The organism is Sinorhizobium meliloti, from assembly GCF_017876815.1.
Taxonomy (GTDB): domain Bacteria; phylum Pseudomonadota; class Alphaproteobacteria; order Rhizobiales; family Rhizobiaceae; genus Sinorhizobium; species Sinorhizobium meliloti.
On record NZ_JAGIOS010000003.1, the window covers coordinates 1,365,833 to 1,421,747 of the forward strand.

Consider the following 55,915-nt stretch of genomic DNA (forward strand, 5'->3'; position numbering starts at 1 on the left):
AAACTCGATACACTGCTCGAGCAGCACCAAAAGCAAGGCACCCAGTTTGCGGTCCTGTGCCTCGACCTCGACCGCTTCAAGGAGGTCAATGACCTCTTCGGTCACCATGTCGGGGATCAAGTTTTGTGCCTGGCTGCCAAACGCCTTTGCGCAACTGCGGTGGGTGCATTCGTCGCGCGCCTGGGTGGCGACGAATTCATGGTCTTGGCAGAAGCTGACGCGAGCTACGCGGCACAGCTTGCCGACCTGATCATCACCATTCTGAGCGAGGACGCCGAAATCGAGGGCACCCGGATCCGCATGGGTACGAGCCTTGGCGTAGCAATCTTCCCCGCCGACGGGGACAACGCCGCCGAACTCATGGGCAATGCCGACGCAGCTCTCTATCGTGCGAAGGCTGACGGACGCGGTACGGCCCGTTTCTTCGAACCGCAAATGGATAAATGGCTACGCGAGCGGCGAGCACTGCAACGAGATCTGCAGGCTGCGATTTCTCAGCAGCAGCTGTCTATTGTTTATCAGCCACAGGCTGACATCGGCGGCGATGTCATTGGCTTCGAAGCACTGCTGCGGTGGAACCATCCGACCCGTGGCAATATCCCGCCTTCAGTCTTCATTCCGATCGCCGAAGAGAGCAGTTTGATGATCGAGATCGGCGAGTGGGTGCTACGAGAGGCCTGCCGAGAGGCAGCTGCTTGGCCACGGAAGCTTTCGGTTGCCGTCAACCTCTCTCCGGTGCAATTCAAACACGGCGATCTCGATAGGCTCGTAAAGTCAGTTCTGATCGAAACGGGACTTGAGCCAGAACGGTTGGAGCTCGAGATCACAGAAGGCGTTTTGATCGACGACCTGGAACGTGCGATCTCGACGCTGGGGCATCTGAAGGCGCTGGGTGTGCGGATCGCAATGGACGATTTCGGGACCGGCTATTCCTCGCTTTCGTATCTGCAATCCTTTCCGTTTGACAAAATCAAGATCGACCAGTCGTTTGTCCGCAACATCGGGCTTTCCCAATCTTCAGCAATCATCCGAGCCGTAATCGGACTTGGGCGCGGCCTCGATCTGCCCATCATCGCTGAAGGCGTGGAATCGACGGATCAGCTTGCATTCCTGACCCGCGAGAGCTGCGATCAGGTACAAGGTTATCTTGTGGGCCGGCCCCGCCCGATTTCGGACTATGCCAAATATGTGGGCCGCGCAGAGGACGTCGAGCAGCTTGCGCGCGTCCGGCCGGCGATCTCGGCCCGGCAAGAGCAAAGCCATGGTGCCGATTCCAGGCAAAACAGCGGCATTGGCTGAGGCCGCTTCCTAGAGTGCGGCATTTTCTCGATTACCGATCTGTGGGGAAGGTGGGGTGGGCGCTGTCACTCGATCTGCCCGGCTTGTATCACTTCGAACACCTGCTCCGCAGAAAGAGGGCGGGCGAATAGATATCCCTGCGCCTCATCGAACCCTTCGGCGTTGACGGCGGCTAGCTGGGTCTGTGTCTCCACGCCCTCCACAGTGGTGGTTATTCCTAAACTTCGTCCAATACCTGCCACGGCCCTGACAACTGAGAGAGGAGTAGCCAGTTCCAAAATCATCCATCGCGATTTTGGCGCCGACCTGCCTGATTTCCTGTAGGAGATGCAGGTTATTGTCACTTTCGTCGAGCAGCACCGACTCCTATATTTCGAGCTGTAGGCGCGAAGCATCCAATCCGGCCTCTCGAAGTGAATCTGCCACGAGAGCGGCAAGTTTACGATTTCGAAATTGCAGTGGCGAAAGATTTACCGCCACGCTGATGTGCGGCGGCCATTTGGCGGCTTCCCTGCACTCCTCGCCCAGGGTCCCCAAGCGGAATGATCAGTCCCGTTTCCTCCGCTATCGGAATGAACTCGACAGGCGAGATCAATCCTTTATCTGGATGTCTCCAGCGCACGAGCGCCTCGCAGGTCGTGATCTGCTTAGTTCCGAGGTTTATCAGCGGCTGATAGAACAGCTTCCAGCTCGCCCCTCTCGAGGGCGCGACGAAGTTCGATTTTCATTTCTTGCTTGGCTCGCAGGTGAGCGTCCATGCCCGGGGCAAATTGCCTGTAGGTGCCGCGGCCGTTTGCTTTCGCCCGGTAAAGGGCAATGTCGGCAGCCTTGATCAGCTCATCCGCGGACCGGCCATCCTTCGGGGCAAAGGCAAGCCCGACACTTACTCCGACATCTGCATGCGTTCCATCGAGATCATAGGGTGCTCCAACCAAATCTATGATGCTCTTTGCCAGGCTAATTGCTTCTTCCTCATTGTGGAGGTCGGCCCTCAGGACAACGAACTCGTCGCCTCCCTGCCGAGCAACAACGTCGTTCTCATTGGCGCAGGCGCGCAGACGTTCGGCCACGCGACGTAGCAACAAATCGCCAGCCGGATGGCCATAGGCGTCATTGACTGCCTTGAAGCCGTCGAGGTCCAGGTTGAGAATTGCCGTTGTGGCCTTTCCCTGCGACTCGTCCAATAGCCGTTCGAATGCCTCGCGCAGAAACTGACGATTAGCCAAGCCGGTCAGGGCGTCGTGCCGGGCCATATGATGAATTTGCCTGTGGGCGAGGGAGCACTCCTGCTCCGCCTTGCGCCGTTACGTTATGTCCCTGAAGAACAGCGACATACCCTCCGAAGTCGGCGCGGCATGCATTTCGAGCCAGATCCCACGTGGCTCCAGATATTCTTCGAAGCTTACGTTACTGCGATCCGCCATCGCCCACCGGAACTCGATCGCAAATACCGAGTTTCCGTCCGCAGGAAAAACCTTCCATAAATCGAGCCCGATCGCGTGTTTATCAAGTTGCAGGAGGCGCATGGCTTTGGAAATAGCTGATGCGCCAGCTTCGGTCGACGACCAGCACGCTGTCCATCGTGCTCTCGAGCACCGCTGAGAGCCGTTCAGCCAGGCGTTCGGCTTCGTGGCGCGCGGCTTCCGCCTCGTCCCTTGCCTTCCGAGCTTCGGTCACGTCGCGCCAGATTGCCAGCATGCGGATGGGCTTACCGGAAGCACCGAACACCGGAGCGGTGATGACGTCCATGTATCGTTTGAAACCCGCGCTGTCCCGCCGTTTCGACACGCGTCGTCCGGCCCTTCCGCACTTCGGTGCACCAGATCTCGCCACGCGACATCTTCGAGTGTCGCGTTCTCATCGAGCCCAAACAGTTGCCTTCCCGCGCGGTTCATAAGCAGGGGACGGCCATCGATATCAAGCAGGCGGATGCAATCGGGCGTGCTTTCAAACACGCTTGGATCAAGGCTTCGCTCTCCTCCCGGGCAAGTTCGGCCTGCCGCCGTTCCGTTATGTCGAGGACACTGCCGACATAACCGAGGAAGGCTCCGTCCGATGCAAATCGTGGCTGTCCGACGTCAATGACGCAGGCGTAATTCCCGTCGGCGCGTCGAAGACGGTACTCGGTGCGAACCGCTGTGCGGAGCCGGGCCGCGTTGGTGCACGGATCGTTTAGCGGTCGTGGTGTAGGCGATCGGCAACCTCAATAACCGATCTGTGACCTTGATGCCTTTCAAACATAACGCCGCCCGCCGCCATCACATCGGCAGGATGAAATTCAAGGTGACGAACTGGCCGGAATATGAGGCCGGGTTACGGCGACGTGGCAGCTTGACCCTGTGGCTGACACCGGAGGCGCTTGCCATGTGGCTTGCTCCACGCCGAACGACGCGTGGTGGCCAGCCGCGTTATTCCGATCTAGCCATCGAGACCGCCTTGACGCTGGGCCTGGTGTTCGGCTTGCGGCTGCGTCAGGTCGAAGGATTATTAGGATCGGTGCTGCCCTTGATGGGCTTGGCGCTCGCTATCCCCGATCATACCACCCTGGGCCGTCGGGCGCGAACATGGCAATCGCCCCAACAAGGCGCATGACCTCCAGGGTCGACCGGACGGGCCAGTGCATATTCTTGTCGACAGCACTGGACTGCAGGTCTACGGCGCGGGCCAATGGTTGGAGGAGAAGCATGGCGCCAGATCCCGCCGTGGTTGGCGAACGCTGCATGTGGCACTGGATGCCGATAGCAGCGAGATCATTGCACATACGATGACCGACCAGGACGCGGGCGACGCATCGCAGGTGGAGCCGTTGCTCAACCAGATCGATGGTCGGATCGGGCAGTTCACAGCCGACGGCGCCTACGACGGGAAGCCCACCTACGACGCGGTCACCGACCACAGTCCGGCTACCGTCATCGTCATTCCCCCGCGCGCCAACGCGATCGAACCAGCCGGCGGATGCATGAGAAGAAGATCAGTCAGGCGGAGATCGCGCCCGCCCCCTTGGCCGAGACCCTTCGACGATCTGCCGCGAGCTACGACGGAATCTCCGTTATCCTTGATTGGTACTGCGACAGACACATTCGGAGTTGGAAAGAGACGTATCGGGTTTCCTAACACGCCATGCTGGTCAGCGGTTACAAAGGCCGAAGGCAAATTGCTGTTCTAAGCCGTCTATCCGTTTGGTCCGCGCTGGGGTTATCTCATCCCTGGGGAAACGTGCGCGGATCCACGGAAGTTTTTCGTTATAACAGTCGACGAGGACAGCCTGATCCGACACTATTCGTTTTCACTGTCGGATCGACTGGAGATCGAACTGCGGAGGCGTGATCATAATCGGCTCGGCTTGCCATTCAGCTATGTAATGCGATACCGGGCCGGTTAACCTGACGGTGCCAATCAGCCGTCCCTGTAGTAATAGCTATAGCCGTTGAGCGCCGGGGCGCCGCCGAGATGGGCGTAGAGCACCTTCGAGCCCTCGGGGAAGAAGCCCTTGCGCGCGAGATCGATCATCCCCTGCATCGACTTTCCCTCATAGACCGGGTCGGTAATCATCGCCTCGGTGCGCGCCGCGAGCCGGATCGCCTCGTTGGTCTCCTCCGAGGGCACTCCATAGGCGGGATAGGCGTAGTCAGGGTTGATGACGATCTCGTCTTCACGCACCGACCGACCAAGGTTCACGAGTTCCGAGGTGGCATCGACGATCTTCCGCACCTGATCCCGCGTCTGCTGGAGGGTGCCCGAGGCATCGATGCCAATGACCCGGTCGGCCCTGTCTAGTGCGGCAAAGCCGACGATCATTCCGCCCTGGGTTGAACCGGTGACAACGCAAACGATGATATAGTCGAAGATGAAGCCGAGGTCCTTCTCCTGTGCCGCGACTTCCTCGGCGAAGCCGACATAGCCGAGGCCTCCGAACTTGTGTACCGAAGCGCCAGCCGGGATCGCATAGGGCTTGCCGCCCGCATCCTCTACCGACTGAATCGCATCCTCCCAACTCTTGCGGATGCCGATGTCGAACCCATCCTCGACCAGCCGGCTGTCGGCGCCCATCAGTTTCGTCATCAGGATATTGCCGACACGGTCATAGACCGCATCGTAGTGCGGTACCCATTTCTCCTGGATGACGACACATTTCATGCCGATCTTCGCCGCAGTCGCAGCCACCATGCGGGTATGATTCGACTGGACCCCACCGATCGACACCAGCGTATCCGCGCCGGAGGCGATCGCGTCGGGCACGATATATTCGAGCTTCCTGAGCTTGTTGCCGCCCATGGCGAGGCCGGAATTGCAGTCGTCGCGCTTGGCATAGATCTCGACCTTGCCGCCCAGCGCCGCAGTCAGCCGCGGCAGGTGCTCGATCGGCGTCGGGCCGAAGGTGAGCGGGTAGCGTTCGAACTTTTCCAACAGTGACATCGATCAGGGCCTCCGTGCCGAATTTGTGGCCGAAGGCTAGTAGATATAGTTTGAAAGGTGCTCTCTAATTTTGCTTTAAAAGTTTTCTTTATCGGCATAATTGTTCGATTGGAGAACCCAAGTCTTCAATTATATGAGGTAAAATGAAAGAGTCTCCCACAGAGGATGTCGATAGGATAGACCTCAAGATTTTGCGCGCCTTGCAATCGGAGGGCCGGCTGAGCAATGCCGATCTCGCCAAGCGCGTGAATGTCAGTGCTGCAACTTGCCACAGGCGAACTCAGCGCCTCTTCGAGGAGGGCTACATTACCGGCGTGCGGGCGGAAGTCGCGCCGGGCGCCGTAGGCCTCGGCGCGATGGTTATGGTTGGCGTGGTACTGGATCGCTCCACGCCTGAGAGCTTTGGTGCCTTTGAGGGCGCGGTCATGGAGCTGAAGGAAGTACTGGACTGCAATTTGGTCGCCGGAGATTTCGATTATCTCCTGAAAATACGCGTCCGCGACATGGCCGATTTCAACAAGCTACACGGCCAGAAGCTGATCGCCCTCCCAGGCGTGCGCCAGACGCGCACCTTCTTCGTGATGAAGGAAGTCAAGGAGAACGCGAGGTTGCCCTTCTAGCGTCGTCGGCAGCTATTGTGGATGCAGCATCTATTGTCGGTTCCGCGCAGACAGCGGATGTCAGGCGACTTTTTCTGACATCACCGGCTCCACGCTCTGTGCATCAAACATACGGTCTCACCGTTCACACGATGGAGGCACTCCATGGCGAGGTTATTTGTAGTCTGTGCATAGTTCAGTCTCCGGACGATCCTTGATGCGCCACTGCACCAGCTTGAAGCCGAGGGGTACCAGCCGGGCAATCCACTCGGCGCTGTCGACGATCAGGAAGAACTGATGTGTACGGGAAGACTTCGAAACCTTCGCTGACGAGAATGCGAGCCGCCTCGACGGGGCCGAAGACATCCGGCTGTAGCGTATCATGGTTGCCGATGACCTCGAGCTTGATCCAGTCGGTGGCGAACAGCTCGCGTGCTATCCTTGCGGTCAGCACCGCTTCCGCGACGCTGTGGCAACCTGCGGTGTTGGTTAGGATACGAACGCCGAGCGCGCGGATCATCTCGAAAAAGGTGCCCACTGCGGCCGCCAGTGACCTGCCACTGAACTTTCATCCAGCGGCGATTGGACCGTATGTTCGCGGGATGAAGGTGGCCCGCCCCCGCGGTAAGCTAAATCGGGGGTTGCTCTGGATAGGCCGGAGCCTTGCCCCATGCTTAGCGAGGGCGAACCATGAAAGAAGATAGCGTAATTTTCATCGGCCTGGATACTTCGAAGCTGAAGATTTCTGTGGCGATAGCCGATGGAAGCCGCAACGGCGAGGTACGGTTTTTCGGCGACATTTCCTCGGAGCCGGCATCAGTAGCATCGATGGTCAGCAAGCTTTCCAAGCGCGGAGCTAAGCTTCACTTTTGCTATGAAGCCGGTCCCACGGGTTACGGTCTTTACCGGCAGATTGTCGAACTGGGGCATGATTGCGTGGTCGTGGCGCCGTCACTGGTCCCCAAGCGTGCGGGCGATCGGGTGAAGACAAACCGCCGGGATGCCATGAGTCTGGCGCGCCTGCACCGGGCGGGCGAACTGACCGCGGTCTGGGTCCCAGATGAAGGCCATGAGGCGATCCGCGATCTGGTGCGGGCGCGCGAGGCGGCCAGCGACGCGCTGAAGCAGGCCCGTCAGCAACTTCAGTCCTTCTTGTTGCGTCATGGCAGGATCTATGCCGGCCGCGAACCATGGACGCGTGCCCATCGAAGATGGCTAACGTGCCAGGCCTTCGATCATCCCGCCCACCAAATCCTGCTGGCGGAATATTGCCAGGCTGTCGCGGATGCCAGCGTGCGCCTGGATCGGCTGACCAAGCTGGTCGTCGAGACCGCGGCATCCTGGTCAATGGCCCCGGTTGTGGCCGCCTATCAGGCGATGCGCGGCGTCGCGTTCATGACGGCGGTCACCTTTGTCGTCGAAATCGGCGATGTCAGGCGCTTTGATAATCCTCGCCAGCTGATGGCGTATCTCGGTCTCGTGCCGTCGGAAAGCTCAACCGGCGAACGGGTCAAGCGTGGCGGGATCACCAAGGCGGGCAACACAAGAGCGCGAAGGGTACTCATTGAAGGCGCTTGGACATATCGCTTTCCGGCTCGCGTGAGCCCGAAGATCCAGGCGCGGCTGGACGACCTGCCAAGAACGGTTCGCGAGATTGCTTGGAAAGCCCAGGTAAGGCTTTGCGCAGGCTATCGAAAACTAATCGCGGCAGGCAAGCCGAAGGTCGTCGCGGTCACCGCCCTTGCGCGAGAAATGGCAGCGTTCCTATGGGCGATCGGGCAGGAGGTCGCTCCCACAGCAAAAGCCTAAAGGCGAATGCCCAGCTCGAACAAAAAAGCTTAACCCGAAAATTGAAATCATCTTCTGTTGGACAAAGATGGAGGCAGGGCTCCGGTGGGGAACCCTCGCAGGCTCTATGTGGCGGACAATTCCAAGCCCGAGATTAGACAGAGGCAGCCCCAGACGAATACACGGAAATGCGGTACCCAACCCGCGCATAAGAGTTTGCCAGCCGTCGTCAAAATGCCCTGCCTCCTCCTTTGTTCAACAGCTTCACGCATGCGTGCTTTCGTCCTCAAGGCCGGAAAGGAAAGAGTCATGATTAAGGAGCTTGCAAATGAACATAAGAGAGCCTCGGCGGTTTTTGAACCGCCCCAGGTTTCTGGACCAGCGGAGGCTAGAGTTTTCCGGCTTCGTTCAGGGAGGCGGGCTGGTTGCGCCTCCGGAATTCATCAGCGAGATCGGCACCTTATTGCCGATCGCGCCATGAGGCCGTTCCTCGTTGTAGTATCGACGCCAATCCTCCATCTTTTCGCGCGCATCCGCAAGGGTCAGGAACCAGTGCTGGTTCAGGCATTCCGCCCGGAAGCGGGCGTTGAAGGCTTCGATGAAGGCGTTGTCCGTGGGCTTTCCCGGACGTGAGAAGTCCAGGGTGACGCCCTTGGCATAGGTCCATAGGTCGAGATCGCGAGACACAAACTCCGTCCCCTGATCGACGCGGATCGTCCTCGGATAGCCGACTTGCCGGCATACCCGCTCCAATGTCTGCACCACGTCTTCGCCGCGATAGCTGTGACGCGGATCAAGCACCGGCACATAACGTGAGAAGGTGTCGACCACCGTCAGAACCCGCAGCTTCTTTCCGGTCGCGAGTTGGTCGTGCACGAAATCCATCGCCCAGACATCGTTCGGGCCGATGGCTGTCTGCCGATCTTCCCGCAGCTTTGCCTTGACCCTGCGCTTTGGAGTCTTGTTGCGCAGCTGCAGGCCCAAGTCCCTGTAAATGCGATAGGTTTGCTTGATGTTGGTGCCCCAACCTTCGCGTTCCAGCAGCACATGCACGCGCCGATAGCCGTAGCGCACACGGGTCTCGCAGATCTCGCGAATACGACGTTCCAGGCCGGCCTGATCGGCACGGCGAGAGGTGTAGTGGTAGGTCGACCGATCGAAGTTCAACGCTCCATAGGCACGCCGGATCGAGATTGCCCAGTCCCGGCACATGCCCTTCACCACCTCACGCTTGCGAGCAGGCCTTAAAGCTTTCGGCGAATAACACCCTGCAGCATTTCGCGGTCCAACGTCAGGTCCGCGACGATCTTCTTCAGCCGCGCATTCTCGTCCTTGAGCTGCTTCAGCTTCTTCATCTCCGGCGGCAACATGCCGGCATACTTTTTCTTCCAGTTGAAATACGTCGCCTGGCTGATCCCCGCCTTCCGGCAGATCTCAGCGACTGGCACACCTTCATCACCCTGCTTCAGGATGAACGCCTTCTGGGCGTCCGAAAACTGCGATGCCTTCATCGTCTTCCGTTCCTTTCCCAGCCAGGAAAATGCACCGGAAAACTTTAACCAAAACTGGTCCAGTTTGAAGGGTTCAGATCACCAGACATCTGATGACGAAGTGAGACGGTGACGATTTCCGTCGCCGATTGCCTGACGGCCTCGGAGAGGACGGCAGGAGAGGGATATCGCGCTGTGCCGAGCAGCAGACGGGAGTTTATTTCGGACCCATAAAGCGTCAGCATCCGTCAGCCTCCCTGCATCGGCGACAGGATTTCGATCTTGTCATTGTCGTTGAGCGAACGATCGAACCGGTCTTCGCGATGGACCAACTCATCGTTGATGGCTGTCGCCAGCCAGTCACCCTCGTATTCCATCAGGACTAAAAGCTCCGACAGCGTCTCAGCCGCGACATCCAGAGCCTCGCCGTTAACGATCAATTTCATGGGGCATTCCTTCCCGTGGTATGTTGGTTGGAAACAAGTTCAGCCGCCTCGGCCGCCATGGCCGGCGCGAGCAGAAAGCCGTGGCGGTAGAGGCCGTTGAGCGAGATCACCTTTCCCTGATGGCTTGCACGTGGAAGATTGTCCGGAAAGGCTGGGCGGATTCCGACACCCGTTTCGATTATGGTTGCATCGGCAAAGGCCGGAAATAGCGTGTACGCAGCGTTGAGCAGTTCCATCAGTGAGCGGGCGACAATCGGCCCGTCGAATTCCGTCTCGATCATCGTCGCGCCGACCATGAACAGACCGTCTCCACGCGGAACGATGTAGACGGGGAAACGCGGATTGAGCAGGCGGACCGGCCGGGAGAGGTCCACGTCTCAGCTTCTAAGGTAAAGCATTTCGCCGCGGACGCCGCGTAAGTCCTCGGCCTCGCCGATGCGCGCTGCGCCCGTGCAATCGACTACACTGTCGAAGCTCTCGTGCGGGCTCTTGCCCACGAAGGTGACCCCCTGAGCCGTCAGCTTGGTGCGCAGCAGACACAACACTCGCCGGGGATCGAGATGGGCTTCGCGGCGAAGAACAGCCCGTGCCGGAACCGCCCGGCAAGCGAGGGTTCCAGCGTCGCGATCGCCGCCTCTTCCAGCCATTCATAACCCGTCGTGCGACAGGCAAAGCGTCGCAGTTCACCAAGATCGCGAGCCGAGGCGACCACGAGCGTTCCGTTTCGTCGCACCTCTCCCGGCACCATTGCCATTATGGTCGTTCCGCTTTGCGAAGGCCGCCGACAGGTTTCCGCCAACTCGCAAGAAGTGTTTCAAGAATCGCGCCAACCAGCTTGATTGAGCTAAAAAAAGCATTCGCTGCCCAAAACCGCGTGGATCGAGGGATGCAGTTCTGTCGAGAACCCGACAAAGGTGACAATATTGGCTTGAGTTCGCTGTCTGGTGTCAGACTCGCGATTGGTGTGCCGATCTACGACCTGCGTTGACGCAATATCAGGTATACAGTTGCGTGAGGTGCAGCCGAATTGCGAGCAACGCGCGACGATAGTCAAACGTTGAGGTGACTGAGGGACTTATTGACTGCTGGAATGATCTTATCTCCCCAGAGCTCTATCTGACGCAGCATCGTAGTCTGATCGAGGTCTCCCAGTTGGGTCTGAATCGCAATCTGGTCCGGCTTCAGAATTTCGATTTCTTGCAGGAGGCGGTCAATGACTTTATTTATGCTACCGATCGGCAGGTTCTCCCGCATAGTCTCGAGAGACAAATCCAGCTGCGTCGGCGTTGCCTGCAGCATATAGCCATCGTGGCTCTGCTGACGACGCTGATGAAGCGCTTCGGATAGCTGGCGCTGGAAACGTGCGTTGTCGAGATAGCGGTTGATCTCCGCTCCGTCAGCGCTCGCGTAACAGCAGCGCAGCAATGATATCTTCGCGTCGCCAGGGCTCTTGAACTCGGCAGCTGCTGCCTCCTGGATCATTCCTCGCAAAGCACCCAAAGTCTCCAATCCGTTGTGTAGCGCGGTTACGAGGAGATTATGTCTCTCACGATAAGCCCGCCGCATACTGCTCGGAGACCCCGTTGCGATCCAGATCGGCGGCGAGGGCTTTTGAATAGTTCGGACCGAGATCGCAGTCGGAGGGATCTGCATAAAGTGGCCGCTGTGCGAGAAGATTTTCTGACTGAGACCTTTGAGCACAATATCAAGATATTCCGAAAACATGGCTGGCGCGTTATCAATGTTGACGCCGAAGCGCTCGAATTCGAACTGCTGATACCCTGAGCCAACACCGAGCTCGAGGCGGCCGTTCGAAACTACATCGGCAAAACCGATTTCGGCGAGCAAGCGCTGCGGCTGATAAAGCGGCAGGACGCAGACAGCAGTCCCAAGACGAATTCTTTTTGTCACGCCGGCGCAATGAGCGACCATCATCAGCGGCGACGGGACCAGGCTGTAGTTATTAAAGTGATGTTCGGCGAACCAAGCGGTATCGAAGCCTGCCTGCTCAGAAAGGACGGTTTGTTCAATGGCGTCGTGGATGACGCTGTCCGACGTTTGGTGATAGCCGCGCTGGGTGGCAAGAATGAATGTCGCGAACTCCATGCAGTCTCCTTTGTTCGCTATCGGGAAGACCCGATGTAGGACGCAGGTCGTAAAGCCTTAGCCAATCCAGCTTTCGACGATCGAGTAAGCGGCCATCTCGCGAGAAGCTGCCTCTGCCATTTGCCTTGAACCGCAGAGCGTGTCTGCGGATTCAAGGAAACGTTCCATCGAAAAATGCCGCAGCATGCACTTTGCGCCCGAGTGTGCTGGCCTGGACTTAAACCCCTGGAATCCTCAGCTTCGTGCGATCGTCATCACATAGCGATTGCCAGTTAGATCAGATTTGCTGACGCAACTCGGCCCGAAGTTTGAAGTCAACCCGCCATCCACATTGAGGATCGAGCCGGTGATGTAGGAAGCGTCAGCCGAAGCCAGAAAGCAAGCGGCGTCGATGTTGCAGATCAATCATGGTCGTTCGCCTCCGATGTTGGTCCACATCTCGGACTGGTGCCTTTGAGAAGCGCATAAATCGGATCATTCGGATACGGCGCTCCAATTGGCCGCCGTGAAGCGAACCTTTCGCTTTCAGGCAGTCCGGGTGGGATCTGCTGCTCAATCCAATCGTAAATCACTGTTCGGGCTATGATGCGCCACTCCCCTTCCCGCTTGTGGAACAGATCGCCGTAGCGGCCGCACAGGAGCACCTGCCGTATCTCACCGCCTGCGTCCGGTCCACGTTGAAGCGCCGTGAAATAGCTCTCGACCGTGGCCTCTGATGGGCTGGAGAATTCAATCAGTATATTCGCTATCTGATGAACATTGCGCGGCTCGGTCTTGAAGATGCCAAGCGCAAGTCGGATAAAGCCCTCGGATGGACCAGAATAGCCCCCATGGTTGTCATGCGCATCCGGCCAGTACGTGCTGCGCAGCGCTGCCTCATCCCCCCGGTCGATCCCGCGGCAATACCGGTAGAGGCAGTCTCTGATGGCCTCGCGGTCGAGTAGCTCACTGATATTGGCCTCGTCCATTGTTTTTCCCACCATCGCTGAGTTTGTTAGAACCAGTCAAAATTAAATTTTTGAGCCCGAATACATGACCCCCATAGGTCATCGGTCGGCTCTCTCCGCAGCGATTCCTGATCCTCCAGATTGCGGGAGATTGGCCAGGTCAAAGCCTAACGCGGCAGCGACCGTGTCGAGTCCGGCAATAAAGAAGAGTACACCGATGCCCCGGACTTCCTCATCTGTTACGCTACGACCCTGGACCTGCGCCTGCACGATGTATGTCATGAAATCGGCAGCCGATTGCTTCCGACGGCTCGCTGCAAGTTCGTCGATGAAACTTACGATTGATTGGGCCGCTTCGGTACGTTTAACATCATTGCCGTGGAGCAAGTCGCTCACCCAACCAATGAGCTCGTCGGATCCGCTGTTTGAGAGCCCCATAGAGTAGTCGAAGAGAAAGCGGTCGTAGTGGATACATTTATGAAACGGCGAGCGTCATTTGCGACGTCGCGGTCCCTTGCACGGGTGAGGAAGGGCGCAATCGCTATTCTCGGCCACGATTGTTCGAGGGCAAGAAAGGGCCCGGCCAAACCGGGCGCTCGTATTTTGCAATTCTAGGTCTAAATGGCTCAACCTATTGCGTTCAAAATCCAGGAGATGAGTGCCGTCTTCGGTGCGGCTCCGACCCTGGTGTCGGCTACTTCCCCTGCCTTGAACATTGCAAGCATGGGGATCGAGCGGACGCCATACTCGGCCGTCAGCTCGGGATTTTCATCGATATTGAGCTTAACGAGCTTGACCTTGCCGGCAAGCTCGGTGGAGATTTCTTCGAGGCTGGGTGCAATCATCTTGCACGGGCCGCACCATGGTGCCCAGAAGTCAACTACGACCGGTTCGGCCGAGTTCAGAACCTCTTTCTGGAAATTGGAAGTATCGACTTTCAAAGTAGGCATTGCATTCTCCGTCCGGACGGGCAGTGTCCAGTTGTTATAGGACGCGTGCTATTCGATACCTTGATCTATGTCAAATCAGTACGCAGTTTATATTTCGATATATTTCCTCATCAGGCGACAGCAACCTGCCTAGGAACCGCAGCCGCAGTCGATAAGGAGGTCGAAGCCGTAGCAGAGGATGACGTCAGATTCGACCGGCGAAGGGAGCCGCCCGAGCGCCCGCTTCAGCATCCCGAAATCGGAGCGGCCCTTGTCGTCGAGAACAGCCGCCTCGCCATCCATACACGACGTCGACCAACTGCAGCGCTCCTTCTAAGTTGTGCTAGGGAGCGCTGCCTTTCCAGCAGTGCAAATATGGAGCCTTACGCCGGCTCATCAATGGCGAAGGTCTTAGCTTCCCGCCGAGCGAAACCTTTTGAATAATCCGGAGTTGTCAGTCCGGGCGGCACTCGTCAGCCGCTCGGTGAATGATGCCCTCAGAGCTGCACAAGCAGTCCCTTCTACGCAGCTTTGAGGCGCCACCACCTGTAAGCTAGGAACGAATAATGCAGGACCGACAAAATCACGAGCTACCGGAACAAAGTGCATTGACCGACGAGAATACCGTATCAGCCCAAGAGACAACTCTTGCGATGCGTCGGAAGTCTGTGGGCACCGCGGAGCCGATCCCGGTCGCCTGGGGCTGCGGTATATCTCGGCAGAAGATGGTTGTCGCTTCGCTAGAAGCCAACCGCATCAGCGGCAGGGAAGGCAGCGCCGCATGTGCGCGCCATCGCGTTGATCGGCGCTTATCGGGAGCGCTCTCGAGAGAGCTTCTGCGGTCACAGATGGCTATAAAACTGAAAAAGGCCCTCCCGCCGGTCTGGCAAGAGAGGCCTTTTGCCCGATCGTTCGAGTTCACAGGCAGGAGTATATCTCGCGTTTTCGGAGCGCAAATGCAAGCACCGCGTACAGATGAGGCGCGCTCGACCTGCCCCGATCAGCGGTATTCCTGAGGTCATCTGGGCATCGAGTAAATCGGATTCGTCCGTGTGCCCCGCGTCAGTTCCACTATCTTCCATGGCAGGCCTCTTCGCAGCATCCAAGCCGGGCGATCCAGCTCATCTGTCTTTATCACAAGCACCAACCACGACTATTATGGCTCGGGAAACTCTTCCCGTCGGTTCGAACTCATGTCCGAGCAACGATCTTTGTTGCGGAGCGTTTCGTTTTCAGGGGTTCACCGAAGGAGGAGAGCGATGCTTCCTGCCGAGCGCGTCAAGATAATAGACGGGCTGCAGCTCTCGCAGCAGTCGTTTTCGTAGCGGCCTTCATTGCCGCGTTACTGTCTTGATGGCTCGATTTTCAAATGATGCCGGAGAATCCTGATTCAGGCTGATCGTCGGGCTCGGCCAATGTCGGTCTGGGTTCGATCGGCCTAGACGATAGGGCTTTGAGGTCCTCGGCGAGGCCGGCAAGCTGTGCCGCAACGTCCAAAAGATTCGAAACGGCGCTATGTGCCGCGATCTCTAAGAGTCGGACTCGAAAAGGTTTCAACGATATCCATATCTTGCAAGGCGTCTGGTGAGCATGCGGATGTGAGCGATGGTGATCCACGCTTCTGCTGAAGCGACGGATTTTTCGAAGTCCTTGGCCAGTCTGCGGCATCGACCCAGCCAGGCGAAGGTCCGCTCGACGACCCAGCGGCGCGGCAGGATTTCAAAACCCTTGGCCTTGTCGGAACGTTTGATGATTTCGAGTGTCCATTTCCCGATTTTCTGCAGCCGCTTTTTGAGCTTGTCGCCCGCATAGCCGCCATCAGCGAAGACATGAAGCAACCACGGCCACCGGTTTTTGATGGATTTCAGGAGATCGGGAGCGCCGTCGCGATCCTGAATATCGGCGCTGTGCACCATGAGGCCGACCATCAGCCCGAGCGTGTCGACAATGATGTGGCGCTTGCGGCCCTTAATCTTCTTGCCTGCATCAAAGCCACGGATACCGCCGCTTTCCGTCGTTTTAACGCTTTGGCTGTCGATCGCGCCCGCTGTCGGCGAGGCTTCTTTCCCCTCCAATTCCCGCGCCTCCATGACGAGGTGATGGTTGATCCGTGGCCAAAGACCCATTGCCCGCCATTCATAGAAATATCGCTGCACCGTCGAACAGGGCGGAAAGTCCTTCGGCAGCATCCGCCACTGGCAGCCTGTCGAAGCGATATAGAGAAGGGCGTTTAAAACATCGCGCAAATCAGTCTTGCGCGGACGACCCAGACGCCGTGGCGCAGGCATGAACGGTGCAACAAAATCCCATTCGCGATCCGTGACATCGCTTGCATATCCGCTCGTCCGCCGGACATAATTGCGCCGGGTGGTTTCAGTCCAGGCCATCGTGATCTCCATCGAATCTTTGCAAATCCGACGGAATCACAACTGGCTGAAATCACTCAATTCTTTTTGAGGCAGCCTCTAAGAGGTCAGAAGCCGGCTCTATTCGGCCGGCGCTTTTTGGTTCGCTATCGTCCATTTCCAAGTCCCCATTTCCATTGATGTGGATCAATGGCGCGGCCCGTCAAGGGCCCGCGGGCCGATGACGAGCCTCCCGGGCGCCTGCGAGGGGGGTCAAAGCGACCAACGTCAGTCTAAACCCGAACGCTGCCCCCCGCCATGCACCAGTGTGTGTGGCTAGCCGCAAGCTTCCCCAACGACAATCAGGAGAAACGAATGAGCGCCATCACCGCTCAGCACGTTCGCGCTGCCGCGAGAGCTATCTCGCGTCCGTGCTTGTGGCGCTGGACAGATACGGCGACCGGTTCGGCATGGATCGGCCGCACCGGCTCGCCCAGTATTTCGCCCAGCTCATGCATGAGAGCGGAGACTTCCGCTACGATCGCGAGATCTGGGGTCCGACGCCGGCGCAGCAGCGCTACGACACGCGCACCGATCTCGGCAACACGCCTGAGAATGACGGAGACGGCTTTCGCTACCGCGGCTGCACCGGCATGCAGCTCACCGGGAAGGACAACTATCGCCAGTTCCGCAACTGGTGCCGCGCGGCTGGCCTCAGCTGCCCGGACTTCGTCAAGGATCCGGATGCGGTCAACACCGATCCTTGGGAAGGCCTGGTGCCTCTGTTCTACTGGGACACCCGGGATCTGAACCGCTGGGCCGACGAAGGGGACTGTGAGACCGTTACGAGAAAGATCAACGGCGGAAAGAACGGCCTCTCCGATCGCTTCGACCGGCTTGCGCGGATTTCGCTCGTGCTCCTCGGCTACCGCGCCGATAACGTCCTTCAGTTCCAGGCTGACCAGCGCCTGCAGGTGGACGGCGATGTCGGACCGAAAACCCGTGCTGCGATGCATACGGCGCTTGTAGCTCTCACCCCGGGCGAAGCGGCACGGCCGGAGGTCAAAGCCGCGCCGGTGACCGAGGAGAAGCCGGTCCCGGTTCCTGTAACACCGCCGAGCCTCGATGCGCCGTGGTGGAAGTCGAAAGAGGTGATCACGCCCTCTGTCATCGGCGGCGGCGCTTCGCTGGTCACGGCGATCGGCGGCATACCTTGGCAGAACCTTCTCCTGATCCTCGTCGCCTTCGGCGGCATTGCCGGCTTCCTCTACTGGCGCAAGAACGCTGATCGGAAGGCCGTGGCGAAACAGGTCGAGGGGATGGCGTGATGTTCTCCACGCCTCGCCTCATCGCGGCTGCGGCCGCTCTCGCCATCGTTGTCGCCGTCGTTGCTTGGATCTACCGGCATGGCGACGATGACGTCAGAACCTCCATCGAAAGGCAGAACAATGAAGCTGGCCGCACTGCGGACGATGTCCGTACTCGCTTTGACCTTTGCCCTGCAGGGATGTGGGACTTCGCCGCCGGCAAGTGCCGACGGTCTCCGCCGGGTGGTGCGCACTGATCTGATCGGCGCGCGCGGTGCGACGCCGGAGGATCAGCGCAAGATCGACCGGACCGTCGTCGGCATCTGCGCGGCGGCGATTTGGACGAAAGCGGAATGCGCTAGACACGGGGAAGGGCGCTGAATGTCGCAGAAATATTCGTCTCTGATCGAGCTGCTCAATGCCTGGTTCGGCGGCGCGGCGACGACGATGATCGGCGCGATGGTCGGCCGGCTGATGTGGCACACGAACGAAGTCCGGAAGATGCGCCGGAAGTTCTTCGGAAAGGAGCTGCTCTGGGAAATGCCGATCGCCGTCGGCATGGCCTTCATCGGCGAGGTTTTTGGCGTCGTGGTTGGCGCTGGAGCAACCGATGGCAACGGGACTCATTGCTGCGCTCGCCTATCTCGGGCCGCGCGGGTCCGAGGTGCTGTTCATGCGGTGGTTTGCGGCGAAACTCGACAGGCAAAGGCTGAGCGGCCTGAACGCGCTATTGCCTGCGGCCTCAGCCATGGGGCCTTTTTGTGCGCGGCTTAGCCATTCCATATCCTGGGCCAAGCTGTGGACAGGCGCTTCTTTGGCCGGCGGGGCCGATTAAGAAGCGGGAAGAACGCAACCCAGAGATACAAAAAAAGGAAGCTGAACAGCCCTGTCGCTGCATTCTTCTTCAGGTCGGTTTCGCTCCAATTGAGCGCCAGCATTCTACCGATGATGAGAGCGCCAGCGACATACGTCCCGTAGTAGAACATCGCTATCCTCTCCTTAGATTTGCGGATCCAGGCCTCATAGAGGCGAGTTTCCCCGCCCTGTCGCTCCTCGAGCCACTCAGCCTCGCTGCCGAAGAGGGTATTGTCGTTTTTCACACAATAGATGGCGACCTCTTCAGGTGTCGGGAGAACGATAAACATGGGCTTGTAGAGTTTACGGCGTACCCGCCCGGGGATGCTGATCGCATACATGACGCCCTTGCCCAAAAGCGCCAGTAGGTAAAGGATTGTTATGATTGCTGTTGCGGCCGCCGATAGATCGGCCAGTGTCTTCAGAACGTCACTCATTGCGCCCCGCGCTAACTATTCCTGGTGCAACCTAGTTGCGCAGGCCGAGTTGATCAACCAGTTCTCGATTTTGTCCTCGGATGGTTGCGACAACTCAGGCTGGCTGGAGCGCTCTCTTCCGAGGCGTTCGGCTGCCATCTCCGTCGTCATCATCTTCATCAGGTCACTACCCTTGCCAGTCGTCGCCAAGCACTGCCTTTGCCTAGCTACCGTCGAGACGCGCGATGAGCATCTGAGCAGCTCGTGCTCTGAAATGCCGCTCTCCGGCGGAAGGTATACGGCGATGTCCTTCTGGCAATCCCAGATCAGCTGCTTCAACTTCTCTTTGTCGGCCATAATCCGCCTCCTCGGCAGGTGAACACGTCACCAGGCATGAGGTTCCCACCCTTGTCGGCAGCCGGTCGGCTCCTATCCTTCATGGTTGCTCGTGCAGGCCCCGATAGGCTGCTGTGCGAATGGCATTGTTGAAGATCCGCATTGACTCGCGCAAATTGTCGGCGGCTTCACGTTGTTCTTCTGTAACTGTTACTGTCATAGCTCGCTTATTCCGCGCGTCGCTCGCGCGGTCAATGGCGCCTGGGTGGTCAGTCCGGTTTTCCAATCGGGCCGATGCTTAAAGCAGAACCGAGACGGCTCCGACCGACCGACGGCGGAGCCGAAGCTCTGGTGCAGCCCCGGTGCTCACAGTAGTGGACATAGGGGCCGGTCTCGAAATGGGGCTTGGCGCTGTGTTCATTACTCGGCCTGGCGAGACCGATCCGGTGGGGACGCGGTCGAGCAACGCCATGTCGGTAGTCGTTAGTTCCGCCATCGATCTGCTCGCGAAATTTCTTTCGCTAGCAATTTGGCGCGACACCGGACCGGTATGCAATCACGGAAGCGGGAATCCCGCGTTTTTCGTTTTGCGCTACGATGTTAGTAGCCCGTCTTGCGGCAAATGTACATTGCCGCAAGACGGGCCGGGGCGACCCTGCTTCAAAGAATGCTGACGTTCTCGGCTTTCGACTTGCCGGTCTTGCGGTCTTGTCCCAGCTCGTAGCTGACCTTCTGGCCATCCTGAAGAGAACCGCCAAAACCGAGCGCCGAGATGTGAACGAATACGTCTGGGCCGCCACTGTCAGGGGTAATGAAGCCAAAGCCCTTGTCTTGGGCGAAGAATTTTACGGTGCCAGTTGCCATCTTGTCCTCGTTGGTTGCTGAGCATCCCTCGCAATACCGGTCAATGCCCGGGACGGCAAGAGGTCTCAAGGCGAGCAAATCCTTCGATGACTTTTAGCTAAGCTAGGTATTTTGCTCGAATGCCTGTTCCCCAATTCGGATGGCAGGAGGCGCCGACGTGCTTCAATGGCTCGAAATGGTATCGGCGTGAAGTTTTCCTTTTGTTAGGGATATTTGGCCAGAACATCAGAGGAGCGGCATGATGCCGTTCGGAGGCGCTGATGGGCTACGATTGGACCGGCAAGCAAACGCGCCGGCGGAAGATACTGCGCGGATGCGCGATCATCGTGTTTGCAAGCACGGCGTCCGCTTTCCTGGCAGCTGCGCTTCTACACTGATGGCGTGCACGCGAGGCCCCATGGGTGGCGGCCGCCAAATCGGCGGCCTCCAGGCTCGACTTGTGACCCTCTTTCTGATCCATTGCTCGGACGCAAGGACGGAGAACTCATGAAACTTCTGCAGCGTGAACTTCGACGCGACGTTTTGTGTGGGTTCTATAATCGGTTCTCCGGCAAAGACATTTCTTTGATTACGCAGCACCCTAGCTGGTGCGCCGCAATGAAAAAAGCGGATCGCTACCTCGCGAGACTTGCGCCCCATGCGAGCTCACTGATGAAAGGTGGTGCCGCCCATCAGATCGGAGCAATCTGTTACCGGACCAACGAAACGGGCGCCGTTGAAGTCTTGTTGATCACAACCCGCGATTCTGGGCGGTGGACGATTCCGAAAGGTTGGCCCATTAAGAACCTGAAGCCACATCAGGCGGCAGAAAGAGAAGCGTGGGAGGAGGCTGGCGTAGCCGGAAAAGCGAAGAAGCGAGCTCTGGGCTATTTCACGTATCTAAAAACTCTCGGCGACGGACAAACAACGCCATCGGTCGTTGAGGTGTTCAGACTGAAGGTGGACGAACTGCACCTCGAGTTCCCGGAACGAGGAGAGAGGGAGGTGGCGTGGCTGTCTCCAGTCGAGGCCGCCAGGCGTGTGCAGGAGCCGGAACTGAAAGGGTTACTGATGCGCATGCTCAAACAAGCGCTTCGATAGATTTCCCGCCACTAGAAATCTGCTTCCGCAAAGCTCCTTGCTATCGTTTACCGGCAAGGCGTCAGGCGATCGAGCTCAGGCGGCCCGGTGGTTCGGAATTTTAGCGCCGCTCATCCGTTTCGTTCGAATACCATTTTACAAAGCGCCCGACTAAGTTACAGAGGGCCTCCCGGTCGGGAACGGGTGCGATGGTTGTGAAATGCTGCTGTCGGACGGGTCGGACGGCAATCTTAGGCCCGTCGCTGGTATGCGCCGCAAGCGCGCCAGCCGCCCGGTTTAGGCGACCGAGTCTTGCGCTTTGACGGCAAGTTTTTTTTACTCGGATGAATCAGTCTCTCTGAGCGCTGGCTATGCGGACCGCCTTGCTCAGATCTGCAATCGCAGTCGCCGAATGGCGGTAGAAACCGAGCTTGAGCTTCGACAAAGCCGTCATGGCGTTGATCGAGCGCGCCGACTAAGCGCGCGAGAGCGGATGCATGCGGTTCGCGAAAGCTTTGCACCTGCCGCGTGCTCAGCGCGGGGACATGTGCCGCCGGTTGGCACCGCCGCATCAGACGCGTGACCAGATCCCGTGGTCGATCTTGCCTTGCAGCTCCGGGTAATCCGCAGCGTGGAAAACCGGTGCGAGACCCTGCTTCCGCTGCTTGAAATAGTCCTTCGTCAATTTCGCGATGGTGCCTGAGAGGAGCAGGATCGCGATGAGATTTATCGTCGCCATCAGGCCCATCGAGGCATCGGCTGCGTCGAAAACGGTAGCAATGCTCTCGTAGGCGCCCCAGACCACCATCACTAGCGTGGCGCAGCGCATGATCGTCAAACCCAGGCGATTGCCGGCACATCGCGATTGCGATGAAATAGGTTCCGGCGGCGCCAATGTGGACATTCATTGCGGCTTGCGTGAGCTGCGTTCCGGTGATGCTGGAACCGGGGTCAAGCGTTCCCGAAAGCAGGATCATCACCGATGTCGCCGTGCAGATCAGAATCGTGTCGATGAAGACACCGAGAGACTGAACGAAGCCCTGTGAGGAAGGATGATGCGGCACAGGAGTGGCAACGGCCGCAATGTTTGGAGCCGAACCCATGCCGGCCTCGTTGGAGAAAAGACCGCGTTTGACGCCGTTAAGCATCGCCGCTGCAATTCCACCTGTGACGCCACCGGCTGCTTCCTGCAGGCCGAAGGCGCTCGAAACTATCGTCCAGAGAACGTGAGGCACCAGCGCCGCATTGGCGATCAGCACATAAACCGCCATGAGCAGATACGTGACCGCCATGAACGGCACGATGATTTCAGCAACACGGGCAATCTGCCGGATGCCTCCAAAGATAACGACGCCGGACAGCAACGCTTCGCCAAAATTAAGGCGCAGGAAGTATCGCCGAAAACGACTAAGCTGCCATCGTCAGAAGAGCACAGAGCCTTGTCTGCGGCGGCGAATGATGGGGCAGCGAACAGAAAACAGGAGATCGCTACGGATCTGATGGAGACGCGCTTCATCGGTGACCGCGTCTTTCGTTCAGCGCCTCCGTCTTGAGCCTGAGCTTCTTCCCCTCGGATCCCCTTCGTGTGGCGTCAGACTTGCCGACCGCCGCGCGAATGGTTCGAGGCCAAGACCCAGTTCGCCGCTGTCTTCGGCGAGAGATTCGTCAGTCAATGACGAGAGCGGCCGCCTCACGCACAGAATTCCTGACAGTCCCCGGCAGAACCTGTCGATAAGTCTTGCTTTCTCGTACACTGCCTTCCTTCCGACCGAAATATCTGCAGGTTGCATGCTCGATCTCAATTTGTAACAGCTTGTGGAGAAGATCATTGACGGAATCGCGCTCAAACGAACTAAGGCTTGAGCTCACCAGCCGCATCGTGTCCGCTTACTTGAGCCGCAATGTCATTGCTCCCAGCGAACTCCCCCATCTTATTCAGCAAACCTACGGCTCGCTGGGCAAGACTTCTGAACCAGCGAAAACTCCAGCCACAGTCGAGGAGCAACGCCCCGCCGTGCCGATCAAGAAGTCTGTGACCGACGACTTCATCGTCTGCCTTGAGGACGGCAAGAGTTTCAAATCTCTGAAGCGACACTTGATGGCAAAATTCGCTCTCACGCCTGAGCAGTATCGAGAAAAGTGGAAGCTCCCGGCCGAGTACCCGATGGTAGCTCCGAACTATGCCAGAAAGCGATCCGAGCTCGCACGCGCGACCGGCCTGGGAAAGAAATCGGCGGCAAAGCTCTCCCCGTCTCTGCAAGCGGTAAGATCGGTCTGAAGTTCGGCTGATACCGTGAGGCGAGAGTACCGATCGCAAGCGGGTACGTCACCAAAGGAGGGAAATCCAATGACCGACTGGCGAGACCTGACCGAAGAAGATGCTATTCACACGGCGGTGGGCGAGCACGGAAAAGACGCCACGGACATCGGTAGCCTACTGCGCTCTTGAAGCGTAGTGGAGTGGACACGCTAGGAAGTGTGGACAGTTATCTGATCCATAGGACGATTGCTGCGATAGTGACGACTGCGAGGTAGTTTTCGGCCGTTTTTTCGAAGCGTGTGGCGACCCTGCGGAACTGCTTGAGTCTCGAGAAACGGCATTCGATCAGGTGGCGCTGGGCATAGAGATGCTTGTCCAGCGGGTATTTTTGCGCGCGGGAAGGATTGTTGGGGATCACCGCCACAGCGCCTTTATCAGCGATAGCGTTGCGCAGGCGATCGCTGTCATAAGCGGTGTCGGCCATGACGATGTCGGCGGGTAGGCCCTCGATCAGAGCATCGGCTTGCGGCGCTTCGCCCTTCTGGCCCGCGGTCAGCCTGAAGCGGACCGGGCAGCCGAGACCACGCACAGCCATGTGGATCTTGGTGCTCAGGCCGCCGCGAGAACGGCCAAGGGCTTGATCTTCAGCCCCTTTTTTGCGCCGGCGGCGTGCTGATGGGCGCGGATGATAGTGGAATCAACTATCAGGTATTCTAAGTCCGGATCGTCCGACATCGCGGCGAACATGCGCCACCAGATGCCCTTCTGGCTCCAGCGGCTGAAACGGCGGAAGACACTGTTCCACTCGCCGAACACTTCCGGCAGGTCACGCCAGGGCGAGCCGGTACGCACAATCCAAAGCACCGCTTCCACAAACATGCGATTGTCGCGGCCCGACGAACCGCGCGTGCGCTCGTCACCAATGATGTGATGCGATATCCGTTCCCACTGCTCGTCCCGAAGGATCAGACGATCCAAAACACCCATGACTGCCTCCAAAAGACAGTCTTGAATCTGATTTGCTCAGCCTTGGGAATCCCAAGAGTCCACACTTCCTAGAGTACCGCTTCTGGTTCGGACTCTTTTCTGAAACTTGCGAAGCGCGGCGGTCCGTGAGGGCAAGGCGACCGAAGAGGAGGCGATCGGCCCGGCGGCTGGCATGCTGGTGGCGGGGCACGAGACCACCGTCGCGCAGATCAAATTCGGCCTACTGGCCATGTTCCGCCATCCGCAACAAGTCGGCAATGTCCATCTGGTGGAATGTCGCGCCGGGGACACACTCCCGGGCGAGTTTCACCATCTCGCCTGAAAGATCGATCCCCACGACCTCGAAACCGGAGGCCACGAGCTGGCGCGCAGTTGGTAAGCCGGTACCGCAGCCCAGATCCAGAACCCGAGCCCCGGTCGGCAAGGACCTGATCAGCCAATCGCCCGCTGAGACTTGACCCTGTTTGTTTGGAAAGGCTTCATCATAGTGAGCGCCAATGGCATCGAAGGCTTCTGCCGGGCCGTCGCGATTGATTCGGAGGCTGTCGTAGCCGCCCGCTCTGTGTTGATTGTCCACTTGAATTAACCTTCCTTAGAACGATCTGGATCGGATTGCCGGCACGGAGATCAAGTTCAGAGCAAAATCCCTGCGAGACAGGCGCAGGCGGATGCTCGGTCATGAAGTCACCGGCTTCCAGGGCGGCTGGCGGCGCTGATCGCCTGACGGAACACGGGGTGGATAACATCGCCGGCTGCGAGGACCCTGCCGAGGTTGTCATCGTCGGCCAGGTATCGATCTTGATGTAGCCGGTCCGGCCCACCTCTACGTGACCGCGAAACCACGCGGTTGCTGGATCGTGACAAGACGAAGCCGCGTGTGGGCAGCTCCTTCACTTAGCCTGTATGCACGTTTCGGATCCGAACGGCGGTCACTGATTTCCGGCGGCTCGCGCTCTCTGAGAACTTCGTCGATCACTCGGTTCCAGATGACTCTAACCTTAGCTTTGAGCCAAGAGGCGGTCCCGCAGGATCGACTCTGCTCGGAAGCGATGTCGATGGATGAACGACCGTGACCTTGGAGGCAAGATTCGACAGATGGAGCGCCTCCTGCACTGCTGTGCTGGCGCCCCCGACAACGACCTTGCTTCTGGTAGAAAAAGCGATCACAGGTGGCGCAAGAAGGCACGCCAAATCCTTTGCATGTCATTTCCGAGGGAAGGTCAAGCCAGCGAGCCTGGGCTCCCGTTGCGATGAGGGTTGCCTCGGCGATGTACGTGCGCATCTGCTCCATCAGTAAAGGTCCTTCGATTGATCCAGCGAAACCTGGGAAGTTCTCCACATCCGTCGTGATGATGACCTGGCCGCCGGCCCGCCTCACGAAGGAACTGTTTGGGGTTGACGCCGGCAACCCAGATGGCGGCTGTATCATCCGGCCGATCCCGCCCCGATGATCATGACTACATGCCGTCCTTTCCCCTAGAATCTCGATATTTCCTCGCTGTTTGAACCATTTCTGTCTTAGGTGACGTGAATGGCCGTCGGCAGTTTGCGCTTCTCGCTAGTAAGTCACTCAAGAGTCGTGCCAGGTCGTTGGAGTGTGAGCCAAACACGAGAAAAACCGGCGCCGGAGCAGGCCGCCGCAAAGCGGACAGGTGATACGCGAGCCGAGAAGCTGGCGCCGAAAAACGGGCCCCGGCTCGTGATTTGCCGGATGACGGCATGAGCACAATTGTACCGGTTCCTTGGTAGTCAGGCGCCCTCGACAAGGGGCACAGGTTTCCAAGATCGTCTCGAAGCCGCGTTGAATGACCACGAAGAGGAGCGCTCAACAACGCCTTGTAAGATTGTCGCAAGCCACCTCCGAGATAGAAATCACCCACCCACTGCTTGGCGCCAATTTGAAGCGCCTACAAATTTTTTTGTCGACGCGGTGAGGCGCTTGGTCGGGGATCAGGTCCCGCATTGAAGAGTCGCTTGACAGCTACATAATATGGCATACCATAAGACATAATTTAGAAGGAGCACTACACGCAGGGGAAGTGCGGGAGGTCCTCAAGTCGACAGAACGGCCCTATGGTTGGCGACCCCCGGCGGGCCGGGCACATGGTGAATCTGCCTGAGGAAGCCGTCTATGCGACGATGGCAGAATGGCTGGCGCGCAAGGAGGGAATGACATGAAGGCGGACGTTTTCGACCCGAGAGCTTTGCGCGAGGCGTTTGGAGCGTTTCCAACCGCAGTGACGGTCATAACAGCCAGCGATCCGGCGGACAGACCGGTTGGTTCCACTGCCAGCTCCTTTACGTCTGTATCCTTGGATCCGCCGCTGCTGCTCGTTTGCCTTGCCAAGACTGCGCGCGACTACTCGACAATGACCGCAGCCGAGCACTTCGCGATCAACATACTGTCAGAGGCGCAGAAGGATGTGTCCATTAAATTTGCCCGCCTCGCCGAAGATCGCTTCGCTGCTGTCGACTGGGCGAGGGGTCCGAACGGCTGTCCGATATTCGCGCAGGTGGCGGCGTGGTTTGAATGTTCGATGCATGATGTCATCGAGGCGGGCGACCATGTCATGATGGTCGGTCGCGTGACGGCCTTCCAAAGCAGCGGCTTGAACGGCCTGGGCTATGCTCGCGGCGGCTACTTCGCTCCGAGCGTCGTGGCAGAGGCCAATTCCTCTGCAGCGGGCGGAGAGATCGGCGCCGTCGCGGTGTTGGAGCGCCACGCCGCGCTTTTCCCATTGGGCGACCAAAATCGATCCCTTCCGAGTTACAGCGCCGGGGGCGGTGACCCAGCAAAGACGCTGGCGTCCCAGCTCGAACGATCGGGACTGAGCGTCCACGATTGGTTTTCTCTGCTCGATCTATAAGGACAAGCGGACCGGCGACGGGTCTACTAAAGCTCACGAGCAGCGGCATCTCAAAAGATCGGGTCTTCCTCATAGGCGGAACGGTCGGGTTAGGAAAGCAGGACAGCTCTGGTTGTCAAAGCGGGCCAGCCCCCTTTGGCGCCGAACGAATTCGAAGGCGAGAACGGTCTCCAGGGTGGACCGGTAATTCAAGCAAAAGCTAAAGAGCCGCGGTCCTGAGCAGCCCCTCTGAGATAGACCGGTCCGCTGCATTCAACACTTCAGAAATACCGCGCGTCATTGCCGCCCGGGGTCTCTTACCGGCTAGCCTCGTCCGGTGTTGCGCTAGTAATCTTGTTCCAGTTTGTGAACAATGTCCAAAAAAGGAAGTCCTGCGGATAGGCGGAGCTGGGTTTATGGGAAAAGCCAACCCTCTTGTCGGGGCACTCCCGGTGAGATTGAGACTTGAAGCTGCGACGGCGCTTAAACGGTACAATAAGGCAGAATGCCACGCCGACCGACTTCGACAGCGGAAGCACGAGCTCGATGGGCAAGCGCGAGCGCTACTGCAGGTATGGGTTGATCGTCAGGCTGCGAAGGCGCCTGCAACAGAGCTGGACGCAGTTGCAGCCAGGTATCGGATAATTGTGGAGCAACGTTGCAGTCTATTGCGTGAATTGGTAGACGCTGAACGCGCTCTCCTAGCCGCATTTGAGCGTGCACAAGCGGTCCTGCGGAAGCTAGGTTTTGGCCGAGCGTCGTAGCTGCCTTAAAATCGAATGCCGTGCAGTGTCGCCTATTCTGTACTCTCGTCATCGCATCATGTACCGATGAACTTGTGGCACGGGCTCAAAGAAGCAGCCCTGCCGAACACAAAAGATTACCGGTGAGTGCGAAAGCTCAACAGGATAGCAGTCCGGCTTGCTCAGGTGGGGACATTATGAAAACACCGTGGAAATTCCTTGCGCGATTGAACTTGGGGCGGTCATCGGCGAAAGCGCAACCGAGTTCATCCGGGAATGAAACCGGTTCCAAAACTCTCGAGATCGAAGTGGAGCATACGTCCGCGCTCCCATCGAGTCCGACTGTGGCTGCCAACCCACCTGTTCAAGATGAGGACGTCTCAATTGATCAAGGGCCGATCGCATCGGACAAGGCGGAAGGCAGAAATGATGTCGCACAGGTGTTAGAACCTCCGGCCGGTGCTGACGAGGCTCAAGCAAGCGTGCGTGATGAAGCCGGCGATTCGGGCACCGAAGCGAGTTCGCTGGTTGAGAAGAGCGCGCCAAGCGCAAAGTCGCAAAGCAAACCGCGGATCAGGCGTGGAGAACGCGGGAAGAGTGCCAACGCCGCCCGCGTGGCTGCGCAGAGCGCCGCCGCCCCAAAGCGTCACGACAACCTGCAAGCAAGGTCTTCACGTGAGTTGTTTCTTCATGAACTGGCAACACTCGACGAAGAAATCAAAGCGCTTAGGATTCAACTCGCTCAAAAGCTTCATCTGCAGAACGTTCAGCTGAAGACGATGCTTGAGCGACTCGGAATTACGTGAGGTCGGGGGAGCTGGTTTCAAGTGCGAACTTGCTCATCTTTACTCGGCGGGAAGCGTTCGCCGCTATTCAAATTGAATGACTGTGGGAACAGCAATCGCCGCAGCGTGTATTCGCCGACGCGCTGCGCCCCAGGACAGCCCAGCAACAATACTCAAGCCCAGGTGGTCGCCGACCCTGCGTTATAAGCATTGATCAGCTTTGCTGCGAGCGCTTCAGCTTATACAGACTTGCGTGGCCGGTGACCCTAGATCGTCAGGCGCTAAGTCTGAACCAACATCAACGATCCGTAAAGCAGGACTCTGATGGTTGTGTTGACTCTGTCGGGCACTCGGCCGAAAACAGGCGATGATTAAAGGAGGGAATTGCTGATGGCTGACGAGAGTAATACAGGACCAGTTGCTGCGGCTGTAGAGGCGGGCGCTGAAGTGAAAGCACCAACGGCCAAGAAGCTGAGGTCGCCACGGCCTCAGAAGGCGGCTGCCGAACCAGCTCGACCAAAGGCGCCAGCCGCTAAACCCAGGAGGTATAGCGAACAAGAGAGAAACGACAAGCTTAAGCTGATCGAGACGCAAGTCAGCGAAGGCAACACCCTCAAGAACGCCATACAGAGCGCCGGCATACCAGAGCAAACCTACTATCATTGGAAAGGTGCTGCGAAGATTTCCGCGCAAAAAGACGATAAGGCCACCGAGCCCCTATCAGCCGGCGACGAGTTGGCAGATCTTGTCGAGCTGGAAGCGGAGAACCAGAAGCTCCGCAAGCGACTGGCGGAGAAGCTGCGAGGGGAAAATGCCGAACTTCGCAAAAGGCTCGGTCTGGACTAACCAGAAACGGGTGTGCGCGAGGCACATTTGTGTCCTGCGTATGCACCAGAGGCCTATATTTGCTCCCCGTTGATTCTCGCTAGCAAACGACTCCTGCCGTCCCAGCTCTTACTGGGTGAAGGCCCGACCTTCGACCGCGCCGGCAGTCGGTGTCGGGCGAAATGAAAAACTGAGGGGGTCAATTCCTCGATTCGCTTGACAGTCGGAATGTCAACGACTTTCGCCGGCTCGAATTTCTGCACGCTCATCCGCCGACTATCGCCGACGTCTTTCGGGCTCTCCAGCAAAACTGCCTGTACCCGCCGAAGGCACACGCGCCTGTTGCGCCGTCGCAAAGGGATCCTTGCGACAGCTTGTCCTTCTCACCGGCTCGACCAAAACTGGCCCCTCTTAAGGAGAAGTGCAGCCGTTTCCAGAAATGCCGCTAAATGGCCTTCTCAATGTCAGGCAGGCGCCACGACTTGTCGAAATATGGCTCAAGCGGACCGAACAAGCGGAAATACACAAACCAAGCCTTACCTGGCGTTGTCGGTATCCAGTTCTGCTCCAGGCCTTCCGGAGTCTGCGGTCCCATAACAATCTCAATCGAGCCGTCGTCCTGGACCTTAAGCTTTTGCCGTGAGGAACGATCCACGATCTGTTGCTTGTTCTGAATGAGACCGCGCGTCTCGGTGTCGTAGAGCGTGATCGACCAAAAGGTCTTGGCGGGGACATTGGCTGGAACCCGCAACCGGTAAGATTTTGCGCCGTCGAAAGCGTGTCCGTCGGGATCACTGTAGGCGGTGAGGTATGCCGAGCCAGTTCCGGGTGTCTTGGTGAGAACGGCGGCGGAAGTGCCTGTGACCTCGTAGAAGAACGCCGTACGTTGATCAAGCAGAGTACCATCCGGCCCGTCCTGTTCGTTGACAAAGTCCTGAGGGATCAAATATTCCCAATGCGTATCCTCCCTATAGCGCATCCCTGGAATGCGCTTGCTGAAAGCACTGGCCTTCGCCATCGCTTCGCCGAGGTTCGCAGCGTTGTCAAGTAGCTCTGTCTGCCGGTCGTTCGGAGAGAACGATCCGCCATAGGTAACGCCGAGCGGCTTCAACATAGCGGCAAAGAAGCGGTCTCGATCCTCGATCTGCTCACCATCCAGCGCCTGAATCAACGACTGCCAGTATGCGAGGCCTTTAGGATGAGCCATGCTGGTCAACTGGCCCTCCGTCTTGAATCTAAGAAGCGCGGTCACTCCATTCCCTGTGGCGCCAAGCGGATAGACCTGAGTCTTAGAGAAAACAGCCTCGACCTTCTTGAGGTCACTATCGAGGCCCCGGCAGAACATCAGGACTTTGTTGGTGCGGGAACGCAGCAGTTTTGCGCCAGCGGGGGGATTTTCCGGCGCTTCATGCGCCGGACCAACCACTACGAATTTCGCTCCCTTGCCGCCATCTGGGCCCGAAACGCCGACATCAATGAGCGGACGATCCCACCAGTCGATCAGTGAACCGGCCGTGGCGCCTTCGGGATAGTCGATGACAATCGGTCCTTCTGTAAGATCAAACCACGCGAACACATAGGGCGTCGTCACATTCGACCCGAGCATGACGCTGACGTCCCGATACCCGGCAACAAGCACGAGATCGCCGCTCCTCGCTTCGGCGTTGTCGACAAGCATCCGGCGCGCACCTTCCATTCCGACGATCGGAACCGCCCAGAGATAGCCCTGCACTGCGCGTTGGAAATCCATCGTATCATAGAGCTTCTCGACCGTATCTGGCGTTGGAATTCCGAGGTCGAACTCCAGATCGGCACCCTGCGGGACGGCTTTGGCGGTAGCATCGTGTGCCGTCGCCGCGCTAGGGCCTCCAACAATTGCAGCAGACGAAGCCATCTTAAGTGCGTCCCTCCGAGTGATTTCCATCGAATAATACTCCTAGTGTTCGATTTTCTGTACCTTTACAACAGACATGCTGTCACCATGGTGTCAGCATAGGCAGCCATAAGCGATCGATTAGTTGAACGGCCTCACGACGTGAGGTCGGCCCATCTCACTGGGAAGCAAAAGGGACGTTATGCGTAGAGCAGACAGACTACTTCAGATCATACAGATCCTACGCCGCGAACGCAGACCGATCAGTGGCCGCATCATCGCGTCGGAACTGGAGGTGTCCTTGCGAACGATTTACCGCGATATCGCGGCGCTGGAAGCATCCGGCGTGCCGATTTTGGGCGAGCCGAGCGTCGGGTACGTGCTGCAGGATGGCTACGATCTGCCACCACTGATGTTTTCGACGGACGAGTTGGAGATCGTCATGCTGGGATTACGCATGGTCGGAGCGCGGGGAGACATAGAAATCAATACCACAGCGCGCGACGTTGTCGCCAAGATCGCTGCCATTTTGCCGGATGCAAAGCGTTCTGAATTCTTGAACGCCCCCTTACTTGCGCCTGGGCCGGAGGTCTTACCGGAGGACGGCCCCGTGCTGCTCCAATTGCGAGGTGCGATGAAGGCTAATCGCAAGGTAGAAATACTGTACCACGCCGCGGACCGTGAGCCTGGGCGGCGCGTTATTTGGCCAATCGTTATTGCATTCTTCGATCGCGTCCGGGTGCTCGCCGCGTGGTGCGAGCTTCGGGAAGCGTATCGGTATTTCCGGACCGATAGAATGCTAGAAGTCAATATGCTTCCTGCGAAGATCCATCGCTCGCGAAAGCGGATCTACGCGGACTGGTGGCATCATGAAAAAATTGAACAAAGGTTAGGTATCGACGGCATGGGTGTTGTCCCTCGCGCCTAGCGCCAAAATGCTGCGCCGCAGTTTTGTGTCACGACCGATTTGGATTGATTAGGCGGGAAAGTTACAGCCCGTTTGGGCGTTCAGAGCCATCAGGGGACCTTGCCGGACGAGAACGCGAGTGTCGTTGTTTCCAGCGCCGGCGATCCTCTGGACGCTCACACCACGCAAAATTGCGCGGCAGGTCCTCGCGGATGTGCTCAAGAATCGTGTCGATGTTTTTCAGCGTTGTTTCGCGGTCATGGATCGACAGATAGGTCAGGTCGAAACCGAGTGCCGCGGCATGTTGCGGTAGAAGAGGTTGACACCCCAACCAAATGAAATCATTGGTACAGCAATCTCTAATCAAATACCAAGCGACACCAGCGTCGAACGACATCAACCGGCACTCCTCGAAAGCGCACCCTCGCGCACGCGATCGCGCACAATTCGGAGGTTGGGAACTAGGATCGAAAGCAGGCCGGGACTGTCGACAATTCGATCTCCGTCGACGAGCTTGCCACGCTGGACGTAGACAACAAGCGCCTCAAGCGGTTACTGGCTGAACAGCTTCGTGCACAGAACCTTCGGCTGAAGAAGATGCTGTCACGATTTGACGCCGAATAGCGAGGCCGCAACACTGGCCTCGGCGCAAAGAAACCCGCTGGCGTCACCGCCGTGTCGTCGTGGCGTTACACTACTGAAGGGGGTGCGGCTACTTTGAGCCAATCGGACGCGTCTGGCATCAGCCCACCGCACCACCGAACATGGCGACCCGCCGCAGGGTCCGAACGAACTCAATATCAGAGGCAGGCACGCCTTCAGAGATCAAGAGAGCGGTTGGGGCATGTAGCCACGGGCTCGCTTCTGGCGAGCCAAGAAAAGGAAGTGGCTGATCGCTTGGAGGTCATCCTCAAACAAATCAATGCGCTCCTGACCGCGAGTGCCGATGCGACCCCAGCGACGGACCAGCGCGGAGCCGCCGAAGAGATCCGGTTCGATCGACATGGCGTAAAAGCGTGCCATGTTTTTAGTGGTGTCGATTCGTTGAGCATATAAGCGGAACCAGTGCTGGGTCATGCCCTCAAGATTCGTCGCTTAAGGTCCAGCTGTCCAACAACATTTATGAATCTATGATCGCCAAACGATTCATGAATTTGATGCGACGCTCGGGGAGTCGGCGCCACTCCGCTGTACGACTCCCTTCTCGCTCAGTGCTTTGTGGCGTGTGTGATGCCGTTTCGTCGCGCTGGGCGAACTTCAGTAGGGCCTGCAAAGACGACCCGAATAGAAGAGTTCCGGCGCACTCCCGTTTTCCACTCCGCCCAAAGGGGCGGAGCGAAGCAGGCGGAGGCCTGAACGCGCTTTCAATTTGCGCCGAAGAGAAGGCCGGAGATGGGGTATTCGGCTTGAGCCAGCCTCCGAACGACGGAGTGAATGTGCTGTCCCTCGAGCTGAAGGTGTAACGTGGCCCTATTGGACCTAACCACGAACCTCACGAAAGGACGCGCAGCATGAAATGTAAGCGCCGTCTCCGCCCCATTGGATAGGCTGTATTTTGAGGCTGGCTGGGCGTGCGAGAAGGTTTCCAGGACTATCTGGAGATTTGCATGGCAGATGATGGATTTGTTGGGCGCTACGAAGTTGTCGAGCCGCGCCGCGGAAACCGGCGTTGGCCCGATGATGTGAAGGCGCGGATTGTCGCGGAGAGCCTTGAGCCGGGTGTTCGAGTTGTTGATGTCGCGCGCCGTCATGACGTTGTTCCGCACCAGCTTTCCTTCTGGCGTCGGCAAGCGCGCGAGGGCATTTTGGCGCTGCCTTTTGAGTCTATGCCGGGCCTATCGGAGAGCGGCGATGCCGAGCCTGCATTTGTGCCTTTGGCGATTGCGGCAGAGCCGAGCGAGGCTGTGAATGTTTTGGCGCCGCTGAAACTGCGGGAGGCGGTTTCGTCAGTCTTGACGCTCACGATCGGCCCGGACGTTGTGATGCGGGTTCCCGGCGATGTATCGGTTGAACGTGTGGCGGCCCTGGTGCGCGCCATTCGAGGGACGGCATGATCGTCGCGGGCCAACGACTGCCGATCCTGGTTGCAACGCGGCCGGTGGACTTCCGCTGTGGGCATCAGGCGCTGGCTCTGATGATGCAGACCGAGTTGAAGCTCGACCCGCATTCCGGGGTGACGGTGATCTTCCGGTCGAAGCGCGGTGATCGTCTGAAAATCCTGGTATGGGATGGCACCGGCATGGTGCTAACCTACAAAATTCTTGAACATGGAAGCTTTGCCTGGCCCAAGGTGCAGGATGGGACGATGCGTCTTTCCAGGGGGCAATACGAAGCTTTGTTCGAAGGTCTTGATTGGCGACGGGTCATGGCGCAACGGGTGACCGCGCCGTCGGCGGCAGGGTAAATATACGGCTGCCTTTGCATTGTTTTATTTGGCTTTTTTGTGCTGCCTTGCTATAAGGCCGCATGTCGTCACCCCTTGATCTCAGCCTGTTTCCGAACCTTCCGCCCGAGGTGGTGAAGGCGTTTGCGGCGATGCAGTTCGAGCTGTCGGTCGAGCGTGCTGCACGTCAGCATGAGCAGGCTGTGGTTGCCGAAAAGGATGCGTTCATCGCCGAGCTGAAGGAACTGGTCGAGAAGCTTGAAGGTCAGGTTCACGACTATCGGCGCACGAAGTTCGGGCCGAAATCGGAAAAGCTCGATCCGGCGCAGATGGAACTGGCGCTGGAAGACCTTGAAACGGCAATTGCCGAAACACAGGCGCGGATTGCCGCCGTCGAGAAAAAGATCGAAGCCAGCGCATCTGATCCGGAAAAAGTCGCTCCTCGCAAGGAGCGTAAGGCCCGTGCACTGCCCGAACATTTGCCGCGGGTCGAGCGGGTGATCGAGCCTGAGAGCATCGTTTGTCCCTGCGGTTGCGGCAACATGGTCCGGATCGGCGAAGACCGGACGGAACGGCTCGACCGGATTCCGGCGCGCTACGAGGTGATCGTCACGATCCGCCCGAAATACGCCTGCCCCAAGGGTCGAACGGGCATCGTCCAGGCCAGAGCGCCGGCGCATCTCTTAGAAGGGAGCTGGCCGACCGAAGCCCTTCTGGCTGAGATTGCCGTCTCCAAGCATTCCGAACATATGCCGCTCAACCGGCAGGCCGAGGTCATGGCGCGACACGGGGTGCCGATAGACCGCACCGTCCTGGCCGATTGGATGGGCAGGACGGGTGCTGCGATCGCGCCGGTGGTCGACCATATGGCCAAACGGCTGCTGTGGGAAAGCACGCGGCTTTATGTCGACGAGACAACGGCTCCGGTGCTTGATCCGGGGCGAGGCAAAACGAAGACCGGTTATCTATGGGCCGTGTTGCGTGACGATCGCGGCTGGAATGGCTCTGCGCCGCCAGGCGTGGTGTTCCATTACCGGCCCGGGCGTAAAGGCGAATATGCCGCTGAAATCCTCGACGGGTTTAACGGGACAATCCAAGTGGATGCCTACGGTGGTTACTCTCACCTCGCCACGTCGGACCGGGTGGGTGGCGATCCCTTGAGGCTGGCTTTCTGTTGGGCGCACGGGCGCAGAAAGCTGATCAAGGCCACGCCAAAGAGTGGATCGCCCATCGTCGACGAGGCGCTGGTGCGGATCGCCGCGCTCTACAAGATCGAAGACAGCATCCGTGGCTCAGATCCCGAACATCGCCGGGCAGTTCGACAGGAGCTGTCCCTCCCGCTGGTGGACGCGTTCTTCACCTGGCTGGCAGCGCAAGCCAAGCGCATCTCACGCAAGTCTGACCTCGGAAAAGCCCTGGCCTATATGCTAACGCGGCAGGACGGCTTCCGGCTGTACCTGGACGACGGCCACGTCGATATCGACTCCAACCTGGTGGAAAACGCGATCCGCCGACCCGCCATGAACCGCCGCAATGCGCTCTTTGCGGGGCACGATGAAGGGGGCCGCAATTGGGCCCGGTTTGCCAGCCTGATCGGCACTTGTAAAATGAACGGCGTTGAGCCCTACGCCTATCTGTGCAACCTCTTCACCCGCCTCGCAAACGGCCACCTCGCCAAAGACATCGATGCCCTGATGCCATGGGCCTATGCCGCTCGCATCCAGGCCTCACAATGAGCTCGTCAGATACTCTTCGGTGAGCTCATTTGACGGCCCGTCGATCAACCTCAGATCGCCGCAACTGAATAATCGATGGGGCGTGGACGCCGCATACCATGAAATATTATGCCGGACTCGATGTGTCGGTGAAAGAGACCTCCATTTGCATTGTTGATCAAACGGGCAAAATCTGCCGCGAGGTGAAAGTCACCAGCCATCCCGACGATCTCATCGCGGTACTTAAGGATCCTGCCTGGAACATGGAGCGGATCGGGCTTGAGGCCGGGCCCCTGTCGCAATGGCTGTTTGAAGGTCTTGCCAGGGCCGGCCTACCCGTGATCTGCATCGAGACCCGCCACACCAAGGCGTTTCTAAAAGCGCAACCGAGCAAGAGCGACCGCAACGACGCGCGCGGCATCGCGCAGATGATGCGCGTGCACTTGTATCGGGCGGTGCATGTGAAGACGCTGACCAGCCAGAAGCGTCGAGCGCTGCTGACGGCGCGCAAGCTCTTGCAGGACAAAGCAATCGCCATTGAGAACGACCTGCGCGGGCTGCTGCGCAACTTTGGGCTCAAGGTCGGCGTGGTCGGATCCGCGAAGTTCGAGGCGCGCATTCGCGAGCTCGTCGAGGGCACCCTTAACCTGGTCGAGATTGTCGAGCCCTTGCTTGACGCGCGCCGGAATCTGCGGGAGCACTTTGCGACCCTGCATCGGAAGCTTTTGATGATCGCGCGGGACGATGAGGTCTGCCCACTGCTGATGACGATCCCGGGTGTAGGTCCTGTTGTTGCTGTGGCCTATACCGCGACAATCGACATCCCTCAGCGGTTCAAAAACTCCAAGGCAGTGGGACCAATCCTGGGACTGACGCCAGTGCTCAACCAGTCCGGTGAGAGTCACCGCGTCGGCCGCGTCTCCCTGTGCGGCGACGGCATGATGCGAACCTTGCTTTACGACGCTGCACAGGTTCTTCTCAATCGGGTGGCAAAGTGGTCGTGGCTGAAGGCATGGGCGATGAGCGTCGCCAAACGGCGCGGCCTGCAAAAAGCCATGGTGGCGCTGGCCCGCCGTCTGGCGGTGATCATGCATCGCATGTGGAGCGACGGCACTGAATTCTGCTGGTCCAGGGAGAAACTCCCAGCCGGCGCCTGACTGGCATTCGCAATCGAGATCGCCGCCGAGGCTGTACGCATACGGTCGCCGGCGGAAAGATGTCCCTTGCGGGACGGAGGATAGGCGAGTTCGCACCACAGGCTGTTCCCGGGCCATTGTCCTGGCTTGAGGGACGCGCCGGAGATTGTTCCGCTTGTTCCATCTGATCCCATCGTGGAAGGGCCAGCGAGTGCCGATTCCGGAGAGAAGCGCGAGCCCGTAAGGACACATCTGTAGATGTCGATGACATAAGCTGGAAGTGCTTGACCTCGACACGCCGAATAGAGAAGCCTGTGGTAAACGGGAGTGGGGCGGCTGCCGCTTTTCACTGCCTCCCAGCCCTGACTTGAAAAGGAGGTGCGCCGCCTAGCGCCCTTCGCTCATGCTGGTGGCGACAGCGTCGGCGGCTGGTTCTGCTGGGGTCATGCGTCTCAGAAGCCGGATCAGATCGCGCATCGTGTCTTGAGGCAATTGTTCGACGAGCTTCATCAATGTTTGGCGGTCTTCTGCTTCCTCGAGCGTCTTGCCCCACAAGTGCGGCGCTGTGTCAAAAATCACATCGAGAGGCATAAAGCCCATGATCTCACAGAGATGTATCAGGCGCGGGATCGACAGCCGAGCTTCTGAGCCTCGCTCGTACCTTCCGTAGACAGATACGGAGAGCCCTAGCAAATGCGCTAGATCGGCGCGGGAGATACCCTTGGCTTCGCGCGTTTTCTTGAGCCAGGCCGAAATCTTTTCGTCCATCTCCTTTGCGGTAAGGGTGCCGTCGAAACCCGGCTGGCGGAAGACCGGCCTGTCAAATTCCGGATCGGTTATTTCAACCAAACCCCGCCCGCTCATTAAACTCATTGCATCGGTCACGGACTTTACCCTTTTTTCGATTCCGCCGCTCAGCGGGTACTATGCACCGCTTTGAAGCATTTAGGAGCAGGCACCTCCGAAGAATCGCAGCGCACTCCCTTCTTTTTTGGGGAAATTCCGCTCGCTGGCTCCTCTTGAGGCGGTGAAGCAAAATGCTTCAGAACGCCCAGCATGGGGCAACAAATCGGCTGTCGCTGCGTTCACCTGAGGCAAAATGCTTTCAGAAACGCGTTCCATCCCGTGAGGAACTGATCGATCGCGGCCTTCATGATCACGGGCATCTTGACGTCGTTCTCCAGGGCGGCCCTTTGCAGTCGCATCTTCGTGTCGTAATCCAGCGGGCAGTTGACGTAGTGCTTGGATTCGCGGTCACACTTGCCGGGATGATCGAACGAGCACTGGCGGCTCTTGTAAATGCTGAGCACCAGAGAACCCTTGTCTGTTTATACAAGTTCTGATATAAAAGGCGGCCGAGATGAAGGAACTGGTTTTCCTCGGAGATTCCCTGGAGCGATTGCGGGATTTTCCGGAGGCAGCCCGAAAGGAAGCCGGCGTTCAGTTGCACAAGGTTCAGCAAGGTTTTGAGCCGAGCGATTGGAAGCCGATGGCGAGTGTAGGACAAGGGGTGCGGGAAATCCGCATCCGCGACGAGGCCGGGGCATTCCGAGTGATTTACATCGCCAAAATCGAGGATGCCGTTTTTGTGCTGCATGCCTTCCAGAAGAAGACGCAGCAGACCGCCAAACGAGATCTGGACCTTGCCGCCGCCCGATTGCGGCAAATCTAGCGGAGGTGTGACGATGGAACGCCAGAGCTTTTCCAACGTGTGGGACGCCTTGGAGAACACGCCGGCTGAGGCCGCGAGTATGGCGATGCGCTCCAACCTGCTTATTGCGATCGATCAGCGCGTGCGGAGTTGGCAAGTGACGCAGGCAGAGGCTGCGCGCCGGCTCGGGATCACACAGCCCCGGCTCAATGATCTGCTTCGAGGCCGGATCACGAATTTCAGCCTTGATACGCTCATCAACCTGGCGAGCCAGGCAGGACTCACAGTTCGGCTTGATATTGCTGAGGCAGCCTGACGTAAGCGTGGTGTCCTGCATTCCGTTCCGTCCGCCCCTCTGTCCTTTATCGATAGCGCGTGCCGGACGAGGCTACCGTCGCGTTTGCCGCAGGTAAATTCCGGGTCGGAAGCGAACGCTCTTTTCGATTGGGCCCAGAGAGCTGGAGGGCCGCCAGTGATAATGCCCCGGCGATCGGGGGTGACGGCTCCGAGCTTCGCGTCTGCTATGAGTCCGGGCTTGCGGGTTCGTCGTTGTGCGAAGTTCCGAAAGCTGGCCGAGCTTGCCGGATTTGTCTGGGATTGCACGGAATACGCCGCCGGTCGTCGTTGAGGCACGGCGACAGCGCGCGCGCAGGGGGAAGCGGATCGGGGTTGCGCAGCCCGGAGCCGCGCGGCCCTCGAGCACACGGGAGTGGTGTCGAAAACGAACATGGACTTGGCCGTGCTGCGCGGTCTGATTGACGCAGGATAATACGGCCGCTGGGGCAGAACTCATCAATGCCCCTACCATCTGCCAAACGCTCCGAATGGCTTCTCCAAACCCGGCAGCTTCCGCTTCCGTGCTATGTCGGCGCGGAGCTATCGAATACTTAAACTTCGCTAAAGTCGTAGCGAAACCCGCGGATATCCCAGAGCTCCGCCAAAGTCGGAGTTTCTTTCAATCAGTCACCGACCTTTACCCCTTCTTTTTTTATACCGCCCCTCAGCGGTCACCATGCACCAGTGAAGCAATTTCGCACAGAGGTCTGAAATGCTTCAGCTGCGCCCCGGGCATCCGGGCAACAGTCCGACAATCACAATGGTGAAGCAGACGAGAAAAGCAATCACCGATTCTTTGCCGCTATCATCGTCCAGTAGCCGTCTTGCCATTGAAAAACCGCTTCAATTTGCGTTTCGCCGTCGATCCACTTGAGCTGCGCGAAAAGCTTGCAAGCGATCTCCTGATCTACAATTTGCATACAACGGTTGACGCTGACGGTGGAACCGTAGCCATGCCTATTTAGGTCCCATTTGGATAATGCGAATAGCTGGGTCTTGGCCTGATCGTCTGTCGGCCACGTACCCTTTTCGGGTACGGCTGTCGCTTCATTCACTTGAGGCAAAATGCTCCCGGAAACGTTCCCCATCCCGACCGTCGGATGGCTGAGATGGGGAGCAACATACACGCCGAGGACGCAACCAACAGCCACGCCAAGAAGAAAGCCGCGACCTAACATCGATCAGTAGCCGTTATCCTTGAGGAACTGATCGATCGCGGCCTTCATGATAACGGTCATTTTGACGTCGTTCTCAAGGGCGGCCTTTTGCAGCCGCGTCTTCGTGTCGTAGTCCAGCGGGCAGTTGACGTAGTGCTTGGATTCTCGATCGCGTGCCCTTTTCAGGTCGCGCAAGCGAATTCTCGAATCTTCGCGCTGCAATGCTCTCGTGGTGGCCCGTTCGCGCCGAGCTTCTTCTGTCGGGGCGATCAGACGATTAACCGGCTTATTAGTCTCAGACCCGAGAGGTGCAGCTTCTTGGGACTGATTTGCATTCCTAGTCTCCGTCGGCAGCTCAGCCGGCGTGCTCACTGAGGCTGCCTGTGTCGCGGATTGCTCCACCGGACGGCTGCGACGGGGTGCGACTGCAAAGTCAGAAACTGTCGTTTGGCCCTTAGCCATTCGCTGCTACCTCTTTCTTGCCTGCCAAAAGCGCTTCGATCTCCCGAACCAGGCTCATGACTTCTGCCCTCGCTTTTTTCACCGACTCTGTCAGGTCGAGCATTTGCACGGTGCCATAGCCATTTCGAATTTCGCGATAACAATTTCGCTCCATCAGCTCCGTTTTGAGCAGATAGGAATCGTAGCCCCCCTCCTGCAGGTTCTGCACGAACGGCCTGATCAGCCGGTAGGCCTCCAGCAGCTTCGCCGGCATGGTGATCCTGGTGACGACGTTGACGTGTGGAATTTCCCGGCCCACCTTGTCGGAAATATCGGCCGTGTCGGCCGCCGCCTGTCCTGCCGCCTTGATCTCGTCCTGGTTCGGCTGGATCGGGGTCAGCACAATATCGGAACCAGCGATGATCGTGTCCCTTAGAACGGTATCCTGTCCGGGCGAGTCGATCAAAACCACATCGAACCCGTTCGCCTCGTTCTCGAGGAGCTGCTGAATGGTCGCCTGGCGGGCGGCGGTTATAAGCTCGATGTTGTCAGGCAGGTTGTCCTTTGCCTCACAGCGCTTCCACCATTCGTGCAGATTTTGGCGGCCGTCTGCGTCGATGAGAAGCACACGCTTTCCCTGAAGCGCATATTCCCCGGCGATCAAGATGACGGCGGTTGTCTTCCCAGCCCCACCTTTGCCGCTCACGGCAGAAATAAACTTTGGCAAGCGTCGCAACTCCCTTTGCTGGCTCAAGGTCATTCCGCGGTTCGCCCGTGTGGCCGGCGTTTCGACGTCGGACGTGCACACGATGCGAACAGTTGTTCATACGATGAGGAATCATCGCACTACCACACCGTGCGGTCAATTGAGCCGACTAAACCATGCCGACATGATGTGAACAATTTCTCCCATGCTAGGAAACCACTTAGCAATCGACACACAAACACATGATGTGTACGCGCAGCGAGGGCAGCTCGAGGTTGTTTAGTTGAATTTCCCCTTACAATTTGGAGAGGCAGGATACGGAAAAATGTGCTACGCCCTTTTCCTGCAATCGAGGGACGAGCCCTCGATCAACTGACGCAAGCGCCAGTAGGGGCCAACGGCCAAATGGATGAGGGAAAATTCAACGCTCTTCTCCAGCCGGCAAAGAAAGATCGCACTGTGCATGTCCGCGTCACGGCTGACGATCATGCGGCGATCGAGAAGGCCGCCGAGGATGCCGACATGACGGTATCCAGCTTTTTCCGGTCGCTGCTTCTGGAGGGGGCGGGGGTTCGGCCGATGTTGACCGGCGATGACCGCCTGATCATGGCGGCTCTGCTCGAAGACATGCGGATGATCGGGATCAACCTGAATCAAGTCGCGAGGGCCCTCAACAGCGGCCGTGGTGTCCACCCAAGCGAATTGGACATCAACCTAGAGAACGTGCAGCGGATTCAAGCGGCGGTGATGAGCGAGCTGCGTGCTCTGACGCGGCGAGCTGGTTATCAGCGTCGAGGGGAGAAGTAGCTTTTGGAGATCTTCTTCGGCGCATTCACCAGCGAATGGGAGCAGCGGCGGGCAGCGCTGCTGCACGAAATGTCATCGGGCGGGCGAGGCGCTTGGGCAGAGAAAGAGATGCGAAAGCGCCTGAAGCAATTGGCTCGACTTGGCGCTGCAGGTGGCGGCGGAGGCTCGGGCGGCGCTTCGGGTGGTCGTGGATCCGGATCGAAGGGGAGGGGGGCTCCTCGAGCGCAGGCGACGTCGGCGACAACGGTCGCACGAGCGATGGAGGTGCGGTTAGCGGCCGTCGCAAAGGGAAGCCAGCCGGCAGTCGTTAAAATGGTGTCTTATGGCGGCGGTGCTCGGGTCGGTGCGATGCTGAATTATGTGTCCCGTGGCGGCGAGTTGAAACTCGAGAACGAAAGCGGCAGGATCCTCGAGGGGCGGGAGGAATTGGCGCGCATCCGTGGCGATTGGGACCACCTTTTTCAGAACCGCGCAGAAAGCCGCGACATTGGGAGTTTTTCCGTCGAAATCGCGGCGACCGACTTTGCCTCGGAAGAGGCATTGCACGAGCAGGTGAGGAGCACCCTGACGAGCGGCTTTGGCGACCGGCGCTATGCCTATGCCCTCGCGAAAAATGACGGCGGCTCTGTGACCGTTCAGGGGCTTGTCGTATTGCGAAGCCGCCAGGGGGAGCGGCTAACGGGCGACGTGAAGGCGGCCGGCATCATCCAGGGGCGATACGACACCAGCGCGGCCGCGGGCGAGGCTGCGGCGAAGTTCTCCTTTCATGGCTACGGAAATGGCGCCGAGTTCGGCGCCAGCCGCTTGCGCGGGCTGGTCGATCGGCATGACGACGTTCGCGACGATCGCGGCCAGTCGATAGCGAATGAGAAGGTCGCGGGCGACCTGGTGCAGAAGGAATGGCGCGGCGAGCTCCACAGCCGCAAGAGCCGCGACGTGATGCACGTTATCATGTCGGCTCGGGCCGGAACCGATGTTGCTGCGTTCGAAGGGGCGGTTCGCGATTTCCTGGCGCATCAGTTTGCTGGGCACCGGTATGTCTTCGCTATGCACGATCCGGCCAGCGATCCAAAAGAGGCGGGGGAAGGGGGAAAGCGTCCGCATGTGCATGCCCATGCGATTGTGGCGATGAAATCGGATTCCGGTGATCGCATCGAGACGACGCCTGCCGTGTTTCGCGAATGGCGATCCGTCATGGCAGAGAAGGCGCGGGAGCACGGCATTGAGATGGAAATGACCGACCGGCGCGAGTTTGGCAGCCCGCCGGCATTCACGCGCACCCAGGTCCGGCTGGTGAGCCGAGAAGGCCGCACAGAACATGTCGGGACGAGCGAGGCTGCGCAAGCGCGATACGACGCCAAGCGCAGCGGCCGGCGCACGGTCGCGAAGAGCGACCGGAGCCGACAGTACATCATAAAGGTGCAGGAATCGTGGCAGAAGGTCGCCCTGGCGGGTGGTGATCCTCAGACCGTGTCCTATGCCACGCAGCATCGAAAGTATTTAGAATCAAGCGTTTCGACAGCACAGACGGAAACGAGCGGCACTATCATACGCGCGGATTTTGGATCGAATTTCCGCATCAATTTAGCTACGTTGCAGGAGATGGTTTTGGAGGGTCAGGAATTGCGCGAAATATCACGGACAGAGTTCGAGGCTTACGAAAAGAAGGTAGAGACGGCCTTGTTCAAGTTGGAGCGATCGGTCACGGCAGACGATCGGGCGGACTTTGACGAAATAGCCAGCCTGGCCCGAGATTTCGTCAATCAGAAGCGTGAGCTGGTGGACCTTTACGAGCAGCGCAAAGAGGCGTTGGCGGAACAAGGTGGCGAAGCGTGCAGCGAGCTGCGTGATCCGGCCAACGACCAGTGGGACGCTGCGATCGCCAAGCACGGCGAGGGTGTTGTCGAGGCCGGCAACGAGGCAATGATAGAAATCGAGCACTACCGAGAGGGAAATGATAGGGTCGAGGCCGGCGAGTTTTCGGCCGACCGCAAGGAAGGAATGCAGGCCGGGCTCAATCGAGCTCTGGAGCGGGCTGCGCTGTTGGCTATCGAGGGAAACAGTTACGTTCGGGACGTTGCCGAGCAGGATCCTGGTTTAAAACGGGCCATCGAGCAGGAGGAGAACAAATCCGATCGCCCGGAGGAAGTGAAGGACAAGGCGGCCTCAAATGCTGAGACAGTCGACGACCAGCAACATGATCTGCGTGCCCACGAAGAAGACCGGCAGCCAATTGACGGCGGCGCGCGAGCCGCTCACGAGCTGGCCTCCACCATCGATGCTACAAATCGCCTGCAAGATCGTCTAAATAAGGATAGGGAAGCCGTTCAACGCGGCGGAGAAACGACACGTACAGACCCTGCACAACAGCATATTCCTCGACTCGAGGAGCTTGAGCGGGAGCAGATTGAACAGAGGGAACGCGACCGCGACGACCGGGATCGTTAAAGGGATATGCTGAACGATAACCGCCAACAATACGTCATCCAGAGCAACGATCCCAAAGGCGACGAAGGGTTCGGGAAGTTCTTGGGTGTAATTATCGTGTTTGTGATGTTCTTGGGCGCCGTCCAGGTCGCCTATGACTCGGCTACGGCCTGGTATCGTGGCATGATCATCTGGCTAAATGCGATACCGCAACCTATCTTGCCGGCTTCTGGCCCTACTAAAGCTCACTTTTTTGAAGATCGGCGTCAAATCGCGCCGATCTTATTCCCCGGAAATGCGTCATTGCCCGCAGATAAATGGATGGCGCAAGCACCCAAGTCTTCAGACATCGGGCTGAGCGACCAGAGTCAGTCCTTTGACGTTCATCTCGGCCTTCAGAGTAGCTGAATCGCGCACCGGCTCGCTCAACATCTCCGTTTGGGCGACAAAGCGGACGTCCTTGGGATACTCTTGAGTGGCCAGCTCCGACCTTTCGTCTCCACATCGACCGAAAATTCTGCAATACCCTGATCATGCTCGCTCAATCAGCCCGTGTGGTCCGGGGTTGCGCAGGCAACTGTTGCCTTGCTGCTGGCGTGGCCGCAAGCGCGCGAAGCCGGGCGGCTTGCACCGGATCGCCATAGAAGCGGACGAGTCCGAGTTCCTCGGCACGCTCCCAGCTCAGGCGATGCGACACGATCTCTTCCAGCGCCGCCTCGGCGGTGACGACAACAAGGTCACCCCGCTGTGGGCCTTTCACGTGAGTTGATTGCCGATTCCGATGAAGCCGCCCCTTTGTTCCGAGATGATTGCGCCCCCGGTTTCCGGGATGATCTCGCCCCCTGTTTAGTGGGGTCTGCAGGCGATGATTGTTGTCAGTTCATTCAGGCGAGGTGTCAAGCTTTGCGCGGTAGATTTCGGCGCAGACTATCGCCGCTCAATTCGATGCGGTGGGCATTGTGGACCAACCTGTCGAGTATGGCATCGGCGTAGGTTGGGTCGCCAATGACGCCGTGCCATGCGGACACGGGAAGTTGGCTGGTAATGATCGTTGATTTGCGTCCATAGCGATCTTCGAGGATTTCCAGCAGGTCGTGGCGGGCCTGTTCGTTGAGCGGCTCGAGCCCCCAATCATCCAGTATCAGGAGCTGAACATGGCCCAAGGTTCGTTGCAGGCGGGCGTAGCGGCCATCACCACGCGCGAGCGCAAGCTGGGCAAACAGCCTTGGGACACGCTGATAGAGAACTGAGCGATCGTCTCGGCAAGCCTTGTGGCCGAGAGCGCAAGCCAACCAACTCTTTCCGACACCCGAGGGTCCGCAAATGGCCAGATTGTCATGGGCGTTGATCCAGTCGCCACCGAGCAGCTTCATGAAGAGAGCACGGTCGAGGCCGCGGTCGGCGCGATAGTCGACATCTTCTGGGGTGGCCTGGTGGCGAAGCTTGGCAAACCTGAGGCGTGCCGCAAGCTTCCGATCGTAACGGGAGCTCCACTCCCGTTCGAGCAGCAGTCCGAGCCATTCGGCGTGCGAGAGATGTTCGGCTTCGCCGTTGGCAACAAGTTCGCCAAAGGCCTTTGCCATGCCGGCCAGGCCCATGGCATTCAATTTATCCAGTGTTGGATGGGCAAGCATCTTTCGTTCTCCTTAGTGGTAATAGCGAGGTCCGCGGATGTTGGCGTGATGGATCGGTTCATGCGGCGCCGCTCCATTTGAGGCAGCCGTCCGGTCAAGGTGATTGTCGAGGATGGATCGCACCGAGCCATAGGTTCGTGCGCCAATCTCCAACGCACGGCCGCAAGCGGCATTGACCCTGTCGCGGCCGAAGCTCTTGTTGAGGCGGATGATGCCGAGGCAAGCTCGAAAGCCCTGCTCGGGATGAGGCCTGTCGGCAAGAATGCGCTCGCACAACAGCGCAACATCCGGCCCCATCGCAGAGGCTTCGCGTTGAATCCGTTCAATCGTCCAGTCGGCAAAGCGGCGATGCGCAGAGGGCATATGATCGGGGATCGTCGTGTGCTTGCCGTTGCCGCTGGAGCGCCGGTGAGCGGCAATTCGCTCGCCCTTGTGGAAGATCTCGATCGTATTGGCGGTGATACGAGCCTCGACCTGCTCGCGGGCAAAGCGATAGGGAACGGAATAATAGTGCCGCTCGATCTCGACGTGATAATCCAGCCCGGCGCGCCGGATACGCCATTCGGCAAAGACATAACGTTCGACAGGCAGCGGTCGCAAAGCCGGACGATCAAGCTCCTCGAACAATTGGCGGCGCGTGGCGCCGACACGGCGCAGAACGCGCTTATCATTGAGATCATGGAGCAATTGGCCAATCGCCGCATTGACCTCGGCCAAACTATAGAAGATGCGATGGCGCAGCCGGCCCAACAGCCAACGTTCGACGATACGAACCGCAGCTTCCACTTTCGCCTTGTCCCGCGGGCGTCGCGGCCGCGTCGGCAAGACGGCGCTGCCATAATGGGCCGCCATCCCGCAATACGTCCGGTTGACCTGGGGATCGAAGTGGCAGGCCTTGATGATCGCTACCTTGGCATTGTCGGGAACCAGCAAGGCTGGCGCACCGCCAAAGAACTCCAGCGCCAGGATATGGCATTCAATCCAGTCGGGAAGCGTCTCGCTCCAACGTGCCTGCGCATATGAAAGGCTGGATGCTCCCAGAACCGCCACGAACAGGTGCGCCTGCCGTGTCTTGCCGGACAGCCGATCAACGACAACCGTGACCGTGTCGCCGGCGTAGTCGACGAACAGCTTGTCGCCGGCCGCGTGATCCTGCCGCATCGTCACAGGCAACTTCATCGCCCAGCCGCGGTAGAGGTCACAGAAGCGACTGTAGCGATAGCCCTCCGGATAACGGCTGATGTATTCGTCCCAAAGGATCTGCAGCGTCATATGCTTGCGCTTCAGCTCGCGGTGGACCTGCGCCCAGTCCGGCTCAGGGCTCCGACGATGACCCGTCTTCGTCCCGGCTGCCTTGTAAAGCGCCGCTTCCAGGACTGCATCGCTGATGTCGTCACCCAACGGCCACGATAGCTCCGCAATGGCCGCACGCCGAAGCGTCTCGCGCACCGTCGATGGCGCAGCTCCAACCCGAACCGCGATCGACTTGTGGCCAAGTCCTTGTTCGAAGCGATATCTCAATATCTCGCGGACACGCCGCATCTCCAGTCTCTCCGCAGGCATCCCGTTCCTTCCTCGTCACGTCGAAGGAAGAAACTTCACACCAGCAGAACACCCACGCCAGATGCTTTCCGATGGGGGCGGCATCATCTCGGAATCAGGGGGCGACTATTTCTCGGAATTGGGGGGCGAGATCATTTCGGAATCAGGGGGCGGATTGCCTCGGAATTTGCAAGTTGATACGCCGACTGTCCCTTCGCCGACCGCGTAGCGGCTCCACAACATGGGCTCGATCAAGACCAGCGTAAAGGCGAATTCGTCGGTATCGCCGGGCTGCAGTTCCGAGCCAAACTGATTGAGCCTGTTTGCTGCGCTCCGAAAGCCCGAGCCGAACAGATCCTTTTTCCTTGTTGCGGCGGGGGGCTCAATGGTGCGGTCGAGGATCGCCTGTGTGACGGCACCCTGCACGTAAAGCGCATTCGGGTACGACCAGTTGAGAACGCCACGCTGAAAAGTCGCGGAGTTCGGGTCCTCGTAGCCACATGCCTGCGCAACCGGAGGAGCCAGAAGAAGCGCGACCAAGCCTGTGGCGCGAAGCGTGCCTCGGGGCGCGTTCATGACACCAACCCCGTGGTACGGTCGATCAACCAATAGGCGGCCATCGCGCCGATTGCGTAGGCAGCGAGCACGCCGAGCCGCGCTGACGCCACTCGCACACCTCCAGGCTCCAGGATTTGCGATGCTGTCCACTGCATCATCCAGGCGAGCGTCATCACGACTGCCACGAAGGCCAGTTGCCCGACCTCAACGCCCAGGTTGAAGAACAGGAGCGCGATCGGAATCGCATGCTGCGGCAGTCCGACTTCGGCGAGTGCGCCGGCGAAACCCAAGCCGTGCAACAGTCCAAAGGTGAACGCCACGAGCCAAGGTAGGCGGGCTGTGAGACTCGGTTGCCCTCTCCGGGCGTTGACGATTTCGGCAGCGACGAAAACGATCGAGAGCGCGATCGCCGCCTCGACAGGCGGCCCCGGCACATGCACGAGACCGAGTGTGGCGGCTGCGAGCGTGATGCTGTGCGCTATCGTAAAAGCCGTCACGGTGATGGCCACGCGCCGCCATTCACGCACCAAGATGACCAGCGCCAGCACGAAGAGCAGATGGTCGAAGCCGAACAAAATGTGCTCGACGCCGAGGCTCAGATACGTGAGAGCCACTTTGCCGGTGCCCGGCGCTGCCTCGATCGTGAAGGACGTTCGCGCCGGTGTGAGTCGTTCGGTTTGGGTCGTCCCGGCAAGGTCCTCGACGCGCACGAGCACGTCGGTCAACGTCGCCGACAGGCCATCGATCGAGATTGGCTGGCCGGTTAGTCCTCCTGGTCGCCGGATGGTACGCCGCTCGACATGCGCGCCGCCCGCAAAGACGGCTCGTGGGGCGCCGACATCCTGCGTGCCCGCCGGTAAGCTCAGATAGAGCCCAAGCCTCAGTTCCTCGCCGAGCGCCGGAACCTTGAAGAGCACATCGTAAGTATCGGAGGCGGTCTGGCGCAGTTCCAGATAACCTGGGCGCACCTCGTGCGCCTGGACGGCGGATGAGAACATCACCGCAAGAAGGCCGACGAGGAACAGAGCGCGCCTCACTGCACCGCTCCAGCCGCATCGGCCCGCGCCTCGCGTTTGGCCGGCGGCGTTTCCACCACGACGTCGTAGCGGCCGCGGAGTGCGCGATAGAACTCATCCAGCTTTTCGACGCGACGGGCGTTCGCCCATTCCCGCGCAACCGCCTCGCGGACCGCGGCGAGCTTCGGCAGACCACCCTCGGATCGTTCGCTTACGAACACGAAATGTAGACCGAAGGCGGAGGCAAAGGGACCCTGCCAACTATTCGTGTCGGAGGAAAACAACTCCTCGGCAAAGCTTTCGCCAAAGTCGTTGACGACCTCACTTCGCCGCACAGCATTGAATTCGCTGCCCAGCAGCAAACCGTCGCCGAGCGAGGCCCCTTCCGTCCCGTTTGCATGGGAGAGCGCTGCGGCAATCTCCTGGACATCCGCGTCCAGCGTCTCTCCTCTTTTCGAGCTCAGGAAGACCTGGCGGAACGACACGCTCTGCTCCATCCGGAACTGTTCCGGATGCGCGGCGAGATAGGCGTTGAGTTCGCTGTCGGTCGGTTCGGCAGCCGCGATGTCCTCGGCAAAGAATTCCATCTTCTGCCGGATGCGGCGGCGAATGACGATATCGTCCCGATCGAGTTCGAGTGCCTTGCCCTCGCGATAGTACACTTCGTCGCGGACATAGTCTTCGACGAGACCCTTGAGCTCTTCGGGCGCCGGCTGGCGCTGCCACGTGCGGGCAAACGTTTGCTCCAGATTGGCGATTTGCGCGGCGGAAACAACGATCTTCTGCGGCACCTTAGTTTCCGTGCCGACGAAGACAGCATTGAGGCCGAACAAGGCAGCGCCCAGGATCAGGAAATGCAGCAGCGGCTCCCGGAGCAAGCGCATCATGGCGTGTACCAGATGGGCGAGGTATAGGCCCGCTCCTGAGTGGACATGGGAACGTCAGGCGACATCTTAACCCCGAACCGCTGCGCTTCGTAGGCGGTCCATCGCGGTGTCGGTATTTCTATCACGCGGGCATAATAGAAGGCGGGTTCTGCTGGATCGAAGTCCGGATCGCTCCACACGCCCTCGAGCTCGGGAGAACCGATCGTGTTCTTCCACGTCGCGTTCACCACATCGACGGTGTCGCCGACTGGGGGCAGCTTGCCCTCGTCACCGGGCTTCCGATCCCCGCTCCACACAACATCGTAGACTTTTTCTTGGGTCTTGCCGTCTTCGCCAAGCCAACCCTTTACGATCTGGATCCGGTCCAGGTTGCCGCTCAGTGGGTCCTTCATTGCTGCGACCAAGAAGGAGGGTGGCTTGCCCGTAGTACGCTTGGGTAGATCACCTCCCATCGGAACGCCCTTGGCGTAGCCGGCAGTCGCCGGAAGACGCGACAGAGCGTCGTCCTCGTTGAATTCCCATCCACCGAAGAAACGCACCGTCATTCGGGAGCCGGTCGTGGCGTAGGTTTCCTTGCGCTTCATGGCGTCGAAAATCGCTTCACGCGTGTTGTCGGTGGCCCAGACCCCCGCATATCCTCCAGCGGCTTGCTGCCACCCCTTGATGGTGAACTTTGGGTCCGGCGCCTCAATGACGACGTGTTCCCACCGATGAGGCTCGGGCTCGACGCCCGAGTGCTTGCCGAAGAAATTCTCCTCCTCGACGGCAGCCAGGGCGGTATGGGCATCTGTGCTGCCGACCATACCGAACTTGTAGGGGTTCACACCGAGCTTCTTCTCCAGCATCAGCCCGTTCTTGAGGGCTTCGCGGGCGTATTCCCATTGCAGCATATCAGGCGTCTTCGCCTCGGTGCCGTTGAGGTTGGACTTGTCCCATTTCTCATAATTGGCGAATTCGTCGTTCGGCGAGAGCATGGGGTGCGCTTCTCCGTCGCCCTTGATCTGGGTGACTTCCACAAGCGGTTCGAACCTGACGCGCATCGCTGCCAGCTCTGCAGTCAGAGGCTTGCCCTCGAAGGTCTCAACCGTGAACATGCGCCCGTTGCTCAGATTGCCATTGTGAGGAATGGCCAACACGTCGGCTCCGGTCTCATTCTCGAAATCGGCGAGGTGGTTCCAGAGGTCCTCCGGGTTCTTGCTGTCAAACTGTGAGAAGGGAACAGTTCGGTTGGCCACGGTCGAATCCCCGCGGAAGATCACGTTCCGATGCAGGTTGTAACCGCCGATCGCGGTCCATTCGTAGCCGATAAGGGCCGTAAACCGCCCCGGCTCGTTGTATTTGTCGGCCAGGGCCGTGTAGGCCTGCCATGCGTTCTGCACGGCTCTGTCGCTCTTGATGGGAGGCACATCGCCTGAAAGCGAACCGACGATTTCCATCGCGGTCGCGAACACCGCCTCGTTGTTGCCACTCGTCAGTGTGTCGTACCAACGCTTGCCGGCCTCGGTGGAGAGGATTTCCGGATCACCGCTGAGCAACTGCGGCATGAGGCCGTACATCTCGGCGTGGTCCGAGATCACAAGGAAATCGAGTGGCCGGGAGAGTTTCGCGCGCAGTCCATGGGTGGTTGTGATCTCTTCCCCGCGTGCGAAACGATACGCATCCTCCTGGCCGATCCTGCACATCGTGCCCGCATCGACAGAGACGGCAGTGTGCAGATGCGTATCGCCGAAGTAGACGCGAGTCGGGAAGTTTCGGCCGGCGTAAGGTGAAAACTGCGTCTTGGCTATGTCCGCAACGCCCTCCTTCGTGGGTAATTGATCAGCCCAAGCCGCTGTTGCCACGAAGCAGCCAGCAAGCAGTACGACCCGGCGAAGGGTCGGAGACGTAACGGACATCATGCACTCCTCCGTTATTTTGGCGACCACGTGGCCATCCGAGCGGGCGCGTAAGAGGTTCCGGGAGCGCCTCACGGCGTGTACCAGATGGGCGAGGTGAACGCCCTTTCCTGTGTCACCATCGGCACGTTGTCGGCCATCTTCACGCCAAAGCGCTTGGCGTCGTAGGCCGTCCAGCGCGGCGTGGGAATTTCGAGGACGCGTGCGTAGTAGAAGGCGCGCAGCGCGGGATCGAATTCCGGATCGGTCCAGACTGTGATCAGCTCGGGATCGCCGATCGTATTCGTCCAGACGGCGTTTGCGACATCGACGGTATTGCCGACCGCCGGCAGCTTGCCGTCGGCGCCCGGTCGGCGCTTGTCGGCGTCGCCCCAGACCACGTCGAAGATCTTCTCCTGCGTGTTGCCGTCCTTGTCGACCCAGCCCTTGATGATCTGGATGCGGTCGAGATTGCCGCCGAACGGGTCCTTGAGCGCCGCGACCAGGAACGTGGGCGATTTGCCCTCTGGAGCCTTGTGCAAGTCGCCGCCCATCGGCACGCCCTTGCCGTAGCCGACCTCCGCCGGGGTTCGGCTATCGGCGTCGGCGGAAACGAAGTCGAAGCCGCCGAAGAAGCGCACGAGCATGCGAGAGCCGCTCGTCGAATAGGTTTCCTTGCGCTTCATGGCGTCCCAGAGCGCCTCTCGCGTATTCTCCGTCGCCCAGACGCCGGTATAACCGGCCGCGACCACCTGCCATCCCTTCATGGACCGCTCGCCGAACTTGATCGCGTCTTCGCTCCAGCGTTCGGGGCGCGGCTCGCAGCTCACGAACTTGCAGAAGTAATTGTCCTCCTCCATGGCGGCCAGCCCGGTGTGCGCGTCGCTGCCGGAAGCGAGTCCGAACTTGAACGGGTTGACTCCGAGCTCCGCTTCTAGCTTGAGGCCGTTCTTCAGCGCCTCGCGCGCGTATTCCTGCTCGATCATGCCCGGTTGCTTGCGCACGAGTGCGAGGTTGCCGATATCCCAGAGTTCGTAACCGACGGCGAACTCGTCTGTCGGCGACAGCGAGGGATGCGACTCGCTCTGGCCCTTTGTCTGGATCGCCTCGACTAGCGGCTCCCATCGAATACGTGCCTCCGCCCACTCCTTAGTCAGCGGCCCCCCGGTGAAGGTCTTTAGCTCGAACATTCGGCCGTTGGAGAGGTTGCCGTTGTGTGGGATGGCAAGGAGCGAGCCGCCGGTCTTGTCCTCCCAGTTGGCCATCCACTTCCAGAGGTCCTCCGGATTCTCGCTCTGGAAGGTGGTGTAGGGGATCATCTGGTCGCCCTTGTCGCTACCGTCGCGGTAGATGACGTTGCGATGCAAATTGTTGCCGCCGCCCGCGTTCGACGTCCATTCATAGGCTATGAAGGCGGTAAACCGCCCAGGCTCATTGTATTATTCCATGATCGCGCTGTTCTTCAGCCAGACGGACTTCGCGAATTTGGGATCCATAATGCTGGCCGGAAGCTGCTTGTTGGCCTGCGCGTTGATCAGCTCCATCGTCGCCGCAGCGGCCTGCTCCGGCCCCGCCAGCATCATGTCGTGCCAGCGCTTCTGCACCGGATCGGCCATCAACTCGGGATTGCCGGCCTTGATCTCGGAAATCACGCCCATGCCGTCAGAATGGTCGGTGACGGCGATCCAGTCGAGCGGTCTGCCGAGCTTGGCTGGCTGGCCGGTACTGGACAGAACCTCTTCGCCGCGGGCGAAGCGCACCGCGTCCTCCGGCGTCAGCGTCGCACCGGACATGCCGGCGTCCACCGACCAGCCGGTATGCACATGCTCGTCGCCCCAGAAGACCTGGGCCGGATAGTTACGTCCTGCATAGGGCGAGTAGCCCGGCTTCTTGAAAAATTTCTGCACCGTCGCGGGATCGATCTGGCCCGCGTCCATCAGGGTTTCTTGCCCCATGGCCGACGAGGAGACGACAAGGATAAGCGCGGATACAGCGCTGCACGAAAGACGTGATTTCAGCATGCCCGATCCCCCAACAAGAACCCACGGCGTACCGGAAGATTAAGGTAGCCGCCAAAATGCCCGATCCAAAAGTTCGAAAACGGCGCGGCCGTTAGCCAGCAAGAGGGAGCAGCATATCACTCGGCCTCCTCGATAGCACGCGGCGACGCCCAGAAGGATGATGGTAGCCGAATGTCTCACGGAAAGTTGACGCTGCGATAGTTGGCGATCCGCCCGCCAGAACAACGTCAGGCCGGCCTGGTGGCGCGGATTTGCTTGCTTGTCGCTCAGCTTTCCTCTCCCTGACTGCTCTGAATGAATGCACATGCATGGTGACGGCATCACCCTCTGGTGTCCGAGCCACTTCGGTCGGAACAGGCCGTTCGTTAATGAATGCAGATTTGCCGTCACTCTCTCTTTGGCGCCTCGGCTGTTTTTCTAATGGCCATTCTATGAAGTTCAAGTCGCGGCGATATTGTACTTTGGGGAAGAGTACGTCCTGAATGCGTGGACGGGCAAATGATGGGGACGATCCAACTTTCAATCCGAAGCATTCCCCACGAGCTCGCAATCAACGATCCCAAGGGTCAGGAGTTCTGGTCCGGCCGAAGGGCTGCTACCTGGTGGAGAATTGGGCTCATGAAAGGCAGCTTAGGGTCCATACTTTGCCATAGCTCTTCTCCGAAACGAAGGGCAGAGAAGGGTCGGAAGCGGTCTCCGCAAGCTATTCGGCCGCCACGCCAACTTCGACGGGATCAGGCACCGTCGCGCTGAAGATGTCCATGATGTTGCGCCGCTTGGTCGGAGACTTGTCGCCAAGCTTCTCGGCCTTCATCTCGACCACCTCCCTGAGCTGCGCGGCCTTTGGTTTGAGACCTTCCTCGATGGCCCTTATCCGGGCTTCCATTGCATCCAGGCTTGGAGATGCTTCCGCACCACCAGTGTTTGCAGCTGTCGCCTTAGCGCTCGGGCGCAGCGCCTTTCTATTGACGGTGCGCTTGGCAGGCGTTGACGGCATATCGTCTGCTGCAGGCTCTTCCTTGACCGCAGCCGACTGGATAGCCGCGGCCGCCACTGGCTTTTCTTCCTTTTCTATTGCTGACGAGGGAATTTCGACCGAAGGCTCTCCCCCCTTGGCATATTCCGGAGTTGTCGCCGGAACGGGTTTCGGTGATAGATAATCAACTTCCGGCACCCGCGGAATGTTGGCCTGAGAA

50 protein-coding genes and 15 pseudogenes (2 of these 65 cut by a window edge) are annotated in these 55,915 nt (G+C 58.9%); 26 read left to right on the forward strand and 39 right to left on the reverse strand.

The window, feature by feature from the left end:
- Positions 1–1,299 carry the 3' portion of a putative bifunctional diguanylate cyclase/phosphodiesterase gene (locus tag JOH52_RS33075; protein WP_017265677.1) on the forward strand. Its footprint begins 507 nt before the window's first position, so 1,299 of the gene's 1,806 nt are visible here — the last part of the coding sequence; its start codon lies beyond the left edge, outside the window; the stop codon is at positions 1,297–1,299.
- Positions 1,300–1,364: 65 nt separating this feature from the next.
- On the opposite strand, the pseudogene JOH52_RS36730 reads toward JOH52_RS33075, so the two are convergent.
- Positions 1,365–3,445 (reverse strand): annotated as a pseudogene (locus tag JOH52_RS36730) (EAL domain-containing protein); the annotation flags it as partial.
- A gap of 80 nt (positions 3,446–3,525) precedes the next feature.
- Between JOH52_RS36730 and JOH52_RS33095 the strand changes: the two are divergent.
- Together JOH52_RS33095 and JOH52_RS35690 are read left to right on the forward strand one after the other, a co-directional pair.
- Positions 3,526–4,252 (forward strand): annotated as a pseudogene (locus tag JOH52_RS33095) (IS5 family transposase); the annotation flags it as partial.
- Positions 4,253–4,501: 249 nt separating this feature from the next.
- Positions 4,502–4,680: pseudogene (locus JOH52_RS35690) on the forward strand (DUF4158 domain-containing protein); the annotation flags it as partial.
- Between the two features lie 15 nt (positions 4,681–4,695).
- Here the strand turns inward: JOH52_RS35690 and JOH52_RS33100 are convergent.
- Positions 4,696–5,715, reverse strand: a complete 1,020-nt coding sequence (locus tag JOH52_RS33100) for a 1-aminocyclopropane-1-carboxylate deaminase (RefSeq protein WP_012881248.1) — start codon at positions 5,713–5,715, stop codon at positions 4,696–4,698.
- Positions 5,716–5,858: 143 nt separating this feature from the next.
- Here JOH52_RS33100 and JOH52_RS33105 point away from each other — a divergent pair, with 143 nt between their 5' ends.
- Entirely contained in the window at positions 5,859–6,335 is a 477-nt protein-coding gene (locus JOH52_RS33105; RefSeq protein ID WP_003532569.1) for an Lrp/AsnC family transcriptional regulator, read from the forward strand.
- Positions 6,336–6,609: 274 nt separating this feature from the next.
- On the opposite strand, the pseudogene JOH52_RS33110 reads toward JOH52_RS33105, so the two are convergent.
- Positions 6,610–6,849, reverse strand: a pseudogene (locus JOH52_RS33110) (thiazole synthase); the annotation flags it as partial.
- Between the two features lie 155 nt (positions 6,850–7,004).
- Here JOH52_RS33110 and JOH52_RS33115 point away from each other — a divergent pair.
- Complete coding sequence (locus JOH52_RS33115; RefSeq protein WP_013845264.1) at positions 7,005–8,123, forward strand: IS110 family RNA-guided transposase; 1,119 nt, start codon at positions 7,005–7,007, stop codon at positions 8,121–8,123.
- 387 nt (positions 8,124–8,510) lie between these two features.
- On the opposite strand, the gene JOH52_RS33120 is transcribed toward JOH52_RS33115, so the two are convergent.
- From JOH52_RS33120 to JOH52_RS33170, 11 genes and pseudogenes are all read right to left on the reverse strand, one after another.
- Positions 8,511–9,613 (reverse strand): IS3 family transposase gene (locus JOH52_RS33120; protein WP_086017831.1). Its coding sequence is split into 2 segments (ribosomal slippage): positions 8,511–9,352 and positions 9,352–9,613, totalling 1,104 coding nucleotides; the frame shifts between segments, so codons are not numbered across the junction.
- A 71-nt stretch (positions 9,614–9,684) separates the two neighbouring features.
- Positions 9,685–9,837 (reverse strand): annotated as a pseudogene (locus JOH52_RS33125) (thiazole biosynthesis family protein); the annotation flags it as partial.
- 3 nt (positions 9,838–9,840) lie between these two features.
- Positions 9,841–10,038 (reverse strand): sulfur carrier protein ThiS, encoded by a 198-nt coding sequence (gene thiS / locus JOH52_RS33130; RefSeq protein ID WP_013845267.1) that lies wholly within the window; start codon positions 10,036–10,038, stop codon positions 9,841–9,843.
- A pseudogene (locus tag JOH52_RS33135) lies at positions 10,035–10,789 on the reverse strand (FAD-dependent oxidoreductase); the annotation flags it as partial. The gene thiS and the pseudogene JOH52_RS33135, both read right to left, overlap by 4 nt.
- Before the next feature lie 299 nt (positions 10,790–11,088).
- On the reverse strand, positions 11,089–12,144 hold the full coding sequence (locus tag JOH52_RS33140) for an LLM class flavin-dependent oxidoreductase (RefSeq protein ID WP_014531025.1): 1,056 nt from the start codon (positions 12,142–12,144) through the stop codon (positions 11,089–11,091).
- A 401-nt stretch (positions 12,145–12,545) separates the two neighbouring features.
- Positions 12,546–13,112: a nuclear transport factor 2 family protein gene (locus tag JOH52_RS33150; RefSeq protein ID WP_003532552.1), complete on the reverse strand. Its 567-nt coding sequence runs from the start codon at positions 13,110–13,112 to the stop codon at positions 12,546–12,548.
- Between the two features lie 86 nt (positions 13,113–13,198).
- A pseudogene (locus JOH52_RS33155) lies at positions 13,199–13,529 on the reverse strand (cytochrome P450); the annotation flags it as partial.
- 188 nt (positions 13,530–13,717) lie between these two features.
- A complete protein-coding gene (trxA, locus tag JOH52_RS33160) occupies positions 13,718–14,041 on the reverse strand; it encodes a thioredoxin (protein WP_014531028.1) in 324 nt (107 codons plus the stop codon).
- A 129-nt stretch (positions 14,042–14,170) separates the two neighbouring features.
- The gene (locus tag JOH52_RS33165; RefSeq protein ID WP_003532546.1) at positions 14,171–14,323 is read right to left on the reverse strand and encodes a DNA ligase-like domain-containing protein; all 153 of its coding nucleotides are present in this window, start codon (positions 14,321–14,323) and stop codon (positions 14,171–14,173) included.
- A gap of 1,062 nt (positions 14,324–15,385) precedes the next feature.
- On the reverse strand, positions 15,386–15,589 hold the full coding sequence (locus JOH52_RS35695) for a hypothetical protein (RefSeq protein ID WP_337738587.1): 204 nt from the start codon (positions 15,587–15,589) through the stop codon (positions 15,386–15,388).
- The gene (locus JOH52_RS33170; protein ID WP_013851057.1) at positions 15,574–16,407 is read right to left on the reverse strand and encodes an IS5-like element ISRm4-1 family transposase; all 834 of its coding nucleotides are present in this window, start codon (positions 16,405–16,407) and stop codon (positions 15,574–15,576) included. Before JOH52_RS33170 ends, JOH52_RS35695 begins: the two co-directional genes overlap by 16 nt.
- Before the next feature lie 428 nt (positions 16,408–16,835).
- Between JOH52_RS33170 and JOH52_RS35700 the strand changes: the two genes are divergently transcribed.
- From JOH52_RS35700 to JOH52_RS33185, 3 genes and pseudogenes are all read left to right on the forward strand, one after another.
- Complete coding sequence (locus tag JOH52_RS35700; protein WP_234704696.1) at positions 16,836–17,693, forward strand: peptidoglycan-binding protein; 858 nt, start codon at positions 16,836–16,838, stop codon at positions 17,691–17,693.
- A 120-nt stretch (positions 17,694–17,813) separates the two neighbouring features.
- A complete protein-coding gene (locus JOH52_RS33180; protein ID WP_013845271.1) occupies positions 17,814–18,053 on the forward strand; it encodes a hypothetical protein in 240 nt (79 codons plus the stop codon).
- Positions 18,054–18,375 (forward strand): annotated as a pseudogene (locus JOH52_RS33185) (phage holin family protein); the annotation flags it as partial.
- Between the two features lie 67 nt (positions 18,376–18,442).
- On the opposite strand, the gene JOH52_RS33190 reads toward JOH52_RS33185, so the two are convergent.
- From JOH52_RS33190 to JOH52_RS33200, 4 genes and pseudogenes are all read right to left on the reverse strand, one after another.
- Positions 18,443–18,964, reverse strand: coding sequence for a hypothetical protein (locus JOH52_RS33190; protein WP_014528036.1), 522 nt, complete (start codon positions 18,962–18,964; stop codon positions 18,443–18,445).
- 94 nt (positions 18,965–19,058) lie between these two features.
- Positions 19,059–19,300: pseudogene (locus tag JOH52_RS33195) on the reverse strand (hypothetical protein).
- Between the two features lie 195 nt (positions 19,301–19,495).
- A pseudogene (locus JOH52_RS35705) lies at positions 19,496–19,722 on the reverse strand (hypothetical protein).
- A 217-nt stretch (positions 19,723–19,939) separates the two neighbouring features.
- Positions 19,940–20,143, reverse strand: a complete 204-nt coding sequence (locus JOH52_RS33200; RefSeq protein ID WP_014528033.1) for a cold-shock protein — start codon at positions 20,141–20,143, stop codon at positions 19,940–19,942.
- 486 nt (positions 20,144–20,629) lie between these two features.
- On the opposite strand from JOH52_RS33200, the gene JOH52_RS33205 reads away from it, so the two are divergent.
- Complete coding sequence (locus tag JOH52_RS33205) at positions 20,630–21,223, forward strand: NUDIX hydrolase (RefSeq protein ID WP_017267115.1); 594 nt, start codon at positions 20,630–20,632, stop codon at positions 21,221–21,223.
- 550 nt (positions 21,224–21,773) lie between these two features.
- Here the strand turns inward: JOH52_RS33205 and JOH52_RS33210 are convergent.
- Positions 21,774–22,569, reverse strand: a pseudogene (locus tag JOH52_RS33210) (alanine/glycine:cation symporter family protein); the annotation flags it as partial.
- Positions 22,570–23,030: 461 nt separating this feature from the next.
- On the opposite strand from JOH52_RS33210, the gene JOH52_RS33215 reads away from it, so the two are divergent.
- On the forward strand, positions 23,031–23,480 hold the full coding sequence (locus JOH52_RS33215; protein ID WP_013845279.1) for a Ros/MucR family transcriptional regulator: 450 nt from the start codon (positions 23,031–23,033) through the stop codon (positions 23,478–23,480).
- 208 nt (positions 23,481–23,688) lie between these two features.
- On the opposite strand, the gene JOH52_RS33220 is transcribed toward JOH52_RS33215, so the two are convergent.
- Positions 23,689–24,449, reverse strand: a protein-coding gene (locus tag JOH52_RS33220) for an IS5 family transposase (protein ID WP_086017833.1) whose coding sequence is annotated in 2 segments (ribosomal slippage) — positions 23,689–24,122 and positions 24,122–24,449 — 762 coding nt in all. Because the reading frame shifts where the segments join, the coding sequence is not laid out codon by codon here.
- A 115-nt stretch (positions 24,450–24,564) separates the two neighbouring features.
- Between JOH52_RS33220 and JOH52_RS35710 the strand changes: the two are divergent.
- Positions 24,565–24,723 (forward strand): annotated as a pseudogene (locus JOH52_RS35710) (cytochrome P450); the annotation flags it as partial.
- On the opposite strand, the gene JOH52_RS36385 reads toward JOH52_RS35710, so the two are convergent.
- A complete protein-coding gene (locus tag JOH52_RS36385) occupies positions 24,670–25,026 on the reverse strand; it encodes a class I SAM-dependent DNA methyltransferase (protein ID WP_017266118.1) in 357 nt (118 codons plus the stop codon). The pseudogene JOH52_RS35710 and the gene JOH52_RS36385 sit on opposite strands and share 54 nt — an antisense overlap.
- 101 nt (positions 25,027–25,127) lie before the next feature.
- Between JOH52_RS36385 and JOH52_RS36060 the strand changes: the two genes are divergently transcribed.
- A complete protein-coding gene (locus JOH52_RS36060; protein ID WP_014531042.1) occupies positions 25,128–25,256 on the forward strand; it encodes a hypothetical protein in 129 nt (42 codons plus the stop codon).
- Positions 25,257–25,421: 165 nt separating this feature from the next.
- Here the strand turns inward: JOH52_RS36060 and JOH52_RS35720 are convergent, their stop codons facing one another.
- Entirely contained in the window at positions 25,422–25,616 is a 195-nt protein-coding gene (locus tag JOH52_RS35720) for an NAD-binding protein (RefSeq protein WP_227692153.1), read from the reverse strand.
- A 1,007-nt stretch (positions 25,617–26,623) separates the two neighbouring features.
- Here JOH52_RS35720 and JOH52_RS33240 point away from each other — a divergent pair.
- From JOH52_RS33240 to JOH52_RS33250, 3 genes are all read left to right on the forward strand, one after another.
- Positions 26,624–27,316: a flavin reductase family protein gene (locus tag JOH52_RS33240; protein ID WP_014531045.1), complete on the forward strand. Its 693-nt coding sequence runs from the start codon at positions 26,624–26,626 to the stop codon at positions 27,314–27,316.
- Positions 27,317–28,235: 919 nt separating this feature from the next.
- Positions 28,236–28,844 (forward strand): hypothetical protein, encoded by a 609-nt coding sequence (locus JOH52_RS33245; protein WP_017265675.1) that lies wholly within the window; start codon positions 28,236–28,238, stop codon positions 28,842–28,844.
- Positions 28,845–29,213: 369 nt separating this feature from the next.
- Positions 29,214–29,669 (forward strand): transposase, encoded by a 456-nt coding sequence (locus tag JOH52_RS33250; RefSeq protein ID WP_014531047.1) that lies wholly within the window; start codon positions 29,214–29,216, stop codon positions 29,667–29,669.
- A 424-nt stretch (positions 29,670–30,093) separates the two neighbouring features.
- On the opposite strand, the gene JOH52_RS33255 is transcribed toward JOH52_RS33250, so the two are convergent.
- Positions 30,094–31,542: a DUF1254 domain-containing protein gene (locus JOH52_RS33255; protein ID WP_003537352.1), complete on the reverse strand. Its 1,449-nt coding sequence runs from the start codon at positions 31,540–31,542 to the stop codon at positions 30,094–30,096.
- Positions 31,543–31,723: 181 nt separating this feature from the next.
- On the opposite strand from JOH52_RS33255, the gene JOH52_RS33260 reads away from it, so the two are divergent.
- Positions 31,724–32,449 carry a helix-turn-helix transcriptional regulator gene (locus tag JOH52_RS33260; protein WP_014531049.1) on the forward strand — a complete coding sequence of 242 codons (726 nt, stop codon included), beginning with the start codon at positions 31,724–31,726 and terminating at the stop codon, positions 32,447–32,449.
- A gap of 61 nt (positions 32,450–32,510) precedes the next feature.
- Here the strand turns inward: JOH52_RS33260 and JOH52_RS33265 are convergent, their stop codons facing one another.
- Positions 32,511–32,825: a hypothetical protein gene (locus tag JOH52_RS33265; RefSeq protein ID WP_014531050.1), complete on the reverse strand. Its 315-nt coding sequence runs from the start codon at positions 32,823–32,825 to the stop codon at positions 32,511–32,513.
- On the opposite strand from JOH52_RS33265, the pseudogene JOH52_RS35725 reads away from it, so the two are divergent.
- Positions 32,810–33,052 (forward strand): annotated as a pseudogene (locus JOH52_RS35725) (hypothetical protein); the annotation flags it as partial. The gene JOH52_RS33265 and the pseudogene JOH52_RS35725 overlap by 16 nt on opposite strands.
- A 201-nt stretch (positions 33,053–33,253) precedes the next feature.
- On the opposite strand, the gene JOH52_RS33270 reads toward JOH52_RS35725, so the two are convergent.
- The gene (locus tag JOH52_RS33270; protein WP_003537129.1) at positions 33,254–33,505 is read right to left on the reverse strand and encodes a WGR domain-containing protein; all 252 of its coding nucleotides are present in this window, start codon (positions 33,503–33,505) and stop codon (positions 33,254–33,256) included.
- Between the two features lie 530 nt (positions 33,506–34,035).
- On the opposite strand from JOH52_RS33270, the gene tnpA reads away from it, so the two are divergent.
- From tnpA to JOH52_RS33290, 4 genes are all read left to right on the forward strand, one after another.
- On the forward strand, positions 34,036–34,482 hold the full coding sequence (tnpA, locus tag JOH52_RS33275) for an IS66-like element accessory protein TnpA (protein ID WP_014531097.1): 447 nt from the start codon (positions 34,036–34,038) through the stop codon (positions 34,480–34,482).
- Positions 34,479–34,832, forward strand: coding sequence for an IS66 family insertion sequence element accessory protein TnpB (tnpB, locus tag JOH52_RS33280; RefSeq protein ID WP_014531098.1), 354 nt, complete (start codon positions 34,479–34,481; stop codon positions 34,830–34,832). Before tnpA ends, tnpB begins: the two co-directional genes overlap by 4 nt.
- Before the next feature lie 62 nt (positions 34,833–34,894).
- Positions 34,895–36,547, forward strand: a complete 1,653-nt coding sequence (locus JOH52_RS33285; protein ID WP_017266328.1) for an IS66-like element ISRm14 family transposase — start codon at positions 34,895–34,897, stop codon at positions 36,545–36,547.
- A 98-nt stretch (positions 36,548–36,645) separates the two neighbouring features.
- Complete coding sequence (locus tag JOH52_RS33290; RefSeq protein ID WP_014531051.1) at positions 36,646–37,683, forward strand: IS110 family RNA-guided transposase; 1,038 nt, start codon at positions 36,646–36,648, stop codon at positions 37,681–37,683.
- A gap of 366 nt (positions 37,684–38,049) precedes the next feature.
- On the opposite strand, the gene JOH52_RS33295 is transcribed toward JOH52_RS33290, so the two are convergent.
- Together JOH52_RS33295 and JOH52_RS33300 are read right to left on the reverse strand one after the other, a co-directional pair.
- The gene (locus JOH52_RS33295; protein WP_014531052.1) at positions 38,050–38,535 is read right to left on the reverse strand and encodes a helix-turn-helix transcriptional regulator; all 486 of its coding nucleotides are present in this window, start codon (positions 38,533–38,535) and stop codon (positions 38,050–38,052) included.
- Positions 38,536–38,747: 212 nt separating this feature from the next.
- Positions 38,748–38,972, reverse strand: a complete 225-nt coding sequence (locus JOH52_RS33300) for a hypothetical protein (protein WP_017264588.1) — start codon at positions 38,970–38,972, stop codon at positions 38,748–38,750.
- Positions 38,973–39,022: 50 nt separating this feature from the next.
- Between JOH52_RS33300 and JOH52_RS33305 the strand changes: the two genes are divergently transcribed.
- Both JOH52_RS33305 and JOH52_RS33310 read left to right on the forward strand, forming a co-directional pair.
- Positions 39,023–39,334, forward strand: a complete 312-nt coding sequence (locus JOH52_RS33305; RefSeq protein WP_013845293.1) for a type II toxin-antitoxin system RelE/ParE family toxin — start codon at positions 39,023–39,025, stop codon at positions 39,332–39,334.
- Positions 39,335–39,347: 13 nt separating this feature from the next.
- Positions 39,348–39,629, forward strand: a complete 282-nt coding sequence (locus JOH52_RS33310) for a helix-turn-helix domain-containing protein (RefSeq protein ID WP_013845294.1) — start codon at positions 39,348–39,350, stop codon at positions 39,627–39,629.
- Positions 39,630–40,434: 805 nt separating this feature from the next.
- On the opposite strand, the gene JOH52_RS33315 is transcribed toward JOH52_RS33310, so the two are convergent.
- From JOH52_RS33315 to JOH52_RS33325, 3 genes are read right to left on the reverse strand one after another with little or no spacing between them, the layout of a single operon-like run.
- Positions 40,435–40,827 (reverse strand): hypothetical protein, encoded by a 393-nt coding sequence (locus tag JOH52_RS33315; protein WP_014531055.1) that lies wholly within the window; start codon positions 40,825–40,827, stop codon positions 40,435–40,437.
- Positions 40,828–40,830: 3 nt separating this feature from the next.
- Positions 40,831–41,268, reverse strand: a complete 438-nt coding sequence (locus JOH52_RS35730) for a hypothetical protein (protein ID WP_013845296.1) — start codon at positions 41,266–41,268, stop codon at positions 40,831–40,833.
- Positions 41,261–41,974 (reverse strand): ParA family protein, encoded by a 714-nt coding sequence (locus tag JOH52_RS33325; protein WP_014531056.1) that lies wholly within the window; start codon positions 41,972–41,974, stop codon positions 41,261–41,263. The genes JOH52_RS35730 and JOH52_RS33325 overlap by 8 nt, the downstream gene beginning before the upstream one ends.
- Before the next feature lie 384 nt (positions 41,975–42,358).
- Here JOH52_RS33325 and JOH52_RS33330 point away from each other — a divergent pair, with 384 nt between their 5' ends.
- The 3 genes and pseudogenes from JOH52_RS33330 (at position 42,359) to JOH52_RS36390 (ending at position 45,429) form a co-directional block, all read left to right on the forward strand.
- The gene (locus JOH52_RS33330) at positions 42,359–42,760 is read left to right on the forward strand and encodes a plasmid mobilization protein (protein ID WP_014531057.1); all 402 of its coding nucleotides are present in this window, start codon (positions 42,359–42,361) and stop codon (positions 42,758–42,760) included.
- Between the two features lie 3 nt (positions 42,761–42,763).
- Positions 42,764–45,208 (forward strand): hypothetical protein, encoded by a 2,445-nt coding sequence (locus JOH52_RS33335; RefSeq protein WP_014531058.1) that lies wholly within the window; start codon positions 42,764–42,766, stop codon positions 45,206–45,208.
- Positions 45,209–45,214: 6 nt separating this feature from the next.
- A pseudogene (locus JOH52_RS36390) lies at positions 45,215–45,429 on the forward strand (hypothetical protein).
- Positions 45,430–45,728: 299 nt separating this feature from the next.
- On the opposite strand, the gene JOH52_RS33345 reads toward JOH52_RS36390, so the two are convergent.
- The 9 genes and pseudogenes from JOH52_RS33345 to JOH52_RS33385 all read right to left on the reverse strand — a co-directional run.
- Positions 45,729–45,947 (reverse strand): hypothetical protein, encoded by a 219-nt coding sequence (locus JOH52_RS33345; RefSeq protein WP_234854383.1) that lies wholly within the window; start codon positions 45,945–45,947, stop codon positions 45,729–45,731.
- Between the two features lie 136 nt (positions 45,948–46,083).
- Positions 46,084–46,821 carry an IS21-like element helper ATPase IstB gene (istB, locus tag JOH52_RS33350; protein WP_012477343.1) on the reverse strand — a complete coding sequence of 246 codons (738 nt, stop codon included), beginning with the start codon at positions 46,819–46,821 and terminating at the stop codon, positions 46,084–46,086.
- A gap of 12 nt (positions 46,822–46,833) precedes the next feature.
- The gene (gene istA, locus JOH52_RS33355; RefSeq protein WP_209566082.1) at positions 46,834–48,363 is read right to left on the reverse strand and encodes an IS21 family transposase; all 1,530 of its coding nucleotides are present in this window, start codon (positions 48,361–48,363) and stop codon (positions 46,834–46,836) included.
- Between the two features lie 126 nt (positions 48,364–48,489).
- Positions 48,490–48,903, reverse strand: a complete 414-nt coding sequence (locus JOH52_RS33360; RefSeq protein ID WP_017274854.1) for a hypothetical protein — start codon at positions 48,901–48,903, stop codon at positions 48,490–48,492.
- A 32-nt stretch (positions 48,904–48,935) separates the two neighbouring features.
- A complete protein-coding gene (locus JOH52_RS33365; protein ID WP_017266192.1) occupies positions 48,936–49,958 on the reverse strand; it encodes a HupE/UreJ family protein in 1,023 nt (340 codons plus the stop codon).
- Positions 49,955–50,824 carry a peptidyl-prolyl cis-trans isomerase gene (locus JOH52_RS33370; protein WP_014531063.1) on the reverse strand — a complete coding sequence of 290 codons (870 nt, stop codon included), beginning with the start codon at positions 50,822–50,824 and terminating at the stop codon, positions 49,955–49,957. Before JOH52_RS33370 ends, JOH52_RS33365 begins: the two co-directional genes overlap by 4 nt.
- Positions 50,821–52,722 (reverse strand): DUF3604 domain-containing protein, encoded by a 1,902-nt coding sequence (locus JOH52_RS33375; protein WP_017266191.1) that lies wholly within the window; start codon positions 52,720–52,722, stop codon positions 50,821–50,823. The genes JOH52_RS33370 and JOH52_RS33375 overlap by 4 nt, the downstream gene beginning before the upstream one ends.
- 68 nt (positions 52,723–52,790) lie before the next feature.
- Positions 52,791–54,719, reverse strand: a pseudogene (locus tag JOH52_RS33380) (DUF3604 domain-containing protein).
- Between the two features lie 703 nt (positions 54,720–55,422).
- Positions 55,423–55,915, reverse strand: the end of a protein-coding gene (locus JOH52_RS33385) for a type IV secretory system conjugative DNA transfer family protein (protein WP_014531067.1). Its footprint extends 1,607 nt past the window's final position; the window shows 493 of its 2,100 coding nt (coding positions 1,608–2,100); its start codon lies beyond the right edge, outside the window; its stop codon occupies positions 55,423–55,425.

What these genes read in the sequence shown, in the direction of transcription:
- JOH52_RS33100 (WP_012881248.1), bottom strand. Translation starts at nt 5,715, where the DNA reads ATGTCACTGTTGGAAAAGTTCGAACGCTACCCGCTCACCTTCGGCCCG.
- JOH52_RS33105 (WP_003532569.1), top strand. Translation starts at nt 5,859, where the DNA reads ATGAAAGAGTCTCCCACAGAGGATGTCGATAGGATAGACCTCAAGATT.
- JOH52_RS33115 (WP_013845264.1), top strand. Translation starts at nt 7,005, where the DNA reads ATGAAAGAAGATAGCGTAATTTTCATCGGCCTGGATACTTCGAAGCTG.
- thiS (WP_013845267.1), bottom strand. Translation starts at nt 10,038, where the DNA reads ATGAAATTGATCGTTAACGGCGAGGCTCTGGATGTCGCGGCTGAGACG.
- JOH52_RS33140 (WP_014531025.1), bottom strand. Translation starts at nt 12,144, where the DNA reads ATGGAGTTCGCGACATTCATTCTTGCCACCCAGCGCGGCTATCACCAA.
- JOH52_RS33150 (WP_003532552.1), bottom strand. Translation starts at nt 13,112, where the DNA reads ATGGACGAGGCCAATATCAGTGAGCTACTCGACCGCGAGGCCATCAGA.
- trxA (WP_014531028.1), bottom strand. Translation starts at nt 14,041, where the DNA reads ATGCCTACTTTGAAAGTCGATACTTCCAATTTCCAGAAAGAGGTTCTG.
- JOH52_RS33165 (WP_003532546.1), bottom strand. Translation starts at nt 14,323, where the DNA reads ATGGATGGCGAGGCGGCTGTTCTCGACGACAAGGGCCGCTCCGATTTC.
- JOH52_RS33170 (WP_013851057.1), bottom strand. Translation starts at nt 16,407, where the DNA reads ATGGCCTGGACTGAAACCACCCGGCGCAATTATGTCCGGCGGACGAGC.
- JOH52_RS35700 (WP_234704696.1), top strand. Translation starts at nt 16,836, where the DNA reads ATGGATCGGCCGCACCGGCTCGCCCAGTATTTCGCCCAGCTCATGCAT.
- JOH52_RS33180 (WP_013845271.1), top strand. Translation starts at nt 17,814, where the DNA reads ATGAAGCTGGCCGCACTGCGGACGATGTCCGTACTCGCTTTGACCTTT.
- JOH52_RS33190 (WP_014528036.1), bottom strand. Translation starts at nt 18,964, where the DNA reads ATGAGTGACGTTCTGAAGACACTGGCCGATCTATCGGCGGCCGCAACA.
- JOH52_RS33200 (WP_014528033.1), bottom strand. Translation starts at nt 20,143, where the DNA reads ATGGCAACTGGCACCGTAAAATTCTTCGCCCAAGACAAGGGCTTTGGC.
- JOH52_RS33205 (WP_017267115.1), top strand. Translation starts at nt 20,630, where the DNA reads ATGAAACTTCTGCAGCGTGAACTTCGACGCGACGTTTTGTGTGGGTTC.
- JOH52_RS36060 (WP_014531042.1), top strand. Translation starts at nt 25,128, where the DNA reads ATGAAGTCACCGGCTTCCAGGGCGGCTGGCGGCGCTGATCGCCTGACG.
- JOH52_RS33240 (WP_014531045.1), top strand. Translation starts at nt 26,624, where the DNA reads ATGAAGGCGGACGTTTTCGACCCGAGAGCTTTGCGCGAGGCGTTTGGA.
- JOH52_RS33245 (WP_017265675.1), top strand. Translation starts at nt 28,236, where the DNA reads ATGAAAACACCGTGGAAATTCCTTGCGCGATTGAACTTGGGGCGGTCA.
- JOH52_RS33250 (WP_014531047.1), top strand. Translation starts at nt 29,214, where the DNA reads ATGGCTGACGAGAGTAATACAGGACCAGTTGCTGCGGCTGTAGAGGCG.
- JOH52_RS33255 (WP_003537352.1), bottom strand. Translation starts at nt 31,542, where the DNA reads ATGGCTTCGTCTGCTGCAATTGTTGGAGGCCCTAGCGCGGCGACGGCA.
- JOH52_RS33260 (WP_014531049.1), top strand. Translation starts at nt 31,724, where the DNA reads ATGCGTAGAGCAGACAGACTACTTCAGATCATACAGATCCTACGCCGC.
- JOH52_RS33265 (WP_014531050.1), bottom strand. Translation starts at nt 32,825, where the DNA reads ATGTCGTTCGACGCTGGTGTCGCTTGGTATTTGATTAGAGATTGCTGT.
- JOH52_RS33270 (WP_003537129.1), bottom strand. Translation starts at nt 33,505, where the DNA reads ATGACCCAGCACTGGTTCCGCTTATATGCTCAACGAATCGACACCACT.
- tnpA (WP_014531097.1), top strand. Translation starts at nt 34,036, where the DNA reads ATGGCAGATGATGGATTTGTTGGGCGCTACGAAGTTGTCGAGCCGCGC.
- tnpB (WP_014531098.1), top strand. Translation starts at nt 34,479, where the DNA reads ATGATCGTCGCGGGCCAACGACTGCCGATCCTGGTTGCAACGCGGCCG.
- JOH52_RS33285 (WP_017266328.1), top strand. Translation starts at nt 34,895, where the DNA reads ATGTCGTCACCCCTTGATCTCAGCCTGTTTCCGAACCTTCCGCCCGAG.
- JOH52_RS33290 (WP_014531051.1), top strand. Translation starts at nt 36,646, where the DNA reads ATGAAATATTATGCCGGACTCGATGTGTCGGTGAAAGAGACCTCCATT.
- JOH52_RS33295 (WP_014531052.1), bottom strand. Translation starts at nt 38,535, where the DNA reads ATGAGTTTAATGAGCGGGCGGGGTTTGGTTGAAATAACCGATCCGGAA.
- JOH52_RS33305 (WP_013845293.1), top strand. Translation starts at nt 39,023, where the DNA reads ATGAAGGAACTGGTTTTCCTCGGAGATTCCCTGGAGCGATTGCGGGAT.
- JOH52_RS33310 (WP_013845294.1), top strand. Translation starts at nt 39,348, where the DNA reads ATGGAACGCCAGAGCTTTTCCAACGTGTGGGACGCCTTGGAGAACACG.
- JOH52_RS33315 (WP_014531055.1), bottom strand. Translation starts at nt 40,827, where the DNA reads ATGTTAGGTCGCGGCTTTCTTCTTGGCGTGGCTGTTGGTTGCGTCCTC.
- JOH52_RS35730 (WP_013845296.1), bottom strand. Translation starts at nt 41,268, where the DNA reads ATGGCTAAGGGCCAAACGACAGTTTCTGACTTTGCAGTCGCACCCCGT.
- JOH52_RS33330 (WP_014531057.1), top strand. Translation starts at nt 42,359, where the DNA reads ATGGATGAGGGAAAATTCAACGCTCTTCTCCAGCCGGCAAAGAAAGAT.
- istB (WP_012477343.1), bottom strand. Translation starts at nt 46,821, where the DNA reads ATGCTTGCCCATCCAACACTGGATAAATTGAATGCCATGGGCCTGGCC.
- istA (WP_209566082.1), bottom strand. Translation starts at nt 48,363, where the DNA reads ATGCGGCGTGTCCGCGAGATATTGAGATATCGCTTCGAACAAGGACTT.
- JOH52_RS33370 (WP_014531063.1), bottom strand. Translation starts at nt 50,824, where the DNA reads ATGATGCGCTTGCTCCGGGAGCCGCTGCTGCATTTCCTGATCCTGGGC.
- JOH52_RS33375 (WP_017266191.1), bottom strand. Translation starts at nt 52,722, where the DNA reads ATGATGTCCGTTACGTCTCCGACCCTTCGCCGGGTCGTACTGCTTGCT.